Genomic DNA, 54,718 nt, shown 5'->3' with positions numbered 1-54,718 from the left:
GGCCACGGGTAAAACGCACACAGTCGATGACCTTTTCGAACGGCTCCAGAGCGATTTCCTGCGGCACCAGCCCGATCAGCTTGCGCGCAGCGCGCCAATCGGTGCGGATATCATGGCCACCGACCCGAACCGTGCCGCCAGTAGGGGTCACGAGCCCACAGATGATCGATATCATCGTCGTCTTTCCGGCGCCGTTCGGCCCTAGCAAGGCGAGGATCTCGCCTTCGTTGATTTTCAGCGAAACTCCGTTCAGGGCCGCCGTCCCGCTGCCATAGCGCTTGGAGAGATGGTCGATCTCGATAATGGCGCTCATTCCGCCCTCCTGAAACGTAACAAGGCCGAAGGACGGGGCACCAGCCCGGAAAGCGGGCGGCGCGGCGACGATCCGGCCTGAATGCAGATTCCGGTCACGGATGCGACCGGGTTTGACCGAGATAGTAAACGACTCGGTCCGGGACAATGCCCAGCCGGATCAGTTTTCGGCAAGAGCGGACTGACCGCCGGCTTCGTTGAAAAGGCGCATGCTGGTTCCTTCGATGCGCTCGGCCAGCAATGGCAGCACCCGCTCGCTTCTTTGCGGTGCCGAAATCGCGGGTAGGAACTCGACAATCGCCGTCCCTCGACGGATCGGGAATCCGCGCTTCGGCCAGAACATGCCGCAATTGACCGCGACCGGCATGATCGGCAGACCCGTTTCGCGCTGGATCACCGCGACGCCCTGTTTATAGGGCACGGTCGTCCCGGGCTTCGTCCGCGTTCCTTCGGGGTAGAAGATCAGATGGCCAAGCCCGCGCGGGCTTTCATGCGCCGTTTTCACCTCGGCAATGATCTGGCGCATCGCATCTTTGCCACGCGAGCGGTCGATCGGGATGCAACCGACCTTGCGGGCAAACCAGCCCATCACCGGAACATTCATCACCTCGCGCTTCATCACGAAGGCGCGGCGCGGACAGGCCTTGGCGATGGCCAGAATATCAAGAAAGCTTTGATGCTTGGCTGCGATCAGCATGTCCTCGACCGGCGGAGTGCCACGATACTCGACCTTGACGCCCGAAATGATGCGCGCGCCGCCCAGCATCAGCGACAGCCAGCGCTCTCCGACCCAATGGGCATGGGCGGGATTGATCAGCGTACCCGGCAGACCGATCAGACCGATCAGCGCCGTCACGATCACCGCGTAGATGTAGTAGATCCCCGTCCGCAGCCAATCCAGCATTGACGCCGGACGTGGTTCATAGGGCGACATCAGCGCACCTCCCTCAGCATCCGCAGCGCGGCCGAGCGGGTTGCCCAGAAGCCGATTGCTGCCGCGACCAGCGGGATCAACAGCGGCCACAGCCAGCCCCAGCCCTGAAAACCAAGCCCGGTCAGGAACCCGCCCGCCTCATCGACGGTCGGCAAAGCCCAAATTGCCACCATGCCCAGTACCGAGCCAAGCAACGCTCCCAGCGCCGCGCGTTGGGTGAAACGGCGCACGAAGGCGGTAGCGATGGTGATATCGCGCGAGCCGATCAGGCGCAGCACCCGGATCACCTGCCCGTTTGCCGCCAAAGCCGCCTTCGCCGCCAGCGTGATCATCGCAGCCGAGGCCGCAGCGATCAGCACCAGAGAGAACAGCCCGAGTAGCCGCAACCGGCTTGCCGCCCTGACCAGCGGCTCGCGCCAACGGGTGTGGTCATCCAGAATTGCCCCCGGAGCCTCGCCCTGCAATCGCAGACGCAACGCATCGGCATCAATGCCGTCACCGGTTTCGGTGACCTCGATCAAGCGGGGAATCGGCAAGACCTCGACCGGAACGTCGGGACCGAACCATGGCTCCAGCAACTTCTCGACATCGGCATCGGGAATCTGTCGGGATTCGGCGATTCCCGGAGTTGTCTGCAAGACCTGCATGACGGTCGCGACCTGCTGCTCGATCTGGTCCGGCGGAGCCGAAATACGAACGGTCACGGTTTGTGCCAATTCGCTGGACCAGCGCTCGGCCAGACGACCGGTCGCCAAGGCCAATGCCAGCGCGAAGACGGCAAGAAATGCCATCGCCGCCGCCGCAAAGACCGTCAGTTGCGCGGTGAAACCGGTCGGAGGCACCACGCGGTCAATTCCCGTCGGATCGGGGCGGCTGAGTCCGCGCCACAAAGCAGCAATATCAAGGGATCTCAATTCGCCTCGTTTCACAGATCTGCTCCTGCAAGTTGCAGCCGTTTGTTGGCAATGCGCAGCACGCGTGCCTGAATATGCTGTTTGGCCGCCCGGATCAGGTTCAGATCGTGCGTCGCGAACAGCACGGCCTTGCCCTCTTGGTTGAACTCGATCAGCAGGTCCAGAAGCCGCATCGACATATCCCAGTCGAGATTGCCGGTCGGCTCGTCCGCGATGACCAGATCCGGCGTCATGATCACGGCACGCGCCAAGGCAGCGCGTTGACGCTCGCCGCCCGACAGCGAAGGCGGAAATGCCGCGCCATGCTGTCTAAGCTGCACCCAGTCCAATAGATCGCTAATCAGATCGGTGTTCACCGGCTGCCCCGCCACGATCTGCGGCAGCGCGATATTGTCGGCGACCGGCAGGTGATCCAGGAATTGCGGGTCCTGATGCACCACGCCGACCTTGCGGCGCAGCGCCGCAATGCCATCGCGCGAAAGTTCGGTTACATCCCGTCCAAAGGCCATCATCCGGCCCGAGCTTGGCAGCAGATCGGCATAGCACAACCGCAAGAAGGTGGTTTTGCCCGATCCCGACGGTCCGGTCAGGAAATGAAACGATCCCGGCTGTACGGTCAGAGACATATCCGCCAATAGCGGCTCGCCTCCACTGTAGCCAAAGGAAAGGTTTTGCATCTCGATCACTTGGGGACCCCCTTTTGTCCGGGCTGCTTGGCGCGCGGTTCGCGGCTTGATAGAACAGTCCGGCGACGAATGCGAGACGCACGCCCGACCAAGACTGGCCTAGAAAGACGATTGAATGCGCCTGACCTGCCCACGCTGCGCGGCCCAATACGACATTCCTGACTCGGTGATTCCGGCCTCGGGCCGCGAGGTCGAGTGCTCGGCCTGCAGCCATGTCTGGCATCAGGATGCTCCGGGCAGACCGCAAGCCGTTTCCAACTTCGAAGACGCCAGCCTTTCGCCCCAGCAATATGACGCCTCGGCGCGGCCCGCCTTGAACCGCCCGCTGCACGAATCGGTCTTGGCGATCCTGCGCGAAGAAACCGCCCGTGAACTTGCCGCCCGTTCATCGAAGACCCAGACAAAGCGGACCGCCATGGACGCCGATGACGGTCCGGCTGCATCCACGCCGCTTCCCGGTGCGGCCCTGCCGCGCAGCGATGAAATCGATTGGCCGGTTTCGACGGTCATCCTGCCCGGCGAGCCGCTGCCCCCCGAGCCGGAGCACACCGAACCTGAGCCCATCGAGCCAGCGTTTCCCGAAACCGAAGCAGCGCCCGCATCCGAATCGTCGGTCGAGAAAACCGCGCCCGACGAACCGCAGCCGGAAACGATCGAATCCACCGTGGTCCAGCCAACCGTCGCGCCAAATCTGCCCGACGCTGAAAGCCTTGCCGCCACGCTGACCCGCCGTGTGCCGGTTCCTGAAATTCCTTTGCCGGTCGCCGAGGCGCAACTTCCCGACCCACCCGTCAAGCCGCCCGAGCCCGCAGCATCCGCGCCGGTGATCGCGCCCCGCCGCAATGGCGGCGGCTATCGTCTGGGCTTCGGGCTGGCCGTCCTGATCGCGCTTGCGGTCCTTGCGACCTATGCAATCGCCCCCCGGACCGCACCGGCCGAAAACGGCGGGATGATGTCGGAATGGCGCCAAAGCATGGATCGCGGCAGGATCTGGTTGCATGATCAGGCCATCGCTTTCAAAGGTCTGATCACCCGCGATTAAGGTTCAGAAATTGTCGAGCAGGCGATCCAGATAGTCGCGCTCGTCTTCCGGCCGCTCGCGCTCGCCGCTGCGCCGACGGATTTCGTCCTGTAGATCGCGTGCCCGACGGGACGGATCGCCGCCCTCGGCCAATTGGTCGCCCGTGGTGATCGAGCCGCCATTCCCCTCGGTCGAGCGCCCCAACGGATCAAGTTGCGGCTGGTCGCGATAGTTCTCGGCCAGACCTCGGGGGCCATTCCCCTCCGAGGATGGTCCGTCCGGCCCGCCATCCTGCTGGCCCTGCTGCGGTTGCCCGTCCTGACCCTGCTGCTGGTTGCGCGCCGTCATCTCTCCAAGCGCGCGCATCCCGTCCCGCATGTCCTGGATGGCCTGTGCCTGACGCTCCATCGCGCCCGAGGGATCGCCCTCGCGCAGGGCCTGTTCGGCTTCCTCCATGGCCCGACCCGCATCGTCCAGACTGCGCCGTGCCTGATCGCCTTCGGGTGTGCCCCGTCCGGGCATCAACCCGCGCTGACGGCCCAGATCCTCGCGCAATTCACGCTGGCGATCCGCAAGCCCCTGACTTTGCTCACTGCCCTGCCCGTTTTGACCGTCGGGCTGGAACTGCCCATATTGGTCCTGCATCTGCCGCATCGCCTCGTCGGCCAGCTTCTGTTGCTCGCGCAACGTGTCGGCCAACCGGTTCATCGGTCGCTGCCGCCCCTCGCCCGAGCCACCCTGCCCCTGCGTGACGCGCATGTTCTGCATCATGCGATTGAACTGATCCAGCAGCTCCTGCGCCTCGGCCATGCGGCCCTCGTTCATCAGGCGCTGGATCTCGTCCATCATTTTCTGGATCTGGTCGCCGGTGATCTGCTGGCCCTGTTGCGGAGAGCGGTCGAATTTCTCGGATGGGTCCTGTCCCTGCTGGGCCAACATGTCGGTATAGGCGTCCGTCGCCTCGCGCAGCTCGTCCATCAGCCGCTGGATCTCGTCCGGACTGGCACCATTGCGGATCGCTTCGGACAGCCGCTCTTGCGCCTGTTGCATCCGCTCGAGCGCGTCAGCCAAGCCGCCATCCTCAAGCGCGACGGCCGCGTCCCACAGCACCTGAGCCAGTTTGTTGCGCGCCTCTTCGGTCAAGGGACCGGCTTCCAGCGTGCCGATCGCACCCCGCAATCCCTCGGCCAAGGCAGGGTCCATGAATCCGTCTGGCTGCCAGCTGACCGCACGCAAAACCTGCGCGCTGCGGGATGCATTCTCGCGCGACCACAGCAGATCGCGCCGAACCTCGATCAGGGACGCGGCCAAGGGATCAAAGAAGCGCCGACCCGGCAACATCATCCGGACCGCAGGAGAACTACCCTTCTGATCGATCCCGTCCACAACCTCCAACGCGACAGTGACCGGCAAATTGGCCCAAGGATGCCGCGACAGATCACTGGCCAGTTGTCCGCGAATGTCCTTGCGGCTGCCCGTCGCGGGCAAAGGCAGTTCGATCCGCACCGGTTCGCGCGGCTCGGGGGCGACCGACAGGCCGAAGCGGCGGTCGATGGTCGACAGATCAAGGGCGATAACCGCGCTGCCCGAAACAACGCCATTATCGTCAGCCGCCGCAAAGGGCTGCACGAATCGTCCGTCCGCACGCCGATCCGCGGCGACGACCGGCTGAACGGTGGGTGCGGCATCTGGAACCACGGTGATAGGAAACTGCCGACCGCCGACCTCGACCAAGCCGTCACGTTCAGCGATGAACTCGGGCGCAGCTGGATCGCCGCCGCTGACCGCTGCGCCGATATCCTGCGTGACACCCGCCCCTTCGCCATAAAGCCGGAAACTGAGCTTGGAGCCTTTCGGCAACTCCAGCGCCTGAGCCTCGGGCAACGCATTCAGATAGATCGTCGGACGTCGGGTATAGGACGGAGGCTCGGCCCAGCCCTCCCATGAGGGCGCATTTTCCAAGGTCGAGGGCGCAACGGGCGCTGGCCGGAACGTCGCACCCAAAGCCGCGATCCCTTGCCCGAACCGCCCCGAAGGCGCGAATAGCAGCGTCATCACGATGGCGGCCAGTCCGACCAGCCGCAACGCGACGGGATCACGCCAGCGCAATTTCGCGTCGGGAATCACCATTCGCGCCGCGTTGGCCTCGTTGCGCATTCGCGTCAGATGCGCCTGCCACAGGGCAACGGTGCCGTCATCCTCGGCACCAATCGCCACATGATCGCGCAACGCCGACAATGGACGTCCGGGCAATGTCGCATCGACCCGTCCCAATGCGGCATCGCGCGACGGCTTGCGAAAACGCCGGAAACCCCGATATCCCGTCGCGAGCAGTGCCAGAACCACCAGCGCCATGAACCAGAGCAGCCCGCCCGAGGACAGGGCCTCTGCCCCGCCGAACGCGATGGCGGTCAGGCTTAGCGCCAGAACCACGCCCAATGGCCAGAAGGCGCGTGCCAATTCCTCCCACCACATGCCGACGCGGGTCAGTTCGACCGCTCGCCGCACACGAAGGGGATCAGGCCCGCCCATCAGCGATGCCTGAAGTCAGTTGGTTGGCAGATACCGAATCGGGTTCCGGAGGAATGCCCCCCTCCGGTAACGTTCATGCAGAATGGAATGCCTATAGCCATTCCGGAATGGTATCGCGTCCCAGCATTTCCTCAAGCGTCGGTCGCGCCCGAATGACGGCGAATTGATCCCCGTTCACCAGAACCTCGGGGACAAGCGGCCGGGAATTGTATTCCGAGGCCATCACAGCCCCATATGCGCCCGCCGAACGCAGCGCGACCAGATCCCCTGCCCCTAAAGCGGGCAGTTCGACGGCCTTTTCAAACGTGTCGCCAGTCTCACAGACCGGGCCAACCACGTCATAGGGCGCGACCGGGCTGCCCGGAGCCTGCTCGGTCACCGGGACGATGTCGTGATGGGCCGAATACATGGCGGGGCGAATCAGGTCGTTCATCGCGGCGTCGAGGATCAGGAAGTCGCGGCCTTCGCCCTCTTTCAGGTAGATCACCGAGGACAGCAGGATGCCCGCATTGCCCGAGATATTACGGCCCGGCTCGATCTCGATCTCGCAGCCCAGATCGCCGACCGCGTCACGGATCACCTGCCCATATTCGATGGGCAGAGGCGGCGCGCTATTGTCGCGGCGATAGGGGATGCCCAAGCCGCCGCCCATATCGAGACGGCGGATATTGTGCCCATCGGCGCGCAGCGCGCGGGTCAGTTCCGCCATCTTGGCATAGGCTTGGCGGTAAGGCTCCAGATCGGTCAACTGGCTGCCGATATGCATGTCGATGCCGACAACCTCGATCCCCGGCAAGCTGGCGGCACGGGCATAGACCTCGCGCGCCTTGGCGATGGGGATGCCGAACTTGTTTTCCGACTTCCCGGTCGCGATTTTCTCATGGGTCTTGGCGTCCACGTCGGGGTTCACCCGCACCGCAATCGGCGCGCGCAGACCCATGCTGCTGGCGACCTCGGACAGCAATTCCATCTCGGGTTCGGATTCGACGTTGAACTGGCGGATGCCGCCTTCCAGCACCATGCGCATCTCGGCTGCGGTCTTGCCCACGCCCGAGAAAACGATCCGCTCGCCCGGAACGCCTGCGGCCTTGGCCCGCGCATATTCGCCCGCCGAGACGATATCCATGCCCGCGCCCAGATCGCCCAGCACCTTCAGCACGGCGAGGTTCGAGTTCGACTTGACCGCAAAGCAGACCAGATGATCGGTCCAGTCCAGCGCCTGTTGGAACAGCTTGAAATGGCGGGTCAGGGTGGCGGTCGAATAGACATAGACCGGGGTGCCGACCTCGGCCGCGATGCGGGTCAGGGGCACGTCCTCGGCATGAAGCACGCCGTCCACGTAATTGAAGTGATCCATCAGGTGATCCTGCGAGAGCGGATGAAAAGATAAAGCGGCAGCGCGCAGCCAATGCCAAGCGCCAGCGCAGGAAATGTCAGCAAGGCCAGCCAGTTGCGGCGCACCATGGTTTCGACCATGCACCAGATGCCAAGGGAGATCTGGGCCACGATCTCGGTCCCCGATACGCCCTGCCACAGGCCCTCGCCCTGCCAAAGCGCCGTGCCCGCACCTACGGCCGCAAGCGCCAGCCAGACCAGCCGCAGGGGTGTCAGGTCAGAGCGACGAGACGACACCAACGCGCGCCTCTCCGCTGAAATGGACGCCCGGCTCGGTCGTGGGATCGGGGCGCGTCGGCGGGCCATCGACGCCGCAGGCGGCAAGCGTCGCCAGCATCAGCGCGAACAGCGCGAACAGCATCGTCTGGGTCATGCTTTCTCCCCAAGCATTTCGTTCCAGCGCGCGATTTGGGCGCGGACCTGCGCGGGCGCGGTCCCGCCATAAGACATGCGCGATGCGACCGAGTTATGCACGCCCAGCACGTTGAAGATATCCGCCGTGATCGCCGGATTGACCGATTGCATCTGTTCCAGCGTCAGCTCCGGCAGATCGACGCCCGATTTCTCGGCCATGGCGACCAGCGTGCCGGTGACATGATGGGCATCGCGGAAGGGAAGGCCTGCCTCGCGCACCAGCCAATCGGCCAGATCCGTCGCGGTCGAGAAGCCCGAGCCAGCGGCGGCTTCCAGCCGGTCGCGATTGGCGGTCAGGTCCGACAGCATCCCGGTCATCGCGGCCAGCGCGATCATCAGGTTGTCGGCGGCGTCAAAGACCTGTTCCTTGTCTTCCTGCATGTCCTTGGAATAGGCCAGCGGCAGGCCCTTCATCACCACGAACAGCGCAACCGCCGCGCCCAGAATCCGCCCGATCTTGGCGCGGATCAGTTCGGCGGCATCGGGGTTCTTCTTTTGCGGCATGATCGACGAGCCGGTCGAGAAGCGGTCCGACATGGTGACAAAGCGGAACTGGGCCGAGGACCAGATCACCAGTTCTTCGGCCAGACGCGACAGGTGGACGGCGCAGATCGCGGCGCTCGACAGGTATTCCAGCGCGAAATCGCGGTCGCTGACGGCATCAAGGCTGTTCGCCATGGGCCGGTCAAAGCCCAAGGCGGCGGCGGTCGCATGGCGGTCGATCGGGAAACCCGTGCCTGCCAAAGCCGCAGCGCCAAGCGGGGATTCATTCATCCGCTTGCGCGCATCGCGGAAGCGCGACAGATCGCGGCCAAACATCTCGACATAGGCCATCATGTGGTGGCCCCAAGTGACCGGCTGCGCGGTTTGCAGATGGGTAAAGCCCGGCATGACCCAATCCGCGCCCTTCTCGGCCTGACCCAAGGCCGCGCGGATCAGCGCGTCCAGACCGTCGATCGTCGCGTCACATTGGTCGCGCACCCAAAGGCGGAAATCGGTCGCCACCTGATCGTTGCGCGAACGCGCGGTGTGCAGCCGCCCCGCCGGTTCGCCGATGATCTCTTTCAGGCGGGATTCCACATTCATGTGAATATCTTCCAGCGCAGTCGAGAAGGGGAAACCGCCCTTCTCGATCTCTGACAACACCGTGAGAAGCCCTTCCCCGATGGCGTCTGCATCGCTAGTGCTGATGATGCCTTGTGCGGCAAGCATCGCCGCATGGGCGCGGCTGCCCCGGATGTCCTGGGCATAGAGCCGCTGGTCGAACCCGATCGAGGCATTGATCGCCTCCATGATCGCGTCCGGACCGGCGGCAAAACGTCCACCCCACATCTGGTTGGCGGTGCTGGCGGGCTGCTCGGTCATGGCTGGTCCTTCGGGGGGTGGAATGCTGCGTTCGCTGGTTCTTTATACGGCACTGCTGATTGGTGCAAACCCGGCCTTCGGCGGAGAAATCGACTGGCAGGCCGCGCATGACGGGGGCCTTGCGAAACTTGCCCAGACCGACGCGACCCCGGTGCCGGAAACCACCTTCACCGATCCCGATGGCGGCACCCATTCGCTGAAGGATTATCGCGGCAAGGTCGTACTTCTGAACTTCTGGGCCACCTGGTGCGCGCCCTGCCGCGAGGAGATGCCCTCGCTCGACGCGTTGCAGGCTGAACTGGGCGGCGAGGATTTTCAGGTCGTGGCCATTGCCGCGGGCCATAACCCGCCGCCCGCGATCAAGAAATTCCTGACCGAGGCCAAGGTGGAAAACCTGCCCGTCCTGCTGGACCCGCGCCAGACCTTGGCGCGGGAAATGGGCGTGATGGGGATGCCGGTGACCGTGCTGATCGACCGCGACGGCAATGAGATCGCCCGCCTGATCGGTGGCGCGGACTGGTCCTCCGACGCGGCCAAGGCGCTGATCAAACAGGCGACAGCGCCCTGACCCTTGCGTGGCTGGGGCAGGTCGCAATGTGGTCGTTGACCAGCCCGCAAGCCTGCATGAAGGCATAGGTGATGACCGGGCCACAAAACTTGAAACCGCGCTTTTTCAATTCCTTGGCCATGGCCTCGGATTCCGGGGATTTCGCGGGAACGTCGGCAAGGCTCGCGCGGGGCTGTTGCAGCGGCTTGCCGCCGACGAAGGACCAGATGAAGGGCGAGAAACCTTCCTTGGCCTCGATCTCCAGATAGGCGCGCGCACCCGTCACGGCGGCCTCGATCTTGCCGCGATGGCGGATGATGCCGGGGTTTTGCAGGGCGCGGGCGATCTCGGGTTCGCCCCAAGCCGCGACGCGTTCGGGATCAAACCCCTCGAAGCATTCGCGGAAACTATCGCGCTTGCGCAGGATGGTGATCCAGCTCAACCCCGCCTGAAATCCGTCCAGAACCAGCTTTTCCCACAGCGCACGCGAATCATATTCCGGCACCCCCCACTCGTCATCATGGTAGGCCACATATAGCGGATCGGTTCCGCACCATCCGCAGCGCTCGAATTGGGTCATGGTTCATTAACCTCAAGTTGAGAAAGCTCACCACCTTTACCCGATCTTAGGAGATGACAACCAGACTTCGGCCGAAGACAGGAGTCACCGCATGACAAATCCCATAGGCAATCGGCAGGAATTCGGCTCACCCCTGGATTTCATGGTCGATCAGAAACCACGCATGACAATGGCAATGGTCCGTCGGGCGGTTTCAGACCGCGAAGCCATGCTTGCCTTTCAGCGTGTGGTACAGTCCGACCGCTCCGATCAGGTCGTCTTCCACGAGGGATCGGTCCGGCTCATTGATGAAACCGGCCGAATCGTTCCTTTGCATGACTTCATGTGCGCCGCCGAGCTCACCGAGCTTGGCCGACAGATAGATTGCCTCGCGCTGGACCTTGCCCTGCATGCGCTAGCCGAGGACGCGTCGATCCGGCTCTCGGTCACCATGTCCGCCCGTTCGATCGGTTATCCGGCATGGATGCGTGCCTTGCGCGACGGCATTGGCCGGAACGCGAACATAGCCGAGCGGCTCATCCTTGAGATCGGCGAAAGCTCGGCGATGGCGCTGCCCGAGACTGTCGGTCCCTTCATGCGCGAGCTTCAATCACATGGCGTCAACTTCGCGCTGGACGATTTTGGTTCCGGTTTCATGTCCGTCCGCTATTTGCGCGATTTCTGCTTCGACATGATCAAGATAGACGGTCGTTTCATTCGCGACATTGCGCAGCAACGCGACAATCAGGTCCTTGCCCGCGCGCTACAGTCCATCGCGCATCATTTTGACATGTGTACTGTCGCAAAAGCGGTTGAGACCGCCGAGGATGCCGCCTTCCTGGCAGATCTGGGCATTGATTGCCTTCAGGGCGGTCATTTCGGCGGCCCGACAATCGTTCCGCCATGGCGTTCGTCGCGTTCGCTAGCACATCAAGGATAAGGCATTCCTGCCCATTTTTTGAACACCGCCCGACCCTACCGAACCATGGTATAACGCGCATTTTGCAAGCTTGACGTTGCGGCACGAATTGGAAACTGTTCCTCGACGCCGTCATAAATCGGCAAGCAGGTAAGGAGCCTGACATGACCAAAGCAGTGATCGTATCCGCTGCCCGCACTCCGGTCGGAAGTTTTCTGGGATCATTCGCCAACACACCCGCCCATGAATTAGGCGCTATCGTGCTGAAAGCGGTGATCGAGCGCGCGGGGATCGATGCGTCAGAGGTCTCCGAGACCATTTTCGGTCAAGTCCTTACCGCCGCGCAGGGTCAGAACCCCGCACGACAGGCCCATATCCATGCCGGGCTTCCAAAGGAATCTCCGGCATGGCTGATCAATCAGGTCTGCGGTTCGGGTCTGCGCACGGTCGCTCTGGCGGCACAGCAAGTCCTGCTTGGCGATGCCAAGATCGTCATCGCCGGCGGTCAGGAATCCATGTCTCTGGCGCCACATGCCGCCTACATTCGCGCTGGCCAGAAAATGGGCGACATGAAAATGCTCGACACCATGATCCGCGACGGTTTGTGGGACGCTTTCCACGATTATCACATGGGTCAAACGGCCGAGAACGTCGCTGCCAAGTGGGAAATCTCGCGGTCGGCACAGGACGAATTCGCCGTCGCCTCGCAAAACAAGGCCGAGGCCGCCCAGAAGGCCGGACGTTTCGTCGATGAAATTGTTCCGGTGACGATCAAATCGCGCAAAGGCGACACTGTCGTCGATAGCGACGAATATATCCGCCACGGCGCCACGCTAGAGGCCATGGAAAAGCTGCGTCCGGCCTTCACCAAGGATGGCTCGGTCACGGCAGCCAACGCTTCGGGCCTGAACGATGGCGCCGCGGCGGTCCTTGTCATGTCCGAGGATGAAGCCGCCGCACGCGGGCTGACGCCGCTCGCGAGGATCGCGTCCTACGCCTCGGTCGGGGTCGATCCTTCGATCATGGGGTCGGGCCCGATTCCGGCAAGCCGCCTTGCGCTGTCGAAGGCCGGTTGGTCGGTCAAGGATCTGGATCTGGTCGAAGCGAACGAGGCCTTCGCCGCGCAGGCCTGTGCCGTGAACAAAGACATGGGCTGGGATCCTGCCATCGTGAACGTGAACGGCGGGGCGATCGCCATCGGTCACCCGATCGGTGCGTCGGGCGCGCGCATTCTGAACACGCTGCTGTTCGAGATGAAACGACGCGACGCGAAAAAGGGGCTCGCGACCCTGTGTATCGGTGGCGGGATGGGCGTTGCCCTTTGCGTCGAGCGTCCCTGACCTGTTCGGGCGCGCCAAAGGCTGCGCGCCCCTTCCACAATTTCCGGCATAACTTTCGCATACACTCATCGGGGGGCAAACCATGGGAAAAGTCGCTCTGGTCACGGGCGGATCGCGCGGCATTGGCGCAGCGATTTCAAAGGCGCTCAAAGAGGCCGGATACGAGGTCGCGGCGAATTACGCAGGCAATGAGGATGCCGCGCGTGCCTTCACCGCCGAGACCGGCATCAAGACCTACAAATGGTCGGTCGCCGACTACGAATCCTGCGAAGCGGGAATCAAGCAGGTCGAAGCGGACCTCGGGCCTGTCGAAGTCCTCGTCAACAATGCCGGCATCACGCGGGACTCGATGTTCCACAAGATGACGCCGACGCAATGGAAAGAAGTAATCGACACGAACCTTTCGGGCCTGTTCAACATGACCCATCCGGTCTGGTCCGGCATGCGCGACCGCAAATATGGGCGCATCATCAATATCAGCTCGATCAACGGCCAGAAGGGGCAGGCTGGTCAGGCGAACTATTCGGCGGCGAAGGCTGGCGATCTGGGCTTCACCAAAGCACTGGCACAGGAAGGCGCGCGCGCGGGAATCACCGTCAACGCCATCTGTCCGGGCTATATCGGCACGGAAATGGTGCGCGCCATCGACGAAAAGGTACTGAACGAACGCATCATCCCGCAAATTCCGGTCGGACGTCTGGGCGAGCCCGAGGAAATCGCCCGCTGCGTCGTATTCCTCGCCTCCGAAGAGGCGGGTTTCATCACCGGTGCGACGCTGTCCGCGAATGGCGGTCAGTTCTTCGCCTGAGTGATTCCCCGAAAACGAAAACGGCCCGCCTTGGAGCGGGCCGTTTGCTAGCAGAAATCTGTTTCGACTCTCGCATCCGTATCAGTGCGACAGACGCGCGATCTCCTCCTTGAGGCGCAGTTTTTCCTTTTTCATCTTAGCGATGGAAAGATCGTCCATGCCAGGGCACCGGTTGGCTGCCTCAATCTGGGTGGAAAGTGACTGATGCTTGCGGCGAAGCTCCTGAACATGGGATTCTACCGACATTTCGTCCTCCTTTTGGATTGATCGAACCGGGTGATTGCAGCACAAATCTGTCACAATGTCATCGGAAATCACCGGTCCCGCAGGTTGAGTGCCGCACCGTCCCGCAGAACCGCGCGGGCCTCGGCGGAAAGGTCTTCGCCATCGGTCAAATGTGACGGTTTTTCATGCATGATAAAGGGGAACAGCAGGCGTGAAGGTGTCCGTGCGCCCTTGCGAGCCGTGACGATAACCCGCCCCGCTTCACGACCGGTCCGCGCGCTGACTGGCAGAATTGTGATCTCGCCCGCGCGGGCTCCAAGCGTGGCCAAAATCTCTCCCAGACGTTCTGCGCGATGAATCAGGGTCAGCCAACCGCCGGGGGCAAGCCGACGCAAACCGGCCTCGATCCAAAGCGACAGAGGAACATCCTCGTGGCGTGCAATGCCGCGTCCGGCGTCAGGCGCGACCGTGCCGCTGCCGAAATATGGCGGGTTGGTAATGACGTGATCGAAGCTTTGTGCCCGCAGCACCTCGGGCATGTGGCTCAGGTCGCCTTGAACGATATCCGCTGTCAGGCCATTCGCCCTCGCATTCTGTCGCGCAAGATCGGCATAGCCCGACTGAACCTCAAGTCCGGTCAGTTTCAGGTCAGAGACCCGCGCCGCAAGACAGAACAATGCGACCCCTGCCCCGCAACCCAGTTCAAGCACGGACTGGCCAGGACTTGCCGGACAAGCGGCGGCCAGCATGACCGCGTCCGCGCCCGCACGATAACCGGTTGCGGGCTGTTTTATCTGCAGGCGGCCGCCAAGGAAGCCGTCATTGCGCAAGGATTCACCGTCCATCGTCGATGTCATGGTCTCGCAAGATGGCGCGAGCCATAAAGTGGTCGCGATCGGCCACCATCAACCGGCGCGGCAGGATGCCCAAAGATCCCTCCAGCACACTCATATGCTGGTCCAGCGGAAATGCCGCGATTCCCTCGGCCTCGAGCAGATCGGTCACGCGGACGATGAGCAGCGGATTTGTGGTGCGCAATAGTTCCTTCATAGCCCCAAAGGGTAAGCTGCTGTTGCGAATGTGTCCATGCCGTGGCAATGGCTTGCGGGAAGAAGGGAATGGCACATGGGCATGAACGAAAACGTCTCGAAGCCGCTTGACCGGCTTTCCAATGAACTGGCAAGCGACATGGCCGCAGTCAACACGCTCATTCGCGAGCGGATGGCCAGCCGTCACGCGCCCCGCATTCCCGAGGTGACCGCACATCTGGTCGAGGCAGGTGGCAAACGCCTGCGCCCGATGCTGGTCCTCGCTGCTGCTCGGCTTTGCGGCTATCAGGGCGACAGTCACATCCTGTTGGCCGCTGCGGTCGAATTCATCCACACTGCGACATTGCTGCACGACGATGTGGTCGATGAAAGCGAACAGCGCCGTGGCCGCCCGACGGCGAACCTTTTGTGGGATAACAAATCCAGCGTCCTCGTTGGCGATTATCTTTTCGCGCGCAGCTTCCAGTTGATGGCCGACACCGACAGCATGGAAGTCATGCGCATCCTTGCCAATGCCAGCGCCACGATCGCCGAAGGCGAGGTACTGCAGCTGACCGCCGCACAGGACGTCACCACGTCAGAAGACACCTACATCCAGATCGTGCGCGGCAAGACGGCGGCGCTGTTCTCGGCCGCGACCGAGGTCGGAGCGGTCATCTCGGGCACGGACAAGGCGGTTCAGCAAGCGTTGTTCGATTATGGCGACGCGCTGGGAATTGCCTTCCAGATTGTCGATGACCTGCTGGATTACGGCGGGTCTACCACCGTAATCGGCAAGAACGTCGGCGACGATTTCCGCGAACGCAAGCTGACCCTGCCGGTCATCAAGGCCATCGCCGCAGCCGACGCCGAGGAGCTCGCCTTCTGGCAGCGCACCATCGGCAAGGGCCAGCAAGATGACAGCGATCTCGAAACCGCGCTGGCAACACTTCAACGCCGAGGTGCGCTGGACGCCGCGCGGGCCGATGCTATCGCCTGGGCCGAACGTGCCAAATCCGCTTTGAAGATCGCCCCTGACCACGAGTTGCGGATGATTCTCTCGGATCTGGCGGATTACGTGGTTTCCCGCCTGTCCTGACCTTTACCTGGACAGCGAAACGCAAAAAGCCCGGCTTTCGCCGGGCTTTTCATTTCAGACGACCGTCCCTCAGTTATTGTAGGCGTTCTCGCCATGGGTGGTGATGTCCATGCCCTGACGTTCGTCATTGGCTTGAACGCGCAGACCGATCACCGCTTTGACGATCATCAGCGCAACGAACGAGACGACTGCGGACCAGACCACGCAGACCACGACGCCAAGGGCTTGGGTAAAGACCTGCCCGCCGATGTCGTAGGTCGCGCCGACTGCTTCGACCGAGTAGTCGTAGATGCCCGAACCACCCAGCGACGGCGCGGCGAAGACGCCCGTCAGGATCGCGCCGATGATGCCGCCGACACCGTGGATACCGAAGACATCAAGGCTTTCGTCGATGCCCAGCTTGGATTTCAGGCTGATGACGAACCACATGCAGACGAAACCGGCAACCAGACCGATCACGATAGCGCCCATCGGGCCGACAAAGCCGGCAGCCGGAGTGACGCCGACAAGACCGGCGATCGCACCCGAAACACCGCCCAGCAGCGAGGGGTGACCACGGAACAGCCATTCGCCGAAGGTCCAGGCCAGAGCAGCGGCAGCGGTGGCAACAACGGTGTTCAGGATCGCCATGGCTGCAATTCCGGTCGCTTCCATGTTCGAGCCAGCGTTGAAACCGAACCAGCCGATCCACAGCAGGCAGCCGCCAAGGAAGGTGAAGGTCAGGTTATGCGGAGCCATCAGCTCTTTGCCGTAGCCAAGGCGCGGGCCGACGACAATCGCCGCGACCAGACCGGCGACACCGGCGTTGATGTGAATGACCGTACCGCCAGCGAAGTCCAGATCGCCATGGCCGAACAGGAAGCCAGCGGGCGCGTCATAGGCGCTCGGGCCGCCCCACCACCAGACCATGTGGGCCATCGGAAGGTACGAGAAGAAGAACCAGATCACGACGAACATCAGGATCGCCGAGAATTTCATGCGCTCGACCGTGGCACCAACGATCAGCGCGGGCGCGATGCAGGCGAAGGCCATCTGGAAGATCACGAAGACATATTCGGGCACGAAGACGTTCGTGGTGAAGGTCTCGGCCAGCGACGAGGTGTTCACGCCAGCAAGGAAGGCTTTCGAGAAGCCACCGATGAACGGGGTCAACCAGGTTGCATCCTCGGCCGAGCCGGCACCGGTGAAGGCCAGCGAATAACCGAAGCACACCCACAGCAGCGACATCACGCAGAACACCGTGAAGACCTGCATCAGGACCGACAGCATGTTCTTGGCGCGGACCAGACCGCCGTAGAACAGCGCAAGACCCGGAATCGACATCATCATGACGAGAATGGCCGAAACCATCATCCAGGTCGTGTCGCCTTTATCGACGATAGGGGCGACCGTTTCGGCAACCGCCGCAGCCGCGTCGGTTGCCTCCTGCGCCATCGCCGGCACAGCCAACCCGATCAGCGGGAGGGCAAGCGCCGGGATCAGTGGTTTGATCTCGGTTAGTCTTTTCATGTTTCCTGCACCTTTTATCTGCGTCGCAGCAGTTCCGTGTCGGCCCCAGAAAACGCGCGGCTTTCCGCTCAGCACAAGAGTTGAGCAGGGATTGAAAGGGGTTGAGATGAACAAGCACAAAAAATCATCAGCAACTGCCTCATTTGCAAGCTGCCGTGGCAGTTCACTGATAGGTCATCTCGGTTCTCAAACTGTTCCGGTTCCTGTATCTTGCCCGCCAATTGGCCGGGGACTCGGCCGGGCAGGAAAACAGGCATGACGAAACCCACCGGCAGGGGCCGGATTGTCGCTGACAAGCGCAATTTTGACCAAGCCCCTCAAAAAGTGCAGAAATCCACCGAGAAAAAGCGGCGGATCTACCGCCAGAAGCCACCACGGCGGGGGAATTTCCTGACGCGGGGAATCACCGGAATGATTACGCTTCTGTGGCGTGTGGTATGGGGTTCGGTCTGGCGGCTGACCGCCACCGTTGCTGCGCTGGTCGCGGCGGCGACCTTCTATTTCTACACGACGCTGCCCGAACCCTCCGCATTGTTCGATGCCCGTGCCCGCGGTTCGGTCACCATGCTCGACACCGAAGGCAGGGTCTTTGCATGGCGTGGCGAAACTTTCGGCACGGTCAGCGCCGATAAAATCGCCCCTGTCCTGAAAAACGCCGTCGTCGCGACCGAGGACAGGCGATTCTATCAGCACCTTGGCGTCGATCCGCGCGGCATCGCCGGTGCGATTAGGATCAACCTTGCCGAAGGTCGCGGACCGCTCGAAGGCAATGGTGGTTCGACGATCACCCAGCAGGTCGCGAAGCTGCTGTGCCTTGGCGAGAACTTCGATCCGATCAAATGGAAATCGGAAACCGAATACGAGGCCGAGTGCCGCAAGTCCTCGATCTGGCGCAAGGTCAAGGAAGTCCCTTATTCGCTGGCGATGGAATTCAAATACTCCAAGCAGGACATCCTGAACATCTACATGAACCGCTCGTATCTGGGGGCGGGAGCGCGCGGCTTCGAAGCTGCGTCAAAACGCTATTTCGACAAATCGGCCTCGCAGGTGAATGCCTCCGAGGCAGCGATGCTGGCCGGTCTGCTCAAGGCGCCCAGCTATTTCGCGCCGACCTCGAACCTGCAACGGGCGCAGGACCGCGCCAATGTCACGCTGGGGCTGATGCATGAGCAGGGCTATCTCGACGACGCCCAGTTCGCCGAGGCCAAGGCACATCCCGCCGTTCTGTCGAAAGCGGCTGCGGCCCGCGCGGGTGGCTATTTCGCCGATTGGGTGATGGAGGCCGGACCGGGCTTCCTGACCAGCGAAACCACCGAGGACGTCACGATCAAGACGACCTTCGACCAGCGCATCCAACGTGCCGCCGAACGCGCCCTGAAGCGGATCTTCGATGAAAAGGTCGCGCCCGGCTCGCAGGCTCAGGCGGCGGTCGTGGTGATGTCTCCCGATGGTGCGGTCCGCGCGATGATCGGTGGCCGTGACAATACCGTCAGCGGCACGTTCAACCGCGCGACGCAGGCGATGCGGCAGACCGGATCAAGCTTCAAACCCTTTGTCTATGCTGCCGCGCTGGATCAGGGTTACGGGCCGAACGACCGCGTGCTTGACGGGCCATTGACCATCAATGTGCGTGGATCTGGGCCCTGGTCGCCGCAGAACTACACGCGCAAATACATGGGCGAGGTCACGCTGACCCGCGCCCTGTCGCAATCGCTGAACACCGCCACCATCCGCTTGCAGGAAATCGCGGGCCGCGATGCGGTGCGCCGTGTCGCGCATGATTTCGGCTTTGCCAACGATCTCGCCAGCGGCCCCGCACTGGGGCTGGGCGCGTCGGAATCGACGCTTCTGAACATGACCGGCGCCTATGCGGGCATCCGTAACGGCGGCACTGCGGTGCGTCCTTATGGTCTGGTCGAATTGCGCATCAAAGGTGACGATCAGGCCCTGATCGGCCAGTCCGGCGGCATGGGCCAGCGCGTCATCTCGCAAAAGGCCGCAGGCGAGCTGATCGGCATGATGGAGCAGGTCATCCAGCACGGCACCGGTGGCCGCGCCAAGCTTGACCGTCCGGCAGCAGGCAAGACCGGCACGACCTCCAGCTATCGCGATGCGTGGTTCATCGGCTTCACCGGCCAGTATGTGACCGGCGTCTGGCTGGGCAATGATGACAACAAACCGCTGAAAGGCGTGACCGGCGGCGGCCTTCCCGCCGAGATCTGGCAGGCCGTCATGACCGAAATCCACGAGGGTCTGCCGGTCGAATCGCTGGGCAATTTCGTCTTCGATGCCAGCGGCGCTGTTCCGCAGGTCGTCAGCGACGGTGGCGGCGACGGTTCGGCCGACCCCTTGGCGGCAGCCCTGTCCGAGGCACTTGGCCAACCCCAACCGCAAGGTGGCGCGGCTCCTGCCCCTTCGGCCCAACCGCAAGCAGCCGATGCCGGTCGCGTCCTGCCCGATCCGGGCATTCAGAACGGGAACGCCCCGCCGCAATTCCCGGCGGAAACGTCATCGACCCAATCCCTGGGCGAGGACACCGAAATCACGCCCGACGATCCCTTGGCGCAAGCCCTTCGCGGCATCGAAGGCGTCTACAAGCAATAAGCAAAAAGGCCGGCCCCTATGGCCGGCCTTTTCGATTGGCGCCGTTAACGTCTCATCCCGCCTTTTGCAGGTCCGCCGTCAGTGCCGCCATATCGCCTTTGCGCTGGCTCAACATGGCGCTGACCTCGGCCCGCTCGGAAGCGAGCATATTCACGCCCTCGATGATGATATTGAAATAGCGTCCCTTTCCGGACTTGTCCGAGACATGCCACTCCATCTCCATCGGGCTGCGACCTTTCAGATAGGCCACGGTCGTCACCGCGTAGAAGGATTTGACCGGACGCGCGCCCGTCACCTCGATTTTCGAACCGATGAATTCGCGGAAGCGCTTGCCGTATTTGCGGCCGATATAGCCTTGGAAAGCCTGCTTGTAGGCCGCGAACTCGGCAGGACTCGCCTGCCGTGCCGCCGGTCCCAAAGCCGAACGGGCGATGATGTCCACATCGGCATAGCGCGCGAAAATCGCCTCGAAGGACTTGTACATCTGCGCCGGTGGCTGACCGGAGTTGATCACCCCATAGACCTCGTCCATCGACTTCTGGACCAGAGCGCCGGCCTGGGATTCATTCAATGCGTAAGCGGGCGTGACCGAAAAAGCCAATCCGGCCCCGATCAGTCCCAGAAATCCGCGACGGGTTTCATTCGGCATAAGGGTCAATCTCGTCTCCTTCCTCGCCAAGTTCATGGCGGCGATGCTGCAACCAGATCAGCCGCGTCTGAGCGTAACTATCAGCGCTTTCATAAAGGATGGAATCAACGGAATCACCAAATCGGGCCCGTTCACCGGCTTTTGAGACTGCCCGTGCGCCCAGCCCGATCAGCCATTCGTCCAGATTCAGCACCGCATGCATCGGATCGATGACCAGATCGACGACCCGCCCCACGGTATCGCGCTCGGTCGATGGTCCCAGCAGCGGCAGTTCCTGATAGGCCCCCTCGGGTACACCCCACACAGCGAGGGTTTGACCGAAATCGGTATCCTGCTCGGGCAACGCAAAGTCGGCCGCGGCCGGATCCAGAAAACCCGCCAGCCCCAAGGTCGAGTTCACCATGAAGCGGAACGTGGTCTTGACCGCAGGCTCCGGTTTTCCCTGCAGCAGATGGTTCACCGCCTTGCCGGGCTCGGCAAGGTTGGAGCCGAAATTTCCTATCCCCTGAAGGGCATAGCTACCAATTCCCGGCTTATCGTCCCCCGATGACATTCCTGATGTCAGCGGTTTGACCACGTTGGAATCCAACCCGCGATTGAAGGCGTGGACCTGACGGTTCGCCGATTCATAGGGGTCGTTGATGCCGTCCGCTCCGGGCTGTCCGCTACAGCCCGACAGACCGGCAACGACGATGGCGGTGAAGATTATCTTGCGCTTCAATATTCTGCTAACCTTCAGCTGTTAAAGGCAGGATGTGGAGCGGAATTTTACCGCCCGACCAGCGCCATCCACCTGTTCGACTTCTCCACTTTGGGATATGCGCTGAGACCAATCCGGGCAAGCCCGGTGCCAAGCAAAGGGAAGGAAACCGGCATGGCTTCGCCACCGATGCACCATGATGGCAAGGCCGAGTTGCGCAAGGCGCGCGGCAAGGCGCGATATCTTTACGCCTTTGTCGGATTGTTTTCCTTTGCCGTGAACCTTTTGATGCTGACCGGCCCGCTTTTCATGATGCAGGTCTATGACCGCGTTCTGGCAAGCCGCTCGGTCGAGACACTGACGGCCCTGTTCCTGCTGGTCGTGTTTCTTTTCCTGATGATGGGCGTGCTTGATCTTGTCCGCAGTCGGGTGATGTCCCGCGTGGCGGCACGCTTTCAGGAACGGATGGAGGGGCGGGTCTTTACCGCCGCCTTGCAGGACGGCAGCGCCTCGGGTTCGGACGCGGTGGTCAAGGGCGGCATGCGCGATCTTGAGGCCGTGCAGCGACTGATAGGATCTCCGGTCCTGATGGCTATGTTCGATCTGCCATGGGCCCCGTTCTTTTTGGCCGCAGTTTACATCTTCCATCCGCTGCTTGGCGCGGTGGCGACGGCAGGTCTGCTCATTCTTGTTGGCACGACCCTGCTGAACCAATGGCTCAGCCGCGAATCACTGCAAAAGGCTGCGGTGGCCTCGCAAACCTCGGATCGCATGTCCGATGTTTTCCGCGACGAAGGCGAGCTGATCGGCTCGCTCGGTATGCGGAACGCGACATTCCGGCGCTGGCAGGCCGCTCGCGACCGCGCTACCGAAGCCGCGATGGAGGGGCAGGACCGCGCTACAGGTTTCACCGTATTCTCGCGTAGTTTCCGCCTGTTCCTGCAAAGCGCCCTGCTGGCGGCGGGGGCCTATCTGGTCCTGAAGCAGCAGGTGACGCCGGGGGCGATGATCGCCTCGTCGATCCTGATGGGCCGCGCCTTGTCTCCGATCGAACAGATCGTCGGTGGCTGGCCGATGGTGCAACGCGCGCAGGACGGCTGGAACCGGCTCGCGGGCCTTTTGTCGCGCCGCCCGCCCCCCGTCGCGCGGACACCGCTGCCAAGGCCGCAGGCCCGCCTTGAAATCCGCAATCTCAGCGTCGTCCCGCCGGGACAGAACGTCGCCACCCTGCGCGGAGTCAGCTTCGATGTCGCACCCGGTCAGGCCTTGGGCGTCATCGGACCATCCGGAGCAGGCAAATCGACGCTAGCCCGCGCGCTGATTTCGGCTTGGCCGGTTGCCGGTGGTTCGATCCGGCTGGATGGCGCGACGCTGGATCAATACGACCCAGACGTTCTTGGCGCGTTGATCGGCTATTTGCCACAACAGGTGACGCTGTTTGACGGCACCATCGCCGAGAACATCGCCCGCCTTGCCACCAATCCCGACCCGCAACGCATCGTTGCGGCCGCCACGGCGGCGGCGGCGCACCAGATGATTCTGGACCTGCCGCTGGGTTATGACACGCCCGTGACCCAGACGGGCGGGCGCCTGTCAGGCGGCCAAATCCAACGGATCGGACTTGCCCGCGCGCTTTATGCCGATCCGGTCATCTTCGTCCTGGACGAGCCCAACTCGAATCTGGACAACGAAGGTTCGGCGGCATTGAACATCGCGATCCGCAATATCAAGGCGCGCGGCGGAGCGGTCATCATCATGGCTCACAGACCTGCCGCGATCAGCGAATGCGATCTGCTGCTGATGATGGATCAAGGCATGCGCCGCGCCTTCGGACCACGCGACGAGGTGCTGAAATCCATGGTACGCAACGCCGAACAAATCACCCGAACCCAAGGTCAGGGCGGAGGCGTATCGTGAACGATCCCCGCATCTCCACCCCGAATCCGCCGATTCCGGTCGCGCAAACCAGCGGTCCCGCAAGCGTGCCGCTTCCGCCCGCGCCTCCGGCGTCTCGTCCGGAATGGTCGGCACGCGGTTCGATTATCCTGGGTCTGGTCGCACTTGCCCTTCTGGTCGGAGGGTTCGGGATCTGGTCGATCACCGCCCGTATCGCAGGGGCCGTCGTGGCCTCGGGTCAGGTCGAGGTCGAACAGCGCCGGCAGGTCGTCCAGCATCCCGATGGCGGCGTCGTCGCCGAGATCCTCGCACACGAGGGTGAAACCGTCGTCGCAGGCCAACCCCTGATCCGGCTGGATGGCGCGTTGCTGGGCACCGAACTTGCCATCGTCGAGGGGCAGTATTTCGAAATCCTCGCCCGCCGCGGCCGCCTCGAGGCCGAACGCGCCGACCTGACCGAGATCACCTTCCCCGAGGAACTCGTCTCCGAGGCACGCAGCCGCCCCGATCTGGACAACCTCCTGAAAGGCCAGACAAGCCTGTTCCGCGCACGTCTCGACACGCTTGGCCAATCGCTGGGCCAGCTTTCGAAACAATCCGAACAGGTCACATCGCAGGTTCAGGGCATCGACGCCCAAAGCGCCGCCCTGCAACAGCAACGCGATTTCATCGCCGAAGAACTGCGCGACCAGCGCACCTTGCTGGACAAGGGCCTCGCTCAGGCGTCACGCGTCCTTGCGCTGGAACGCGAGGCAGCGCGGTTGGACGGCCTTCTGGGCGAGACGACCGCGAATCGCGCTCAGGCCGAAACCCAATTGGCCGAGATAGATCTATCGCGGCTGGAAAAATCCGCCGCCTATCGCGAACAGGCCGAAACCGAATTGCGCGACCTTGGCTACCGCGAGCTGGAACTGGCCGAGCGCCGTCGTTCATTGACCGAACAGGTCGCAAGACTCGAGATCCGCGCACCGGTATCGGGCATCGTGCAGGAATTGCAGATCACGACGCCACGCTCGGTCATTCGCGCGGCGGACCCGATCATGTATATCATTCCGCAGGATCGCCCGCTTGTCGTTGCCGCCCGCGTCGCGCCGATCAATGTCGACGAGGTCCATCCCGGCCAAGAGGTGGTATTGCGCTTCTCGTCCTTCTCGTCGCGCACGACACCCGAGATCGACGGAGTTCTCAGCCGCATTTCGGCGGATACGCTGGTGGATCAGGCGACCCACCTGCCCTATTACCGCGCCGAAGTGACCATTCCGGCCGAAGAACGCGCCAAGCTGAAAGATCTGGATCTGGTTCCCGGCATGCCGGTCGAGGTTTATGTCAAAACCGGCGAACGCAGTCCGTTCGCCTATCTCGTGAAACCGCTCAGCGATTACTTCACCCGAGCCTTCCGCGAAGACTGAAAAGGCGCGGCATTCCTGCCGCGCCCATTCCATTCGTACCCGACCTGCCGCGGAAATCGCGGCAGCGAAGTTTCGTCAGACGCCCAGACACCAGCGCATGACGGCCTTCTGGGCATGCAAACGGTTCTCTGCCTCGTCAAAGATGACCGAGTTCGGGCCATCCATCACCGCGCTCGTCACCTCGTCGTCGCGATGGGCAGGCAGGCAATGCATGAACAATGCGTCTGCTTTCGCCTGACCCATCAACGCCTCGTTGACCTGATAGCCCCGCAGCTGGTTATGCCGACGCTCACGGGCCGATTGCGGATCGTGCATCGACACCCAGGTATCCGTCACAACCAGATCGGCACCCTGCACGGCCTTCACGGGATCACGTTCGACAATCGCCTGAACGCCCTGCGCACGGGCGAACTCCAGCGCCTCGCTTTCGGGGTCCAAGGTCGACGGACCAGTGAATGTGAAATCATATCCGAACTGACCGGCCGCATGAATCATGCTGGCACAGACATTGTTGCCGTCACCCGACCAGACCACTTTCCTGCCTGCAATGGGGCCGCGATGTTCCTCGAAGGTCATGACGTCGGCCATCACCTGACAGGGATGGGTACGGTTGGTCAGACCGTTGATCACCGGAACGCTGGCGTATTCCGCCATTTCCAGCAAGGTCGCCTCTTCGAAGGTCCGGATCATGATCAGATCGACATAGCGCGACAGCACACGGGCCGTATCCGCGATGGTTTCGCCATGGCCCAGTTGCATTTCCTTGCCGGACAGAACCATGGTCTGCCCGCCCATCTGCCGGACGCCCAGATCGAAGCTGACGCGTGTGCGGGTCGAGGGTTTTTCGAAAATCAGCGCAACCATCCGGTTCTTCAGCGGCGCGTCCGCATCCGGAGTGCCTTTCGGTTGGCCATTGCGGGCATTCTTCATCCGACGCGCCGCATCGATCATGCCGCGCAGTTCCGCCTTGTCGGTGGTATGGATGTCGAGAAAACTATTCATTTGTTACTGTCTTTCGGATTGATCCGGCAAGGAAGCCGCGTTGCCGGCAATAGGTCAAGGCCAAAGCCCGTTTTCGCTGATCCGCGCTAAGCCCGACCTCATCGGAGTCGCGCCATTGCGCGCGACCTCGTGCAGTTCCGAAAGGGACGCGTAGACGCGCCATGGAAAATCTTGGGCAATCGGCCTGCCCGACCGGGCAGACCTCGACCTGTTTCAAAGCCCGAAGAACCGATCTCAGGCATCAAGCCTGCTGGCGGCACGGTCAAGCCGCGCCACCGCCTCGGCGATGTCTTCGTCACTGATGTTCAGCGGCGGCAACAGACGCAACGTGCTGTCGGCGGCCGGAACCGTCAGGATATGCTCGGCATAGCCGGCCTTCACCAGATCGGCGGGGGAAACGATGCATTTCAGCCCCAGCATCAGCCCTTGCCCGCGAATCCCTTCGAAGACATCGGGATGCGCAGCAACCAGCCCTTCGAGCTTCTGGCGCAGCAGACCTGCCTTGCGGTTCACCTCGGCCAGAAATTCCGGCGCGGCGATGATTTCCATGACTTTCGCGCCGACGGCACAAGCCAAGGGATTGCCGCCATAGGTCGAGCCATGCGTCCCCGCGACCATGCCGCTTGCCGCCGCCTCGGTGGCCAGAACCGCCCCAAGGGGGAAGCCGCCGCCGATGCCCTTGGCAACCATCATGATATCGGGCGTGATACCGGCATATTCATGGGCGAACAGCTTGCCCGTCCGGCCCATGCCGCACTGTACCTCGTCCAGCACCAGCAGCGCGCCGGTCTGGTCGCAAAGTTCGCGAATCAGGCGCAGGTCTGCGTCCGAAAGCGGACGAATCCCGCCTTCGCCCTGCAACGGCTCGACCATGACGGCGGCGGTCCGATCCGAGATCGCGGCCTTCAGCGCCTCCATTTCGCCCCAGGGCAACTGCCGGAAGCCGGGCATCAGCGGACCAAAACCCTTGACCATCTTCTCGGAGCCAGCAGCCGCAATGGCACCGGTCGAGCGGCCGTGGAAAGCCCCCTCGAAGGTCAGGATCTCGAACCGGTCGGAATCGCCTGATTCGGACCAGAACTTGCGGACCATCTTGATGGCCAGTTCGGCTGCTTCGGTGCCGGAATTGGTAATGAACGCCGTATCGGCAAAGGTGTGCTCGATCAGCAGATCGGCAAGCCGCTCTTGCTCGGGGATGTTGTACAGGTTCGAAACATGCCAGATCTTTCCGGCCTGCTCTGTCAGGGTCGCGACCAGTTCGGGATTGGCATGACCCAGCGAGTTCACCGCGATCCCGGCGCCAAGATCCAGATATCGGGTTCCATCGGTTGCGATGGCCCAGCTTCCCTCGCCACGTTCAAAGGCAAGGTTGGCGCGATTATAGGTCGGCAGGACGTGCGGAATCATGGAGTTGTCCTTTTGCAGACATTGGCCGCTATATCGGCGGCACCAGTAATGACGGTAAGGCAGGCAGGATCAGGCGTTGAAAAATCAACGTCGGGGACGGGCGATATATGCGGTCCGATTGATCATGTCGGTCGCATAGCGCGGAAAACAGACTTACGCAACGGAATTTACGCCTTCATCCGATAGCCCGAGCGCAGCCAGCGCCACGCCGTGAACAGCACCAATGCGACCGTCAGTCCGCAAACAATCAATCCCCGCATCGGCGGCGCATCCGACGCCCCCGAGAAGCCATATCTTGCGCCGTCAATCAGATAGAAGATCGGATTCCAGTGCGCGAGCGTGGCAAAGGGCTGGGGAAGCGCCTCGACCGAATAGAAAGTGCCCGACAGAAACGACAGCGGCGTGACGATGAAATTCGAGATCGCCGCCATCTGGTCGAATTTTTGCGCGATGATGCCGCCCAGCAGCCCAAGCCCACCCATCAGCAGCGCACCCAGAACCACAAAGCTCAGCGCCCATAGCGGATGCGCGACGCCCTGCCCGATCAGCAGGGCCAAACCAAGCGCGATGACGATAGCGACGATCAGCGCGCGTACCACGGCCCCCGACAGATAGCCGGTCAGGATTTCGGCCGCAGACAAAGGCGGCATCAGGGTGTCCACGATATTTCCCTGCATTTTCGACGAGATGATGCTGGACGAGGTATTGGCGAAGGCGTTCTGGATCACCGTCATCATCAGGATGCCCGGCCCGAGGAACTCCAGATACGGCATGCCCATGACCTCGCCGCGATCCCGCCCCAAGGCCAGCGCAAAGACGACAACGAACAATCCTGCCGTCATCAGCGGCGCGAAAATGGTCTGCTGCCAGACATTCATGAAGCGCATTATCTCGCGGCGACAAAGCGTTCCAAGGCCGATCCAGTTGACGCGACCGAAGCGGCGAATGCCCATCTGGCGAAAACCTGGGCTGGACGGACGAGGTTGCATCTGCGCTCCTTGAATTTATGGCGTCGGACGGGTAAATCTGGCTTTCGCCGGTTTAAGACCGGGTTCTGCGGAATTGAAGCCACTAGCACGAGAGAGCACCGGGAAGGCCCGGTGCAGGAAAGGCAAGCCATGTCCTGGACCGATGAGCGCGTCGAGACGCTGAAACGCATGTGGGCCGAAGGCCAGTCGGCCAGCCAGATTGCAAAAGAACTGGGTGGAGTCACCCGCAATGCCGTGATCGGCAAGGTTCACCGCCTTGGCCTGTCGAACCGTAACGAGGACGGCACCGAAATGCCTGTTGCACCTACCCCCGAGGCGAAGCCCGCGCCCCAGCCCTCTGCGGCTGCCGCACCTGCGCCCCAGCCGAAACCGGCCCCTGAGCCTGCGCCCAAGCCCGCAGCCGCGGCTCCGGCACCGCAGGCCGAGCCTACGGTTGCCCCCCAACCGGTCAACTTCAACCGGCGGCCCATCGTGCCCGCAGGACAGCCGTTGCCGCCGCAGCCCTCGGCCAACGAGATCAGCCCCGAGGCGCTTGCCTCGGTCCGCGAGGTCGAGAAGCGCGCCCGCAAGCTGTCGCTGATGGATCTGACCGAGCGCACCTGCAAATGGCCGATCGGCGATCCGGCGACCGACAAGTTCTGGTTCTGCGGTCTACCCTCTGTCGCGGGCAAACCCTATTGCGAGGCCCATGTCGGCGTCGCCTTCCAGCCGATGAGCTCGCGCCGCGACCGTCGGCGCTAAGTTGGCACATTTCCCCCGGCTCGCCGCCTTGGCCGTTCTGCTGGACGGCGACCGGGTCCTGTTGGTCCAGCGCAGGAATCCGCCCGATGCGGGCCTTTGGGGTTTCCCCGGCGGCCATGTCGAACCCGGCGAGACCGCGCTTGACGCCGCCGCCCGCGAACTCAGCGAGGAAACCGGCGTCATCGCCCGCCCCCGCGCCTATCTCGATAATATCGACATGATCGAGCGTGAGCCCGATGGCACGCTGCGCTTCCATTTCCTGCTGGCCGCGGTGCTGTGCGACTATGTCTCGGGCGATCCCCTCGCCGCCGATGACGCCCTGGACGCAGGCTGGTTCCCGATTGCGGACATCCTCGCGGGGACCAAGCCCCTAAGCGCCGGAGTGGCCGCGACGTTGCAACGCGCCGTGACAGCAAAGTCAGGCTCATACATCTAAATTCGACTGCACTTAGTTCGGGTTTCGCCCAGCAGCCTGTTTGGCATCGAACTGATCCCAGACCGCCATTCGCCCCTTTTGACGAGCATCCGCGAGCCAAAGTTTCTTCCGGGCATCCGAAGTCTCAAGCGACCGGTATTTTCCGCCCGAGAATTTGGCCCAGTCCAATGCCAAGCCCAGCTTGACCATTTCCGCAGACAAATCACGACCATCAGGCAGGAAACATTTGGCCACCCTGCGCCCATGAACATCCTGCGCGATCAACTCTGCCCGGATCGCTTGTCCCTTACAAAGAGAAACCAAAGCCCATTTGGCGTTCTTCCCATAAGGATGATTGAACTCCGCGGCATCAATTCCGAAAAGGCGAATCTGCGTTTTCTGGATGACGATCGTATCCCCATCAACCACACGAGCCGCACCTTCGAGGGTTCGTTTGCCGATAACCGGCTTAGCCCGTCCTGCGTCAAAGGGGATGACGTTGTCGCCCGATGCCGACGATCCGGCGCTTGGGGATCGCAGAGTTTTCCGTTTCTTGCCGCCAAACACAGCAACCAGAACAACTGCCACGATCAAGAAGAGTACGACGACTTCCATTTGCAGATGCCCTACGAGTGTTTCGGCAATTTCAGCCACGCCCACATCGTCGTCCGCCCTCAGGAATACAAGAGCAGCCAATTCAATCAGAGGAAAAGGACAGGTTTCGTACCGCAGCGTCATGGTTTTTATGAGTTTCCACGGATATCTCATGACTGACGAGCCACTCGCTGACGGCAAGGTTGCGCTGCACGATCTGTGTACGCGCGGTGTACAGCCTGTGTACGGCCCGTGTCCGACCAAACCCAGCATTTGCAGGCCTCTCCGCGATTTTCGCATGCCTGCGTTGCGCCCTGCGGTCATGCAACGCCCGCAGGACTTTCCATCTTGGCGCTTCGCGGCTAGACATGGCGCCGATCAAAAGGACGCATCCCATGGCCCGGCATCTCATCACCTCGGCGATCCCCTATATCAACGGGATCAAGCATCTTGGAAACCTCGTCGGCTCGCAGCTTCCGGCGGACCTTTACGCGCGCTATCTGCGGGAACGTGGGCATGAGGTCATGTTTATTTGCGCCACGGACGAACACGGCACACCCGCCGAACTCGCCGCTAAGAAAGCTGGCAAGCCGGTCGCGGATTACTGCGCCGAGATGCACGAGACCCAAGCCGTGATCGCCCGTAATTTCGGTCTGTCCTTTGACCATTTCGGCCGCTCCTCCAGCCCGCGCAACCACGTCCTGACCCAGCATTTTGCTGGGAAACTTGATGAAAACGGCTGGATCACCGAGGTCGAGGAAAAGCAAGTCTACTCCATCGACGACGGTCGCTTCCTGCCCGACCGCTATATCGAGGGCACCTGCCCGAATTGCGGCTATGACAAGGCGCGCGGCGATCAATGCGAGAACTGCACCAAGCAGCTTGACCCGACCGACCTGATCGAGCCGCGCTCGGCGATCAGCGGTAGCACCAATCTGGAAGTCCGCGCGACCAAGCACCTTTACCTGCGCCAGCGCGCGCTGAAGGACCAGATCGCCTCGTGGATCGACAGCAAGAAGGACTGGCCCATCCTGACCACCTCGATCGCCCGCAAATGGCTGAACGATGGTGACGGGTTGCAGGATCGCGGCATCACCCGTGACCTCGACTGGGGCATCCCGGTCCAGAAGGGCGACCAGCCTTGGCCGGGGATGGAGGGCAAGGTCTTCTATGTCTGGTTCGATGCGCCCATCGAATATATCGCCGGCACCGCCGAAGGCACCGACGCCAAGGGCCAGCCCGACAGCGAATGGCGCCGCTGGTGGCGTCTGGACGAGGGCGCCGAGGACGTCACCTACACCCAGTTCATGGGCAAGGATAACGTGCCTTTCCATACGCTTAGCTTCCCTGCGACGATCATCGGCTCGGGCGAGCCGTGGAAGCTGGTCGATTACATCAAGTCCTTCAACTACCTGACCTATGACGGCGGCCAGTTCAGCACCTCGCAAGGTCGCGGCGTGTTCATGGATCAGGCTTTGTCGATCCTGCCCGCCGATTACTGGCGCTGGTGGCTGCTGAGCCATGCCCCGGAATCCGGCGACAGCGAATTCACCTGGGACAATTTCCAGCAATCGGTGAACAAGGATCTGGCCGATGTGCTGGGCAACTTCGTCAGCCGCATCACCAAATTCTGCCGTAGCAAGTTCGGCGAGGTCATCCCCGAGGGCGGCAGCTATGGCCCCGAGGAAGAGGCCCTGCTTGACGCCCTGACCGCCCGCATCCGCGCCTATGAAGGCTTCATGGACGGGATGGAGATCCGCAAATCGGCTGGTGAACTGCGCGCGATCTGGGTGCTGGGCAACGAATATCTGCAAACGGCGGCGCCGTGGTCGACCTTCAAGACCGACCCCGAAAAGGCAGCGATGCAGGTCCGACTGGGCCTGAATCTGATCCGGCTTTACGCGGTGCTGTCCGCGCCTTTCATCCCCTTTGCGGCGGATGCGATGCTGGCCGCGATGCAGACCGACGACCGTGACTGGCCTGCGGATGCCCGCACGGCGCTGGCGACGCTGCCCGCAGGACACGCCTTCACCACACCCGAAGTTCTTTTCGCCAAGATCAGCGACGAGGACCGCGACGAATGGCAAGAGCGTTTCAAGGGGATCCGTAGCTGATCTCCTTGCGTTGTGACTGCGAAATCCAGCAGGAGGAACGATGACCCATTGCATCCTGATCGGTTGCCCCGTCGATGAAGGCCAGCGCCGCGCCGGGTGCCTAATGGGGCCGGCCGCCTATCGCGTCGCGGGCCTCGCCGACACCCTGTCCGAGCTTGGCCACACGGTCGAGGACCGCGGCGACGTCATCCCCGCTGAAGGGCGGGACCAGACCTGCGCCAACCCCGCCGTGCATCACCTGCCCGAGGTAATTGCATGGACCGAGGCCTTGTCCGCGGTTGCAACGACCGCCATGACGGATGGGATGCCGATCTTCATGGGTGGCGATCACTCGCTGTCCTTGGGCACGGTTTCAGGGGTCGCTTCGCATGCCAGGGCAGCGGGGCGGCCGCTATTCGTGATATGGCTGGATGCGCATAGCGACTTCCACACGATGCAAAGCACGACCTCTGGGAACCTGCATGGCACGCCGATGGCCTATGCCGCAGGGCGCGCAGGGTTCGAGCCCTTCCCTCCCTTCCCCGAGCCGGTTCCGGCCGAGAATATCTGCATGTTCGGTATCCGCTCGGTCGATCCGGCGGAACATGCCGCGCTGAAGGAAACCCGGATCACCGTGAACGACATGCGGGTGCTGGACGAACAGGGCATCGCGGCGCCCCTGCGCGCGTTTCTGGATCGGGTCCGCGCGCAAAACGGCCTGCTACATGTCAGCCTTGACGTCGACTTTCTTGACCCCTCGATCGCGCCCGCCGTCGGCACGACCGTTCCCGGAGGCACGACGTTCCGCGAGGCGCATCTCGTCTGCGAATTGCTGCACGAATCCGGTCTGATGACCTCGCTGGATCTGGTCGAGCTGAACCCATTTCTTGACGATCGCGGTCGCACCGCCAAGTTGATGGTCGATCTAGTCGGTTCGTTGATGGGCCGCAAGGTTTTCGACCGCCCGACACGCAGCTACTGACTTGCCAATTCCCGCTGCGCCCGCTAGCCAACAGGCTGGCGCGGGCGTGGCGGAATGGTAGACGCATGGGTCTTAAACACCCTGGGGCGCAAGCCTGTGCGGGTTCGAGTCCCGCCGCCCGCACCAATCATGGCAAACCTGATGACGACCGCTTGAAACGCCCGCATTCGCCCGTCATCGGGCCGATTGCCCTTGGTTCCGCCACGCCCCTCGGGTAGGGTCGCGCCGGATTGCGACAGCAGGAGAAACAAGATGGCGCAACGTCTTCACCTCGTCTTCGGAGGCGAACTCGTGGACCCGTCCCGCACGGAATTCCGCGACACAAACAATATCCATGTCGTCGGAATTTTCCCCGATTACAGTTCCGCGTTCGCGGCTTGGAAAGCCGAGGCGCAACGCACGGTGGACAGTGCCCATACCCGCTATTTCATCGCCCATCTTCACCGCCTGCGCGACGAAGAGCGCGAGATCAGCGCGACCGAAGAACTCGGCGGCTGAACTGCGCGCAAGGGCTGATCCATCATGCCCTCGCCGGGACAAATGACCTCCTCGATGGCGCTTTGGCTGCATTTGCGGCGACGCGCGGCATCAGGGCAAGGTCCGGTCGGGCCGGTTTCGGCTCCTCCCGGCGACGGGCCATTGGTTCTTGTCCACCTGTCGGAAAATGCCGACGATCCCTTGCCCGTCGGCGGTCTTGTCAAGGCGATGGTGTCGCGCCGCCCGCGACTGCGCTTTGTCTTTACTGGTGCCACCCCGACCGAAGGGCAGATTCCGCCGGACCTGCGCGAAACGCGTCTGGTTTTGCCTGACGATCCGGCTGCCGTCAGCGCTGCATTAGACGTTCTGAGCCCCGGCGGGTTGGTGCTGCTGGGCGACCGGATGCCCTCGTCACTGATTGCGGGAATGGCCGATCGTCGCTTGCCCATCGTTCTGGCCGAAGCACGGCTGCTCAATCAAGGCGGTCGGGGCAGCTGGCGCGGCATCGTCAACCGGGGTCTGATCCGCTGCATCAGCAACATCCTTGTCCCTGACGTTACGACAGGGGCGGCCGCCCGCCAACTTGGTGCCGATCCGGACCGTATCGAGATCGTCGGTCCGGTGACCGAGACCTTGCCGCCATTGCACGCGAACGAGGCCGAGCGGGCGGCATTGGCCCAGATCCTCCGCGGGCGGCACGTCTGGCTGGCCGCCGCTCCGACCATGCCCGAGATCCGCATCCTGCTGCAGGCACATCAGGCAGCGCTGCAGCACAATCACCGCGCGCTGCTGATCCTTGCCGGCCTGCCCGAGGAACTGGTCCCCCGGATCCGCGCCGAGACCGAGTCGCAGGGCCTTGCCGCGGTGCTTCGCTCGGAGGATGAAGATCCGATGGCGGATGATCACGTCCTGATCGCGGATGACCCCTATGAAATGGGATTGTGGTACAGGCTTTCGCCGGTCTGTTTCATGGGCGGGACACTGTTGCCGGGTCCGGGCCTTGCGCCACGTCATCCATTTGAGCCCGCAGCGCTTGGCTCGGCGATCATCCACGGGCCGATCTCTGCCCCGTTTGCCGCCGAATGGCTTCAGCTCACCGGTGCCTCGGCCGCGCGCTCCGTGACGGACGCCGAGACCCTTAGCCGTGCTGTTGCGGATCTGACGGCTCCGGATCAGGCGGCAATGCTGGCCGGAAACGCATGGTCGGTCAGTACCGGCGGTGCGGCCGTGATCCGACGGATAGCCGATGCGGTAATCGACGCGATGGAGAGCAGCCAATGAACCTGCGCGCACCCGATTTCTGGTTCCGCAGTCCGGGTCTGGCGGCGCGCGCGCTGTCCCCATTGGGGGCGCTTTACGCGGCAGGTACAGCCCGCCGCATCGCAAAAGGTGCGCGGAACAAGGTTGGAGTGCCGGTGATCTGCGTCGGCAATATCAATGCGGGCGGGACGGGCAAGACGCCGACAGCGATCATGCTGGCCCAACGCTTGCTGGAACGCGGTGTTGCATTGCACATCGTGTCGCGCGGCTTTGGCGGCTCGGAAAAAGGCCCGCTTCGGGTAGAGGAAGCCCGCCACCGCGCCGAGCAGGTTGGTGACGAGCCGTTGCTGATGGCAGCTTTCGCGCCGGTATGGGTTTCGGACCAGCGGATCGAAGGGGCAAAGGCCGCCGTTGCAGACGGCGCCCAGGCGATCCTGCTGGATGACGGCTTTCAGGATCCGTCACTTGCGCATGATCTATCTTTGGTGGTCGTCGATGCGGCCAAGGGCTTTGGGAACGGACTTTGCCTGCCCGCCGGTCCGTTGCGCGAGCCCGTCGATCGGGGCTTGGCTCGCGCTGACCTGCTGCTTTCGATCGGCGAGACCGCGCAGCAGAACGCATTCGCCACACAATGGGAGCGAAGCCTATCCTTGCCGCATCTCAAAGGCAGGCTCGCGCCGCTGCAGACCGGCATGGACTGGCAAGGCCAACGCGTTCTGGCCTTTGCGGGGATCGGCCATCCCGAAAAGTTCTTCGCGACATTGCGTGGCCTTGGCGCGGAAATCGTCCGTGCCGAGCCGCTCGAGGATCACCAGCCCTTCACTCCTGCCCTATTGACCCGATTGGAAACCGAATCGCGCCTTCTCGGGGCCCAGCTAGTCACGACGGAAAAGGACGCGGCGCGATTGCCGCGTCATTTCCGGTCGCAGGTTCTGGCACTGCCTGTCCGGCTTGAGCTGGACGATGCTGCGGCCTTAGACGACCGGCTTCAGACGCTCGGGCTGTGATCCGCCTCGCCCAGCCGCGGTGACGCGCGCTCAAGGCTTAGCTCACCTTCCGAGAAACGGATCGGCAGGCGCACGCCCGGAACCCCCTCGGGCGAAATCCGAAGCCCTCGCGCGATGATCTGCGGATCGGCAAAGACATCGGCCATGTCATTGATCGGTCCGGCAGGAACCCCCTGTTCCTCAAGTGCGGCAAGCAGATCGTCGCGTTTCCATGTCACTGTAACGGCTGACAGCGCCGCAGTCAGCGCCTCGCGATTTTCGACCCGTCCCGCATTGCTGGCATAGGCGGGCGCCTCGGCCAACGCGGGCAGACCAAGCACCGCGCACAGGCGTTTGAACTGGCCGTCATTGCCGGTCGCGATGATGATCCAGCCATCGGCGCAATCGAACACCGCATAGGGCACAAGGTTCGGATGGGCGTTCCCCAATCGGGAGGGCGGAGTTCCGGTCGCAAGGAAATTCATCGCCTGATTGGCCATCACGGCAGTCGCGACATCGAAAAGCGCCATATCAACATGCTGGCCGCGGCCGGTCGCGTTCCGCTGGTTGAGAGCAGCCAGAATGCCGACAACCGAATAGACACCGGTGAAGACGTCAACAACCGCAACCCCGACCTTTTGCGGTTGGGCCGAGGGCTCACCGGTGATGCTCATCATGCCGGACATGCCCTGGATGATGTAATCATAACCCGCGCGATGCGCATAAGGCCCCGTCTGTCCAAAGCCGGTCACGCTGCAATAAACCAGCTTCGGAAAATCAGCCGCCAACGAGGCGTAATCCAGCCCGTATTTTGCCAGCCCGCCGACCTTGAAATTCTCGATCACGATATCGGCGTCGGCAAGCAATTCGCGGACCTTTGCCTGCCCTTCGGGGGTCCGGAAATCGGCAACAACCGAGCGCTTACCGCGGTTGGTCGCGTGGAAATAGGCGGCAGATTGCTCGCCTTGATGTTCGATGAAGGGTGGTCCCCAGCGACGCGTGTCGTCGCCTTCGGGCGCTTCCACTTTGATGACGGTCGCGCCCAGATCGGCAAGAATCTGGCCGGCCCAAGGACCGGCCAGAATACGTGCCAGCTCGACGACCTTCAGGCCGGCAAGTGGAGTCATTACTTCTTCTCGGCCTCGGCAACTTTGGCGTCGATGATCTTTTTCATGTCATCCCAAGGCTGGTTCTGGACCGTCTCGCCATTGATGATGAAAGTCGGCGTACCTTCGATCTTGTCGGCGGTCGAGTTCTTCTGGAACGTCGCCACAAGATCCGAGACCATCTGCTTGTCGGCCCAGCACGCGTCCATCTGCTCGGGCGTCATGCCCGCTTTGGCCCCGACCTTGCGCAGATTGGCGGCGATCTCGTCGCCCGATTTACCGGCCAGCCAGACTTTCTGGTCATCGAACAGCAGATCCGAGACGGCGTAATATTTCGCATCACCACCGCAGCGTGCAAGGATGCCCGCCCACAGGCCGACAGCGTCGAAATACACGTCGCGCTGGATGAACTTGACCTTGCCGGTCTCAACATACTCGGCTTTCAGCTTCGGCCAGTTTTCTTCGTGGAAGGCCTGGCAATGGCTGCAGGTAAAGCTTGCATATTCGACGATGGTGACCGGTGCATCGGCCTTGCCCAGCACGATATCCTCAAGGATCTTGCCTTCGGGCATCTTCTCCTCGGCCTGTGCCGGAGCAGCTTCCTGCGCCAGAACCGGAGAGACCGCGGCGATGGTCAGCGCCGCAGTGGCGGCGGCGATCAGTGAGCGGCGATTGGGGTTCATGAGTTAGGCCTTTCGGTCGTTGGTGCCCTTGCGGGACAGGATATTCAAAGCCATCTGCCGCATCGCGGCGGAAAGGCGGGGATCGTCAAAGCCCTGCGCGATCTCGTCGGCACGGGCCGCCTGAACGGGACTGGTCGGGGCAGTGCTGCGGGGTCCGGAAAAGCCCGCCTGCTCCTCGGCAAAACCCGACGCATCCGCAAATCCGGTCGGCGCAGTCTGGGTCAGCGCAATCCGCGACACCGCGTTGAAGCCGTAACAGGCATTCACCCGCTGCCGGATCAGCTCAAGCTGCATATTGATCATCGGGGCGCGCGCGCCAGAGACCAGCAGGGTCAGCGTCGCGCCGAACCCCTTGCCGTGGCTGATCTTGACGGGGCGTGCATAGGCTGCGATTTCGGGGCCGACCACCTCGGCCCAGTTGGTCAGCAATCGCGCTACGGCGAAACCACGCGATTCACCTACCGAACGGACCCGATGCGCGACAAGCTGGGCTGCAGCCTCGAAACCGCGCATGCGGCGGCGTGGAGCACTGTCGGGTTTCTTCTGGGCCATGCGGTGACCATATGATTAATCTGGCGCGCAGTCTGGACCGAGCCGCGCCCGGACGCCAGAGTGGAGAAACTGAAAATTGCGTGACTCGAGGGTGATATCGGTGGAATTGCTCGACTGGTATGATCGCCATGCCCGTATTTTGCCATGGCGCAGTCTTCCGGGACAGGGCCAGACCGATCCCTACCGCGTCTGGCTGTCCGAAGTGATGCTGCAACAGACCACGGTGGCCGCGGTAAAGTCCTATTTCGAACGTTTCACCAGCCTTTGGCCCACGGTCCACGATCTTGCCGCTGCCGAAGATTCGCAGGTCATGGCCGAATGGGCCGGACTTGGTTACTATGCCCGCGCCCGCAACTTGGTCGCTTGCGCCCGAACCGTATCGGCCTTGGGCGCATTTCCCACGACCCGTGACGGGCTGGCAGCATTGCCCGGCATCGGCCCCTATACATCGGCGGCGATCAGCGCCATCGCATTCGACCTGCCCGAGACAGTGGTGGACGGGAACGTCGAGCGGGTCATCTCGCGCCTGTTCGCGCTCGAGACGCCCCTGCCCGCCTCGAAACCCGAGATCTACGAATTGGCCGGGCTACTGACTCCGGCGGCGCGTCCGGGGGACTATGCCCAAGCCATGATGGACCTTGGCGCGACGATCTGCACCCCCCGCAATCCGGCCTGCGGCATCTGTCCGGTCAATAACGGCTGTCAGGCAAGGATTCAGGGCATCGCCGCCGAACTGCCACGCAAAGCCCCGAAGAAAGCCAAGCCGCAGCGGGCTGGAACGGTCTGGATCGGCTTCACGCAGGATGCGGTTCTGGTCGAGACGCGGCCCGAAAAAGGCCTTCTGGGCGGCACATTGGCTTTCCCCTCGACCGGATGGGACGGCTCGGCGCTTGAGCCTCCGGCAATGGCAGATTGGCAGGATAGTGGACTGGTCCGGCACGTTTTCACCCATTTCGCGCTGGATCTGACGGTGATGACGGCCAAGTTGACCACGCCTCCGGTTCGGGGCAGGCTTGTGGCGATTGACAAGTTCAGTCCAAGCGCCCTGCCTGGCCTGATGCGTAAAGCCTGGTCGCTTGTCCAACCCATTCAAGCCCGCCAGCGATCCCCGATCGCGAAGGCCAGCCAGCATCCAACCCGTGATGATTGATCCATGCAGAATGCCTCCCGCAACCGTCTGATCGATGCCCTGCCGTTCTGGCTTTCACTGGGGATGGTTCCCCTTGCGATTATCGCGTTCCGCTTTGGCGGCTGGTGGTTCGCGTTGATGCCGCTTTACGCGTGGTATGTGATGACCATGCTCGACGCCGTACTGGGCCTGAACGAGGAAAACCCCGACACCGAAACCCCCGAGGCGCAGTTATTCTGGTATCGCGCCATCACCATCATCTGGTTCCCCGTTCAGGCGGTGATGATCTTTGGCGGGATCTGGTTCGCGACGCATTCCGCGTTTACCGGCTGGGAAAAACTGGGGCTGTTCTTTGGCATCGGCGTTGCCTCGGGGACCATCGGGATCGTCTACTCACACGAGTTGCTGCACCAGAAGAATCCGCTCGAGCGCTGGCTTGGCGACCTTCTGCTGGCCTCGACACTTTATTCGCATTTCCGGACGGAACATCTGCTGGTCCATCATAGCTGGGTCGCAACGTCTCGCGATGCCGTTTCGGCGCGCTATAACGAGGGTTTTTTCCGCTACTTTATCCGCGTGTTGTACGAATGTCCGGTCAGCGCCTGGCACGCCGAGACAAGGCGTCTGGTCCGCTCGGGGCGGTCAAAATTCGACCGTCGCAATCCGTTCTGGCGCTATGGCGCGTTGCAATTGGCAATGCTGGGGCTGGCCTTGCTTCTGGGCGGCTGGCAGGGGATCGCGCTATTCGTCTGGCAAGCTTTTATCGCGGTCTGGCAGCTCGAATTAACCAACTATGTCGAGCATTACGGCCTGACCCGCAAATATCTGGGCAATGGCCGTTATGAGCATGTCCTGCCGCGGCATAGCTGGAACTCGTCCCATACCGCGACGAACTGGCTGCTGATCAACCTCCAGCGCCACTCGGATCATCACTACAAACCCGACCGCCGCTTTCCCCTGCTGCAAACCTATGACGCCGAGGAAGCGCCGCAATTGCCATTTGGCTATCCCGCGATGACCTTTCTCGCGATGGTGCCTCCGCTATGGCGCCGCAGGATGAATCCGCGCGTCCGCGCATGGCGGCGCCAGTTCTATCCCGAAATCACGGATTGGAGCGAGTATAACCGCGGCTCCCTGCCCGAACCACGCGGAGCACTTTAGCTGGGGCGCGAACAAAAAGACCCCGCCCGGCGGAGTTCCGCAGGACGGGGTTAGGAAGTCCCGGCCGCGCCAGAGCTCGCGGATCTTCGGGACGCGGCGAAACCTTAGTTGGGACGCCCCTTGTCAGCCTCCATCTCGGCACGGATCTGCTGGCGCAGCGTATCGATAGGAACCATTTTCCCCTCGCGCCGGAAGTGCCAATAGGTCCAGCCGTTGCAGGTCGGTGCGCCCTCGAGCGCCGCGCCGACCTGATGGATCGAGCCCTTGACGTCGTTGCCGATCAGGCTGCCATCGGCGCGGACCTTGGCCTTGTGGCGACTGTCCATCGAGAAAAGTTCTTCGCCGGGGCGCAACATCCCACGCTCGACCACCTGACCAAAGGGCACGCGCGGCTCGGCACGCTTGGCCTTGGTGGTGACCAAAGCCTCGTTGTCGAATTTGCGCACGCGGGAGATACGCTTGGCCGCGACCTCGCGATAGGATTCTTCGCGCTCGATCCCAATAAAATCGCGGCCCAGCATCTTGGCGACCGCACCCGTGGTACCGGTGCCAAAGAACGGGTCCAGCACCACGTCTCCGGGATTGGTCGAACCGACCAGAAGACGGTGCAGCAATGCTTCGGGTTTTTGGGTCGGATGCGCCTTTGCGCCCCCTTTGTCCTTCAGCCGTTCGCCGCCCGTGCAGATGGGCAGCACCCAATCTGAGCGCATCTGCACACCTTCGTTCAACGACTTCAGCGCTTCGTAGTTGAAGGTGTATTTCGCGTTTTCGGTCTTCGAGGCCCAGATCATCGTCTCATGCGCGTTGGTCAGGCGCTTGCCACGGAAGTTGGGCATCGGATTGGTCTTGCGCCAGACGACATCGTTCAGAATCCAGAAACCCTGATTCTGAAGTTCGGCCCCGACGCGGAAGATGTTGTGATAGGAACCGATGACCCAGATCGCCCCGTCTGGTTTCAGGATACGGCGCGCCGCAGCCATCCAGTCGCGGGTGAAGCGGTCATAAGCTGCGAAACCGGCGAACTGGTCCCAGTGTTGGTCGACAGCATCGACGCGCGAATTATCCGGTCGGTGCAATTCACCTTTCAACTGTAAGTTGTACGGTGGATCAGCAAAGATGAGATCCACACTCTTCGCCGGCAGCGAATTCATGACTTCGACGCAATCGCCGGCCAGGATCTGGTTAAGCGGTAGCTTCCGCGCAATTGCACGGTTCTTGGTGTCATGTTTTGTCATCACTGCCTCGGGTTTCGGCTATTCGACTGCCGATCTTGTTGTGGCGATGATGATTCACTGCCGATTCGGCGTCAAATTCTTTTTTGAATCAAGAACTTGTCAACAGGCCTTTACACAAGATGTTGTGGATGGGTGCAAAGCTGCGCCTATGATGTGGGGTCACGCCCAGATCTAGCAGCGCCTGGCGGTGTGCTTTCGTCGGGTAACCGGCATTGCCTTCCCAGCCATATCCGGGGTGCTGTTGCGCCAAATCCACCATGATGCGATCGCGTGCAACTTTTGCGAGGATCGAGGCGGCAGCAATCGACAGGCTTCGCGCGTCACCCTTGACCACCGCCTGCCCCGGCTGTTCGAGATCCCGCGGCAACAGGTTGCCGTCCACCAGCACCATACATGGCCGCTGACGCAGGCCGGAAATCGCCCGACACATCGCCAGATGCGACGCGCGCAAGATGTTCAACTCATCAATCTCAGCGACGGTCGCATGGGCTACGGCCCAGTCGCATCCCGCCATGATTGCATCGGCCAACGCATCGCGCCGCTTCGCAGTCAGCTTTTTTGAATCGTTCAGGCCTTCGGGCAGGCAGGTCATATCCAGAATGACCGCCGCCGCTGTCACCGGTCCGGCCAACGGCCCCCGGCCCACTTCGTCGACCCCGGCGACAAAGCGCGCGCCGGAATCGATTGCCGCTTGCTCAAGGGCGTAGTCCGGCAAACTCATGCCTGCACGGTCACCGGAGCAATGGCGACTTCCTCAAGGTTTACGCCCTCGCCTGTGCGGTCGACGACAAGGAAGTCCGCCGCGCGGTCCAAGGGGGTCAGCACGCCATGCCACGTTCCGGCATGCAGGTTGATTCCGACACCCGCCGGAACAAGGAATGCAATTGGCGCACCCGGTTTGCCGTTATCGTCCGGCGCAACGATGGACAGCCACGCATCCGGCCCCATCGGATAGAAGGCCTGCGAACCCAGCGGATGACGTTCGAGCAGCGCAAAGCTGTAGGGCAGACTCGCCGGTTCCGAGCGAAGGATCGAAATGATCGCCTCGCCACCGAAGCGTTCGACCGTCGCCAGAGCATGGTGCCGTTCGCAGCGGCCCTCGTTGATCATGCGGGTCGGTACATCGCGGGGGATCAGCAGTTCGCCGAACGGAGCGAACTCCTCGGCCGAGATTGGGCGCGCCTTGATACTGGTCATAAAGCTTCCTTCAACTTCCTGTAGGTTCGGTAAGACCGAAGTGATGCACCTAGCCGCGATCCATCTTCGGCAAGAATATCGTCAGCAGCCCCATCAAGGGCAGGAACGAGCAGACCGAATAGACGAACTCGATTCCCTTGGCATCGGCCAGCACGCCCAGCACCGCAGCAGCGATGCCGCCCATGCCGAAAGCAAAGCCGAAGAAAATCCCCGCGATCAATCCGGTGCGGCCCGGAACCAGTTCCTGCGCGAAAACCACGATGGCCGGAAACGCCGAGGCAAGGATCAGCCCGATGATAACCGTCAGCACACCGGTCGTCGCCAACCCGACATGGGGCAGCGCCAGAGTGAAGGGCAGAATACCGAGAATCGAGAACCAGATCACCTTGAGCGGCCCGACCTTGTCGCCAAGAAGTCCGCCCAGCATCACCCCTCCGGCCATACCGCCAAGGAACAGGAACAGCATCAGTTGCGCCTGTTGCGTGGTCAGACCGAATTTCTCGATCAGGAAGAAGGTGTAATAGCTCGAGATACTGGCCGTGTAGATGTTCTTGGTGAAGGTCAGAAGCGCAAGGATGACGATGGCCATCACCACACGGTTGCGCGGCAGCGTCGCCTGTTTGGAAGCACGTCCGCCGCCAGCCTTGCGGCGACCTTCGGCCCATGCCCCGATCCGCCACAAAATCGCCGAGCCCAGCATTGCGGCAGCCGAAAAGATCGCAATCGATGGCCGCCCCAAAGGCACAACGACGAAAGCGGCCAGTAGCGGTCCCAATGCAGTGCCGAAGTTCCCGCCTAGCTGGAACAGCGATTGAGCTGTCCCGAACCGCCCGCCCGAAGCAATCCGCGCCACGCGCGAGCTTTCGGGATGGAAGATCGAAGAACCGACGCCGATCAGCATCGCACCGATCAGCAAGACCCAATATTCATGTGCCAAAGCCAGCAACAGCACACCCGCAACGGTCGAGCCCATGCCGACCGACAGCGACTTCGGCATCGGGTTCTTGTCGGTGATGGCTCCGACCACTGGCTGCAGCAGCGACGCCGTGACCTGAAAGGCAAAGGTCATCATGCCGATCTGCCAATAGGAGAGCGTGAATTCCTGCTGCAACAGCGGATAGATCGCCGCCAGCATCGACTGCATGACGTCGTTGATCATGTGACAGGCACTGATCGCGATTAGAACGGACCATGCCGTTGTGGCGGGAGCAGACCCCCGAAATGCCGTTGCTTCCGACACGTGCAGACCTCTTGCTGAATGCCGGGACATTCAGCCGCTGCCCAAGGAATGTCAACTCGTCGGAAGGTTCACGCGATTGGTGAACGAAACACTTGACCAACGCAGTCATATTGCGTCAAAAACTTTCACCATGAGTTAATTTCGTTCCCGACGGCTTTTGTTTTCCCGCGCATTTTGCGGATAAGTCATTCCCTGTCGACCGTATCGAGTCCCCGACACCCATACGGACTATTTATAATCTTATGACTCAACATTCCCAAAGCTTCACCCTCGCCTCGGCCGTAGTTCCCATCGGCTCCAAACGCAAAGGCATGACCTGGCAAACAGTCCAAGACATCGTACTCGAGCGCATCCAGAACGGCATTTGGCCAGAAGGTGAATTGATCCCCACCGAATGCGATCTGGCGGCCGAACTGGGCTGTGCGCGCGCCACGGTCAACCGTGCGATGCAGGCTCTTGCAGAAAACGGCGTCGTTGAACGCCGCCGCAAGGTCGGCACCCGCGTCGCAACCCATCCCCGCGTTCAACTGGTCCGCACGCTTTTGCGTCGCGAACTTGAGGCCGCCGGACATGAATACGGCTACAAGCTTGTTTCAGCTAAAGAAACAATGGCGCCGAACGATGTTGCGCAGGCCATGATGCTGCGCAATTCGGAAACGCTGCTGTACAGCCGCTCGGTCTATTTCGCCGACGGCGTTCCCTATTGCTGCGAAGAACGTTGGACCAACACCTTCGCCGCATCGGGCATCACGGCCAAAGTCCTTGAAGGCATCAGCGCCTGCGAATGGCTGCTTGGCAACGTTCCGCTGAATCGGGCCAGCATGTCGGTCGGCGTCGCCACCGCGGACAGCGAATTCATCGCCCCCGCACTCAATTTGCCGCAAAGCGATCCCGTGCTGCATCTGGAGCGGCTGGAATGGCTCAATAACATGCCGGTATCGCTTTCGCGGCGGTATTTCCCCCGGGATCATCGCTTCGAAGGGCAGATCTAGGCGCAAAAAGAGCAAAGCGGAAACGCTTTGCTTGCCCCAAGGCGGCAAACGGGCCAATGCTCGACATAACAGACAAGAAACGTAATACAAAAAACCGGAATTCGAGCATGCTTCCACGCGGTTCCTTTTGCGGCGCGATTCAGCGCCTGTCTTTGGCTTCGGTCGCGATGTTGGCCGGTTTCGCCTCTGCCTCGGCCGAGGCAAACCCGCATCCTCGCCCGCCCAGCCGCGCGGCAAGCGTCAGCGCCACGCTTCCGGCACAAACCGCAGCAGTGCCCGAGGCAACCGAAACCGCGATAGGAACCACCCCTTCCACATCATCGGGCAAAAAGGCGCTCAGGGCGGTCTCTCCCGCCGAGATCGAGACCGCGATCTATAACGGCGGCGATCTGCCGGCGGGCCAGTCGGCGCTGACGGCCAAGATCCAGATCCTTTTAGACCGGTCCGGAGTTTCGCCGGGCGTCGTCGACGGCTGGCGTGGCGGTATGAGCGAAAGCGCCCTGAAGGCCTTCCAGCGCCGCGAAGGCCTACCGATGACCGGACGAATGAGTTTGGAGGTCTGGGAACTTCTGCACGCCTACGCAAACGATCCACTGACTTCGGAATACACCATCACCGACGCCGATGCCTCGGGGCTGGTTGACGGAATTCCGGCCGACTATGCCGAGAAGGCCGCGATGGAATCGCAGGGTTATACCAGCGTCATCGAGCGTCTGGGCGAGCGTTTCCACATGGACGAAAAATTCCTCGCGCTGCTCAATCCGGGCATCCGGTTCGCTCCGGGTACGACGATCAGCGTCACGAAGCCCGCGAAGCCGATCCGTGCCACCGTGACCCGCATCATCATCGACAAGGAAACCCGTCGCGTCGCCGCGTATGACGTGCGCGGGAACATGGTCGCGGATTATCCCGCGACGGTCGGATCGTCGGATACGCCTTCGCCCCATGGCACCCATCTGGTCAGATCTGTCGCTCTGAACCCGACCTATACCTACAATCCCAAACGGAATTTCCAGCAGGGCAAGAATGATCGCGTGCTTATCGTGCCGCCGGGTCCGAACGGTCCGGTGGGCGATGTCTGGATCGACCTGAGCGAACCGACATATGGTATCCATGGAACCGCGACACCGTCCCGACTGTTCGTCAACCAGTCGCATGGCTGCGTGCGGCTGACGAACTGGGATGCGCGGGAGCTGGCCCATATGGTCAAGGCGAATGTCACGACCGTCGAGTTTCTGGACGCCGGCGTCCGGATCGAGGACGTCGCCCATTCGGCACCTTCGACCACATCCGCTCCGATTTCGATCCGTGCGAGCAGGCCTCCGACCCGTTCGACCAGCTTGACGACCCGCGTGACCGACACACCCGCTGTCGCTCCGGCCGAGCCTGTGAGATCGCCCGCAAATGCAGCGGCCATCACCGCCGCCGTGCAAGAGGCCGCAGCCACTGTCGCCTCCAAAGTCGTCGGCAGCGCGCGTCCGCTGGCCGCTCCGGCCAATCGCAGCGAACCATTGACCGAAGCGCTGGCACGCGCCGAAGCCATCGCCGATCAGATGCTGTCGCAACGGGCTCAGGACGCCCAGCAGGGCGGCCATGATGCGAAGGTCGGCAGCACCACTTTGCCGCCACCCACGCAGACGAAACCGCAGCTTTGACCGAATGAGGGCATGGGCAACTATCCTGCTGATTGCATTGTTGCCCATGCCGGTTTTGGCGCAAATGGAGCGTCCCGAACCGCGACCCACCCAAAACACCGGCGTGATCAACGGCCCATCCGCACCAGCACCAAAACCCGACGCCCCCGAGACCACCTCCAAAGCACCTGCTGAGCCCGCCGATGCGCCACCCATCCATACGACATTGCGCGAGGATGACTTCGGCTACTCGGCCTGCCTGCTGGAACTGACCTTTCTTGGCGCAGATTATGACGAAATCGCCCCTGTGACCGATCCGGAGCACCGCGATTGCGGAATTGATCGGCCGATCAGACTGCGATCTCCTCTGCCCGGAATCAAGATAGCGGGCGATGCCGTGATGCGCTGCGACACCGCGCGCCATCTGTCTCATTGGTTGCGCGATTTCGTGCGTCCCGCTGTTGCCCTGCTGCCCGACCAACCCCTGCTCACAGGGATCGAGCCCGGCTCTACCTATCAATGCCGACCGACCATCGGGAATGGCGATAGCAAGATTTCCGAGCATGCCTTCGGCAATGCCTTCGATATCGCGGCCTTCCGATTCCAGGATGGCAGCCGGATCGAAATCAAGCCCCGACAGGACGAAGGCGACATGGCCGAGGCTTTCCAGCGCGCTATTCGCGGCAGCGCATGCCTGCACTTCACCACGGTTCTTGGCCCCGGTGCGAATGCCGCGCATGAAAGCCACCTGCATCTGGACATCAAGGCACGCAAGGGCGGCTATCGACTTTGCCAGTAGCCCCTAGCGGGCGGCAGGCTGCCCCAATGCCTCGGCCAGCATTTGGAAGCTCTGCCTGACCGAAGAACCCTTGCGCGTAAAGAACTGGTCCAGCGCAGGATAGATGCGGACAGCCTCGTCCAGTTTCGGGTCCGAGCCTTGCGCGTATAGCCCCGCGCGAATCATCAACTCGGACTCGGAGTAAGCGCCCAACGCGGCGCGCGCGCGGGCGATCAACGCGTTCTCGGGCTCGCTCGCGGCATGAGGCAGCGAGCGCGAGACAGAGCGAAGCACATCCACAGCCGGAAAACGCCCGCGCTCGGCAATCGAGCGATCCAGAACGACGTGACCGTCCAGAACACCACGCAGAATGTCGGCGACCGGCTCGTCCATATCCGAACCTGCAACCAGCACACTGAATATCGCTGTAATGTCGCCTGCCCCCTCCGGTCCCGGTCCGGATCGTTCAGCCAGCGACATAATCATTTGCGAAACCGAGGGAGGAAAGCCGCGATAGCTCGGGCTTTCCCCCGCCGACAGCGCGATCTCGCGATGCGCTTCGGCAAAGCGGGTGATCGAATCGGCCAGAAACAGCACATGACGGCCTTGATCGCGAAAATGTTCGGCCACAGTCATCGCGGCCCAGGCACAGCGACGGCGCATCAATGGTGACTGATCCGATGTCGCAGCGATGACCACGGAACGGGCCATGCCTTCCTTGCCCAGAACTTCCTCGACGAACTCGCGCAGTTCCCGTCCCCGTTCACCGATCAGGGCTATCACGACGACATCGGCCTCAACCCCAAGCGCGAGGGCCGAAAGCAGGGTCGATTTGCCTACACCAGAACCTGCAAAAAGCCCCATCCGCTGCCCCCGAACCAAAGGAAGAATCGTGTCAAAGACCGCAAGTCCCGTTGCCAACCGCGCGCCCAACCGGTTGCGCGAGGCAGCCGGAGGCGGTGGCGGACGATAACCGCGATCATCAAACCCTTCATATAGGGGACGCCCGTCCAGAGGCTGGCCCAATGGATCAATGATTCGCCCGATCCAATCATCAGAAGGCGCAAGGCTGGGGGCGAAAAGAAGCTCCACCTCGAGCCCGATCGCCAGACCTTCCGTCGATCCCTCGGGCAGAACCGAGGCCGTTTCTCTGTCCAGCGCCACGATTTCACCGGTCAACTCGCGACCGGAACGCCTTGAAAAGGCGACACGATCACCCACCGATGCGTGGATGTTCAGCCCTGCGACCTTGATCAGTCCGCCATGGATCCCGATCACGGTCCCGAAATAACGGACTATTTTGATCTTTTTCAGTTTCGCCGCAATTTCCTGAAATTTTGTCATCCAAATTCCCCAAAAGGCTGAGCCGCGAAACCGTTTTTAAACCTATCAGGGTTAAGACGGGGTTATCGGAACTGAGGAGAAGCCTCGATGTTTAACCGGATCGAAACCCTGCGAATGGCAAGCGCGCTCACCGCACATGCCGAAAATCGTCAGAAACTGATCGCTCAGAACGTCGCCAACGCCGATACCCCCGGCTATCGCTCGCGGGATCTGGCGGGGTTTGCCGACACCTATAGATCGACACCCTCGACCGATCTGCGCACGACCCGACCGGGGCATGTGAGCGGATCGGGTTGGGGCGGCAGCAATCGGGCTGTGGATAGCGGCGGCGAGCTCGCACCGAACGGCAACAGCGTCTCGGTCGAAGATGAAATGATCCGCATCGCGCAGGCCAAAAAGGAATTCGACCTTTCGGTGGCCATTACCCGTGCTTCGCTGTCGCTGATCCGCACGAGCCTTGGCCGCGGCATGTAAGGAGAGAAAATGACTGATCCGCTTTCTGCCGTTGATGTGGCGGCCTCGGGGATGCGCGCACAGGCCGTCCGGCTGCGCCATGTCTCGGAAAACATCGCGAATGCCGACACGCCCGGTTACCGACGCAAGCTGGTTTCCTTCCGCGAAGAAATGGATTTCGGACGCTCGACGGGCAAGGTCGAAGCCTCTCCGACGCGGCTCGACAAGCGCGAGTTGCCACGAATCTACGAGCCTTCGCATCCGATGGCCGACGAGGATGGCTACTTCTCGGGTTCGAATGTGGACCTCGTCATCGAAGTGGCCGACGCACGCGAGGCCAGCCGCAGCTACGAGGCGAATCTTCGTGTCTTTGAACAATCACGCCAGATGGGTAGCGCGCTACTCGACCTGATCCGTCGCTAAGGAGAATACCATGATTTCGCCGACACTTGCTGCATCAGCCTATGACCGTGCCCGCCCTGCTGTTTCTCCGGCGTCGGGCATCGGGCAAAGCATTAGCGCCGCCGCGACCGATTTTGCCAAGGTGATGGAGCAGGTCGATATTTCGGCGACCGGCGCGATGACCGGTGCCACCGACACCCACCAGTTGGTTCAAAGCATCGCTCGGGCCGAGATCGCCCTAGAGACCGCCGTCGCCATTCGCGACAAGGTCGTCGAGGCCTATCAGGAAATTCTTCGGATGCCGGTCTGAGATGGATGAAAATCTGCTTTTCGACCTCATGCGTCAGGCGCTTTGGACTGCGGTACGCATGTCGGCCCCCCTGCTCGCAGTCGCCTTGGTGACTGGCGTGGTGATCGGCCTGTTTCAAGCCCTGACCTCGGTGCAGGAGATGACGCTGACCTTTGTGCCCAAAGCCGCACTGATGGTGGTCGTACTTTGGGTCAGCATGAGCTTCATGACCTCGCTTCTGACCGATTTTTTCACCGATCAGATCATTCCCCAGATCATCGGAAATTGAGCCATGGATAATGCGATCTATGCCTCGTTGACCCGCCAGTCCGGTCTGATGCGCGAGATGCGCGCAATCGCGAACAACATGGCCAACGCCAATACCACAGGGTTCCGTCGCGAAGGGGTGGTGTTCTCGGAATACATGGTTCCGATCGCCTCGAATGGAGAGACCCTTGCGATGGCCAATGTGCGTGGTCGCATGGTCGATCTGGGTCAGGGCGCAATGACCCAGACCGGAGGCAAATATGACCTTGCCATCGAAGGGGACGGTTTCTTCATGGTCCAGACCCCTGACGGAGGACGGCTGACCCGTGCGGGGGCCTTCATGGCGAATGCCGAAGGCGAGATCGTCAACCCCGACGGCTACCAACTGCTCGACGATGGTCAGGCGCCTATCGTCGTACCGGCTGGCACGCGCAGTCTGGGCATCGGTGGCGACGGCACCGTCTCGGCGGATGGCGAGCCGGTCGGGCGTATCGGTGTGTTCGCGCCTCCCGATCCCTCCGACCTGCGCCACGTCGCTGGCACATTGTTCGAAACCGGGCCCAATCCGACGCCCATGGAAGAACCCAAGGTGCGGCAAGGATTCCTTGAGGAATCCAACGTCGAACCGGTGAACGAGATCGCCCGCATGATCGAAGTCCAACGCGCTTATGAAATGGGGCAGTCGTTGCTTGAACAGGAAGACCAACGCATCCGCCAGACCATCACCTCGCTTACGCGATGAAAGGATAATGCATGAAGGCCCTTCAAATCGCAGCCACCGGCATGAGTGCCCAGCAAATGCGGGTCGAGGTCATCTCGAACAACCTCGCGAACATGTCGACGACCGGCTACAATACCCGCCGCGCCGAGTTCTCAGATCTGCAGTACCAGCAGGCGACACGCCCCGGCACGCTGACCTCGACAACCGGCGCCATGGTTCCCGCTGGCGTCCAGCTGGGGCTTGGCGTACGGGCATCGGCCGTCACCGTGATGCTGGGCCAAGGCAGCCTGACCCAGACAAATGGCGATCTGGACGTTGCTATCGACGGCAGCGGCTACCTTGAAGTGGTGATGCCCTCGGGAATTTCGGCCTATACGCGCGACGGTAGTCTGAAACGCTCGGCCGAGGGCCAGATCGTGACCTCTGACGGGTTCCCGATCGTTCCCGACATCACCATTCCGCAAGAAGCACGCAGCATTTCGATCAGCCCCTCGGGCGAGGTCATGGCCTATTTCAGCGACCGCGTCGAACCTGAGAGTTTGGGCCAGATCACACTTGCAAATTTCCTGAACGAAAAGGGTCTGGAAGCCATTGGTGGCAACACCTTCCTCGAGACCACAGCATCAGGAGCCCCCTTGATTGCATCTCCCGGCGAGGAAGGCTTAGGTACGCTGCGCGCCGGCTATCTCGAGGAAAGCTCGGTCGATCCGGTCCGCGAAATCACCGAACTGATCAAGGCGCAGCGCGGTTATGAATTGAACTCGAAGGTCATTACCGCAGCCGACCAGATGCTCGGCGCGACCGTACAGGTCAGGTAGATGATCCGATTTTTTCTGGCCGCGTCCCTTTTATGCCCCATATCCGTGCAAGCAGACGCCCTGGTGGCAGCACGTACATTGCGCAGTGGCATTGTGCTTTCCCCAGAGGATATCCGGATCGACCCACTAGCCAATGGTAACCTGTCCGATCCCGAAAGCATCGTCGGGATGGAGTTGCGGGTGATGATCTCGGCGGGGCGGCCCATCGAACGCTCATATCTTGCCGCACCGCGCATCATCGTGCGCAACCAGACCGTCACGATCGCTTTCGAGCGGGACGCGCTTCGGATCGAAACGGAAGGTCGCGCGCTAAGTGCGGGCAGCGTCGGAGAAGTCATCCGCGTCATGAACAACGCCTCGCGTACGACCTTGTCCGGCCACATCGCTGCGGACGGAACCGTCGTCGTATCCCCGAACTGAAGGAACACAGATTGAGCAGGAACAAACGGAACTTGCCGCGATTGCTCTTGGGCGGACTTGCAGTTGCGACAGGCCTGTCCGCCTGCGGGCGCGCCGATCACTTGGGTCGTCAGCCAAGCATGACCAACCCCGAACAAAGCGCCGAGTTTCAAGCGATGGTTGCACCCGACGCCATGCTGACCGGCCTTCCCGAGCAGAACGAAACCAGCGCTTCGCTCTGGACGACGTCGCAGAATTCTCTTGTCGCTGATCGCCGCGCCTCGACCCGCGGCGACATCCTGACCGTCGTCATTGAGATCGACGATCGAGCCGAGATCCAGAACAGCTCGGGACGCAGCCGCAGCGCCTCGGACAAGGTCAGCATTCCGGCACTTGCAGGGTTGCCACAACGGGCAGCGTCGGTTCTTCCTGAAGGTGCATCCATGGACGAACTTGTCGAAGCCGACAGTTCCTCGACCTTCAAGGGCAGCGGGAATATCTCGCGTCGGGACAAGATGACCCTGCGGGTCGCGGCCACGGTGGTCGAGAAAATGCCGAATGGCGTGCTGCGGATCGAAGGCAGCCAGGAAGTTCGCGTGAATTTCGAGGTTCGTGTTCTGACGGTCAGCGGGTTTGTTCGCCCCTCGGATATCGGTCGCAAGAACGAGGTGGCATATGACCGGATTGCCGGAGCACGCATTTCTTATGGCGGAAGGGGACATATCAACGATGTTCAGCAACCCCGTTATGGCCAGCAGGTCGCCGACATGATCCTGCCCTACTAAGGTAACGCAATATGAAGATGTTCATCTTTTTCGTGCTGGCGATCGTCGCCTTTCTTGGTGGAGCGGTTGGCGGCGACCTTGTTCATCGGAACCGCACGGACACGGCTGCGACGACCTCCGAAAACCACACCCCAGAAACGCCAGCCGACGAAGATGCCACGGCCACGCATGAAACTGCCGCAGTTCACGAGGCCTCTCACTCAGCCGAGGCAGATGCATCCCAAGATGTCGAGGCGGACTGGTTCCGTTTTCCCAACCAGTTTTTCGTGCCGATCATCAGGAACGGAACCACCGTGGCGGTCATGGTGATGACCTTGACCCTTGAAACATCGACCGAAGCTCTTCCGCAAATCGAAGCTCAAGAGCACCGCTTGCGTGACGCTTTGCTCGGCGCACTGATGATCAAGGCAAACACCGGTGCATTCGACGGGAACTTCACCTCCGAAGCGGCCATGGCCGGTCTACGCGAGGCACTCCTCAAGGCGACGCAGATGCCGTCAGATGCCAAAGTGACAAAGGTTCTGATCGGCGATATTGCCCGCCAAGAACAGTAGGCGGCTTGGTCTGAGCGGAGTTCCGCAGTAAAGCTCAGCGAAAACCAAGCGTAGGGACGACGAATGCAGCCGTTGATCACCATCCTGATGGCGACATATAACGGCGCGAAATATCTGCCGCAGCAACTCGACAGCATTCTGGCACAGACGCATTCGAACTGGCGGCTCATCGTTTCCGATGACGGCTCGACTGACCGGACCCGCGAAATCGTCAAGGCCTACACCGGAAACCAACCGTCCGGTCGGATCGAACTTGTTGAGGGCCCCCGACTGGGAGCCACCGCGAATTTCCTGAGCCTCATCGGTCAAGCAGATCCGCATGGCTATATCGCATTTTGCGATCAGGACGATGTCTGGCACCCCCACAAGCTTGCTCACGGCGCCAGTTTCCTGACGAGTTGTGACGGTCCAGCCGTGTATGCTGCCCGTACGACGATTTGCGACGAGAATTTGAACGAGCTCGCTCCTGCACCGCATTTCAAAGGACCATTCGGATTTCGCAACGCGTTGATACAGGCCTGTCTGCCAGGCAACACGACAATCGCCAACGCACAGGCGCTCGCCATTTTGCGGGCAGCCGCCCCGGCGGCATTTGCGGCCAACGTCATCTCGCATGACTGGTTTTGCTATCAGATACTTTCCGGCGCTGGTGCACAGATACATCGGGACAGCGAACAGGTTGTCCTATATCGCCAACACCCGCAGAACGTCATGGGCCGGAACGACACGAAAGCGGCACGGGCGGCACGGGCGGCGATGCTGTTCGACGGCAGTTTCGCCGATTGGCTTGCCCGCAATCAGATCGCTCTAGAGCAAGCAAGCCATCTACTGAGTCCGGAAAACCGCCTTCTGTTACAGGACTTCGGCAAACTGATCCGGGCAAACGGTCCCGCCGCTTTGGCCAAGATGATCTCGACTCGACTTTACCGGCAAAGTGCTATCGGCACTGCAGCAGTCATGCTTGCGGCGATGGCGGGACGTTTGCGCATCCCACCAGCTGCGAAACTCGATGCGAACGCCTAAGCCGAAAGCAAGCTCGCCAGATATTTGCCGTAATCGTTCTTGCCGAATTTTTTGGCCCGCTCTGCCAGATCGTCCCGGCTGATCCAGCCTTGGTTAAAGGCAATCTCGTCCGGACAGCCGGTTTGCAAGCCTTGGCGCTGCTCAA

At 61.8% G+C, this 54,718-nt stretch carries 59 protein-coding genes, 1 tRNA gene and 1 pseudogene (1 of these 61 cut by a window edge); 32 read left to right on the top strand and 29 right to left on the bottom strand.

The window, feature by feature from the left end:
- The 4 genes from GL286_RS14635 to GL286_RS14620 all read right to left on the bottom strand — a co-directional run.
- Positions 1-313, bottom strand: partial view of an ABC transporter ATP-binding protein gene (locus GL286_RS14635; protein WP_155096319.1) — the start only. 629 nt of this gene lie to the left of the window's left edge; the window shows 313 of its 942 coding nt (coding positions 1-313); it begins with the start codon at positions 311-313; its stop codon lies beyond the left edge, outside the window.
- Positions 314-472: 159 nt separating this feature from the next.
- Entirely contained in the window at positions 473-1,246 is a 774-nt protein-coding gene (locus GL286_RS14630; protein WP_155096318.1) for a lysophospholipid acyltransferase family protein, read from the bottom strand.
- Positions 1,246-2,145 (bottom strand): cell division protein FtsX, encoded by a 900-nt coding sequence (locus tag GL286_RS14625; RefSeq protein WP_425496099.1) that lies wholly within the window; start codon positions 2,143-2,145, stop codon positions 1,246-1,248. Before GL286_RS14625 ends, GL286_RS14630 begins: the two co-directional genes overlap by 1 nt.
- 26 nt (positions 2,146-2,171) lie before the next feature.
- Positions 2,172-2,846: an ATP-binding cassette domain-containing protein gene (locus tag GL286_RS14620; protein ID WP_170295212.1), complete on the bottom strand. Its 675-nt coding sequence runs from the start codon at positions 2,844-2,846 to the stop codon at positions 2,172-2,174.
- 115 nt (positions 2,847-2,961) lie between these two features.
- Here GL286_RS14620 and GL286_RS14615 point away from each other — a divergent pair, with 115 nt between their 5' ends.
- On the top strand, positions 2,962-3,888 hold the full coding sequence (locus tag GL286_RS14615) for a zinc-ribbon domain-containing protein (RefSeq protein WP_155096317.1): 927 nt from the start codon (positions 2,962-2,964) through the stop codon (positions 3,886-3,888).
- Positions 3,889-3,891: 3 nt separating this feature from the next.
- Here GL286_RS14615 and GL286_RS14610 read toward each other — a convergent pair whose 3' ends face one another.
- The 5 genes from GL286_RS14610 to argH all read right to left on the bottom strand — a co-directional run bounded on the left by GL286_RS14610 (position 3,892) and on the right by argH (position 9,573).
- Positions 3,892-6,399 (bottom strand): DUF4175 domain-containing protein, encoded by a 2,508-nt coding sequence (locus GL286_RS14610; protein WP_155096316.1) that lies wholly within the window; start codon positions 6,397-6,399, stop codon positions 3,892-3,894.
- A gap of 91 nt (positions 6,400-6,490) precedes the next feature.
- The gene (lysA, locus tag GL286_RS14605) at positions 6,491-7,756 is read right to left on the bottom strand and encodes a diaminopimelate decarboxylase (protein WP_155096315.1); all 1,266 of its coding nucleotides are present in this window, start codon (positions 7,754-7,756) and stop codon (positions 6,491-6,493) included.
- Complete coding sequence (locus tag GL286_RS14600) at positions 7,756-8,031, bottom strand: DUF2834 domain-containing protein (protein WP_170295211.1); 276 nt, start codon at positions 8,029-8,031, stop codon at positions 7,756-7,758. Before GL286_RS14600 ends, lysA begins: the two co-directional genes overlap by 1 nt.
- A complete protein-coding gene (locus tag GL286_RS22555; protein WP_170295210.1) occupies positions 8,012-8,167 on the bottom strand; it encodes a hypothetical protein in 156 nt (51 codons plus the stop codon). Before GL286_RS22555 ends, GL286_RS14600 begins: the two co-directional genes overlap by 20 nt.
- A complete protein-coding gene (argH, locus tag GL286_RS14595; protein ID WP_155096313.1) occupies positions 8,164-9,573 on the bottom strand; it encodes an argininosuccinate lyase in 1,410 nt (469 codons plus the stop codon). The genes GL286_RS22555 and argH overlap by 4 nt, the downstream gene beginning before the upstream one ends.
- 22 nt (positions 9,574-9,595) lie before the next feature.
- Here argH and GL286_RS14590 point away from each other — a divergent pair, with 22 nt between their 5' ends.
- Entirely contained in the window at positions 9,596-10,141 is a 546-nt protein-coding gene (locus tag GL286_RS14590; protein ID WP_425496098.1) for a TlpA disulfide reductase family protein, read from the top strand.
- Here GL286_RS14590 and GL286_RS14585 read toward each other — a convergent pair.
- On the bottom strand, positions 10,119-10,700 hold the full coding sequence (locus GL286_RS14585; RefSeq protein WP_155096312.1) for a DNA-3-methyladenine glycosylase I: 582 nt from the start codon (positions 10,698-10,700) through the stop codon (positions 10,119-10,121). The genes GL286_RS14590 and GL286_RS14585 overlap by 23 nt on opposite strands.
- 91 nt (positions 10,701-10,791) lie before the next feature.
- Here GL286_RS14585 and GL286_RS14580 point away from each other — a divergent pair, with 91 nt between their 5' ends.
- The 3 genes from GL286_RS14580 to phbB all read left to right on the top strand — a co-directional run bounded on the left by GL286_RS14580 (position 10,792) and on the right by phbB (position 13,746).
- Complete coding sequence (locus tag GL286_RS14580; RefSeq protein ID WP_155096311.1) at positions 10,792-11,619, top strand: EAL domain-containing protein; 828 nt, start codon at positions 10,792-10,794, stop codon at positions 11,617-11,619.
- Positions 11,620-11,762: 143 nt separating this feature from the next.
- Entirely contained in the window at positions 11,763-12,938 is a 1,176-nt protein-coding gene (locus GL286_RS14575) for an acetyl-CoA C-acetyltransferase (RefSeq protein WP_155096310.1), read from the top strand.
- Between the two features lie 82 nt (positions 12,939-13,020).
- The gene (gene phbB, locus GL286_RS14570) at positions 13,021-13,746 is read left to right on the top strand and encodes a beta-ketoacyl-ACP reductase (RefSeq protein ID WP_155096309.1); all 726 of its coding nucleotides are present in this window, start codon (positions 13,021-13,023) and stop codon (positions 13,744-13,746) included.
- Between the two features lie 81 nt (positions 13,747-13,827).
- Here phbB and GL286_RS14565 read toward each other — a convergent pair whose 3' ends face one another.
- The 3 genes from GL286_RS14565 to GL286_RS14555 form a co-directional block, all read right to left on the bottom strand.
- Complete coding sequence (locus GL286_RS14565; protein ID WP_155096308.1) at positions 13,828-13,992, bottom strand: YdcH family protein; 165 nt, start codon at positions 13,990-13,992, stop codon at positions 13,828-13,830.
- Positions 13,993-14,060: 68 nt separating this feature from the next.
- Entirely contained in the window at positions 14,061-14,816 is a 756-nt protein-coding gene (locus GL286_RS14560; protein WP_155096307.1) for a tRNA1(Val) (adenine(37)-N6)-methyltransferase, read from the bottom strand.
- Positions 14,806-15,021, bottom strand: coding sequence for a putative signal transducing protein (locus GL286_RS14555; RefSeq protein WP_155096306.1), 216 nt, complete (start codon positions 15,019-15,021; stop codon positions 14,806-14,808). The genes GL286_RS14560 and GL286_RS14555 overlap by 11 nt, the downstream gene beginning before the upstream one ends.
- Before the next feature lie 75 nt (positions 15,022-15,096).
- On the opposite strand from GL286_RS14555, the gene GL286_RS14550 reads away from it, so the two are divergent.
- Positions 15,097-16,098, top strand: coding sequence for a polyprenyl synthetase family protein (locus GL286_RS14550; protein ID WP_155096305.1), 1,002 nt, complete (start codon positions 15,097-15,099; stop codon positions 16,096-16,098).
- 69 nt (positions 16,099-16,167) lie between these two features.
- Here GL286_RS14550 and GL286_RS14545 read toward each other — a convergent pair whose 3' ends face one another.
- Complete coding sequence (locus tag GL286_RS14545; RefSeq protein WP_155096304.1) at positions 16,168-17,607, bottom strand: ammonium transporter; 1,440 nt, start codon at positions 17,605-17,607, stop codon at positions 16,168-16,170.
- A 255-nt stretch (positions 17,608-17,862) separates the two neighbouring features.
- On the opposite strand from GL286_RS14545, the gene GL286_RS14540 reads away from it, so the two are divergent.
- Positions 17,863-20,211 carry a transglycosylase domain-containing protein gene (locus tag GL286_RS14540; RefSeq protein ID WP_155096303.1) on the top strand — a complete coding sequence of 783 codons (2,349 nt, stop codon included), beginning with the start codon at positions 17,863-17,865 and terminating at the stop codon, positions 20,209-20,211.
- 52 nt (positions 20,212-20,263) lie between these two features.
- Here the strand turns inward: GL286_RS14540 and GL286_RS14535 are convergent, their stop codons facing one another.
- Both GL286_RS14535 and GL286_RS14530 read right to left on the bottom strand, forming a co-directional pair.
- Entirely contained in the window at positions 20,264-20,860 is a 597-nt protein-coding gene (locus tag GL286_RS14535; RefSeq protein WP_155096373.1) for an MlaC/ttg2D family ABC transporter substrate-binding protein, read from the bottom strand.
- On the bottom strand, positions 20,850-21,581 hold the full coding sequence (locus GL286_RS14530; RefSeq protein WP_155096302.1) for an MlaA family lipoprotein: 732 nt from the start codon (positions 21,579-21,581) through the stop codon (positions 20,850-20,852). The genes GL286_RS14535 and GL286_RS14530 overlap by 11 nt, the downstream gene beginning before the upstream one ends.
- Positions 21,582-21,734: 153 nt before the next feature.
- On the opposite strand from GL286_RS14530, the gene GL286_RS14525 reads away from it, so the two are divergent.
- Both GL286_RS14525 and GL286_RS14520 read left to right on the top strand, forming a co-directional pair.
- Positions 21,735-23,477: a type I secretion system permease/ATPase gene (locus GL286_RS14525; RefSeq protein ID WP_155096301.1), complete on the top strand. Its 1,743-nt coding sequence runs from the start codon at positions 21,735-21,737 to the stop codon at positions 23,475-23,477.
- 65 nt (positions 23,478-23,542) lie between these two features.
- A complete protein-coding gene (locus GL286_RS14520) occupies positions 23,543-24,865 on the top strand; it encodes an HlyD family type I secretion periplasmic adaptor subunit (RefSeq protein WP_170295217.1) in 1,323 nt (440 codons plus the stop codon).
- Positions 24,866-24,940: 75 nt separating this feature from the next.
- On the opposite strand, the gene argF is transcribed toward GL286_RS14520, so the two are convergent.
- From argF to GL286_RS14505, 3 genes are all read right to left on the bottom strand, one after another.
- A complete protein-coding gene (gene argF, locus GL286_RS14515; RefSeq protein WP_155096300.1) occupies positions 24,941-25,867 on the bottom strand; it encodes an ornithine carbamoyltransferase in 927 nt (308 codons plus the stop codon).
- Between the two features lie 234 nt (positions 25,868-26,101).
- Positions 26,102-27,274: an aspartate aminotransferase family protein gene (locus tag GL286_RS14510; protein WP_155096299.1), complete on the bottom strand. Its 1,173-nt coding sequence runs from the start codon at positions 27,272-27,274 to the stop codon at positions 26,102-26,104.
- Positions 27,275-27,441: 167 nt separating this feature from the next.
- On the bottom strand, positions 27,442-28,263 hold the full coding sequence (locus GL286_RS14505) for an ABC transporter permease (RefSeq protein WP_155096298.1): 822 nt from the start codon (positions 28,261-28,263) through the stop codon (positions 27,442-27,444).
- A 129-nt stretch (positions 28,264-28,392) separates the two neighbouring features.
- Between GL286_RS14505 and GL286_RS14500 the strand changes: the two genes are divergently transcribed.
- Together GL286_RS14500 and GL286_RS14495 are read left to right on the top strand one after the other, a co-directional pair.
- A complete protein-coding gene (locus GL286_RS14500; protein WP_155096297.1) occupies positions 28,393-29,004 on the top strand; it encodes a GcrA family cell cycle regulator in 612 nt (203 codons plus the stop codon).
- Position 29,005: 1 nt separating this feature from the next.
- On the top strand, positions 29,006-29,440 hold the full coding sequence (locus GL286_RS14495; RefSeq protein ID WP_155096296.1) for an NUDIX hydrolase: 435 nt from the start codon (positions 29,006-29,008) through the stop codon (positions 29,438-29,440).
- Between the two features lie 12 nt (positions 29,441-29,452).
- Here the strand turns inward: GL286_RS14495 and GL286_RS14490 are convergent, their stop codons facing one another.
- Positions 29,453-30,157, bottom strand: coding sequence for a thermonuclease family protein (locus GL286_RS14490; RefSeq protein ID WP_246184965.1), 705 nt, complete (start codon positions 30,155-30,157; stop codon positions 29,453-29,455).
- A gap of 251 nt (positions 30,158-30,408) precedes the next feature.
- On the opposite strand from GL286_RS14490, the gene metG reads away from it, so the two are divergent.
- From metG to lpxK, 6 genes are all read left to right on the top strand, one after another.
- Positions 30,409-32,127, top strand: coding sequence for a methionine--tRNA ligase (gene metG / locus GL286_RS14485; protein WP_155096295.1), 1,719 nt, complete (start codon positions 30,409-30,411; stop codon positions 32,125-32,127).
- A gap of 40 nt (positions 32,128-32,167) precedes the next feature.
- A complete protein-coding gene (gene rocF, locus GL286_RS14480) occupies positions 32,168-33,088 on the top strand; it encodes an arginase (protein ID WP_155096294.1) in 921 nt (306 codons plus the stop codon).
- A 40-nt stretch (positions 33,089-33,128) separates the two neighbouring features.
- A tRNA-Leu gene (locus GL286_RS14475) sits at positions 33,129-33,214 on the top strand.
- Positions 33,215-33,340: 126 nt separating this feature from the next.
- A complete protein-coding gene (locus GL286_RS14470) occupies positions 33,341-33,586 on the top strand; it encodes a DUF4170 domain-containing protein (protein ID WP_155096293.1) in 246 nt (81 codons plus the stop codon).
- Between the two features lie 24 nt (positions 33,587-33,610).
- Positions 33,611-34,846: a 3-deoxy-D-manno-octulosonic acid transferase gene (locus tag GL286_RS14465; RefSeq protein ID WP_155096292.1), complete on the top strand. Its 1,236-nt coding sequence runs from the start codon at positions 33,611-33,613 to the stop codon at positions 34,844-34,846.
- The gene (lpxK, locus tag GL286_RS14460; RefSeq protein ID WP_155096291.1) at positions 34,843-35,832 is read left to right on the top strand and encodes a tetraacyldisaccharide 4'-kinase; all 990 of its coding nucleotides are present in this window, start codon (positions 34,843-34,845) and stop codon (positions 35,830-35,832) included. Before GL286_RS14465 ends, lpxK begins: the two co-directional genes overlap by 4 nt.
- Here lpxK and GL286_RS14455 read toward each other — a convergent pair.
- From GL286_RS14455 to GL286_RS14445, 3 genes are read right to left on the bottom strand one after another with little or no spacing between them, the layout of a single operon-like run.
- A complete protein-coding gene (locus GL286_RS14455; protein ID WP_155096290.1) occupies positions 35,814-36,938 on the bottom strand; it encodes a CaiB/BaiF CoA transferase family protein in 1,125 nt (374 codons plus the stop codon). The genes lpxK and GL286_RS14455 overlap by 19 nt on opposite strands.
- A complete protein-coding gene (locus tag GL286_RS14450; protein WP_155096289.1) occupies positions 36,938-37,600 on the bottom strand; it encodes a DsbA family protein in 663 nt (220 codons plus the stop codon). Before GL286_RS14450 ends, GL286_RS14455 begins: the two co-directional genes overlap by 1 nt.
- Positions 37,601-37,603: 3 nt before the next feature.
- Positions 37,604-38,152, bottom strand: coding sequence for a DUF721 domain-containing protein (locus GL286_RS14445; RefSeq protein ID WP_246184964.1), 549 nt, complete (start codon positions 38,150-38,152; stop codon positions 37,604-37,606).
- A 94-nt stretch (positions 38,153-38,246) separates the two neighbouring features.
- Between GL286_RS14445 and GL286_RS14440 the strand changes: the two genes are divergently transcribed.
- Positions 38,247-39,302: an A/G-specific adenine glycosylase gene (locus GL286_RS14440; RefSeq protein ID WP_343038905.1), complete on the top strand. Its 1,056-nt coding sequence runs from the start codon at positions 38,247-38,249 to the stop codon at positions 39,300-39,302.
- Between the two features lie 3 nt (positions 39,303-39,305).
- Positions 39,306-40,442, top strand: coding sequence for an alkane 1-monooxygenase (locus GL286_RS14435; protein WP_155096287.1), 1,137 nt, complete (start codon positions 39,306-39,308; stop codon positions 40,440-40,442).
- Between the two features lie 104 nt (positions 40,443-40,546).
- On the opposite strand, the gene GL286_RS14430 is transcribed toward GL286_RS14435, so the two are convergent.
- The 4 genes from GL286_RS14430 to GL286_RS14415 form a co-directional block, all read right to left on the bottom strand.
- The gene (locus tag GL286_RS14430; protein ID WP_155096286.1) at positions 40,547-41,677 is read right to left on the bottom strand and encodes a site-specific DNA-methyltransferase; all 1,131 of its coding nucleotides are present in this window, start codon (positions 41,675-41,677) and stop codon (positions 40,547-40,549) included.
- Between the two features lie 88 nt (positions 41,678-41,765).
- Positions 41,766-42,398, bottom strand: a complete 633-nt coding sequence (locus GL286_RS14425) for a ribonuclease HII (protein ID WP_155096285.1) — start codon at positions 42,396-42,398, stop codon at positions 41,766-41,768.
- Positions 42,395-42,874, bottom strand: a complete 480-nt coding sequence (locus GL286_RS14420) for an ureidoglycolate lyase (RefSeq protein WP_155096284.1) — start codon at positions 42,872-42,874, stop codon at positions 42,395-42,397. The genes GL286_RS14425 and GL286_RS14420 overlap by 4 nt, the downstream gene beginning before the upstream one ends.
- A gap of 49 nt (positions 42,875-42,923) precedes the next feature.
- Positions 42,924-44,033 carry an MFS transporter gene (locus GL286_RS14415; protein WP_246184963.1) on the bottom strand — a complete coding sequence of 370 codons (1,110 nt, stop codon included), beginning with the start codon at positions 44,031-44,033 and terminating at the stop codon, positions 42,924-42,926.
- A 392-nt stretch (positions 44,034-44,425) separates the two neighbouring features.
- Here GL286_RS14415 and GL286_RS14410 point away from each other — a divergent pair, with 392 nt between their 5' ends.
- The 3 genes from GL286_RS14410 (at position 44,426) to GL286_RS14400 (ending at position 47,539) form a co-directional block, all read left to right on the top strand.
- A complete protein-coding gene (locus GL286_RS14410; protein WP_246184962.1) occupies positions 44,426-45,106 on the top strand; it encodes a GntR family transcriptional regulator in 681 nt (226 codons plus the stop codon).
- Between the two features lie 107 nt (positions 45,107-45,213).
- Positions 45,214-46,761 (top strand): L,D-transpeptidase family protein, encoded by a 1,548-nt coding sequence (locus GL286_RS14405; RefSeq protein WP_155096281.1) that lies wholly within the window; start codon positions 45,214-45,216, stop codon positions 46,759-46,761.
- Positions 46,762-46,765: 4 nt separating this feature from the next.
- Positions 46,766-47,539: an extensin-like domain-containing protein gene (locus tag GL286_RS14400; RefSeq protein ID WP_155096280.1), complete on the top strand. Its 774-nt coding sequence runs from the start codon at positions 46,766-46,768 to the stop codon at positions 47,537-47,539.
- Positions 47,540-47,542: 3 nt separating this feature from the next.
- On the opposite strand, the gene GL286_RS14395 is transcribed toward GL286_RS14400, so the two are convergent.
- Positions 47,543-48,862, bottom strand: a complete 1,320-nt coding sequence (locus GL286_RS14395; protein WP_155096279.1) for a FliI/YscN family ATPase — start codon at positions 48,860-48,862, stop codon at positions 47,543-47,545.
- A gap of 87 nt (positions 48,863-48,949) precedes the next feature.
- On the opposite strand from GL286_RS14395, the gene GL286_RS14390 reads away from it, so the two are divergent.
- The 10 genes from GL286_RS14390 to GL286_RS14345 all read left to right on the top strand — a co-directional run bounded on the left by GL286_RS14390 (position 48,950) and on the right by GL286_RS14345 (position 54,573).
- Entirely contained in the window at positions 48,950-49,336 is a 387-nt protein-coding gene (locus GL286_RS14390) for a FlgB family protein (RefSeq protein ID WP_155096278.1), read from the top strand.
- A 9-nt stretch (positions 49,337-49,345) separates the two neighbouring features.
- A complete protein-coding gene (gene flgC / locus GL286_RS14385) occupies positions 49,346-49,738 on the top strand; it encodes a flagellar basal body rod protein FlgC (RefSeq protein ID WP_155096277.1) in 393 nt (130 codons plus the stop codon).
- Positions 49,739-49,748: 10 nt separating this feature from the next.
- Positions 49,749-50,027: a flagellar hook-basal body complex protein FliE gene (fliE, locus tag GL286_RS14380; protein ID WP_155096276.1), complete on the top strand. Its 279-nt coding sequence runs from the start codon at positions 49,749-49,751 to the stop codon at positions 50,025-50,027.
- 1 nt (position 50,028) lies between these two features.
- A complete protein-coding gene (locus GL286_RS14375; RefSeq protein WP_155096275.1) occupies positions 50,029-50,295 on the top strand; it encodes a flagellar biosynthetic protein FliQ in 267 nt (88 codons plus the stop codon).
- A gap of 3 nt (positions 50,296-50,298) precedes the next feature.
- Positions 50,299-51,015: a flagellar hook-basal body complex protein gene (locus GL286_RS14370; RefSeq protein WP_155096274.1), complete on the top strand. Its 717-nt coding sequence runs from the start codon at positions 50,299-50,301 to the stop codon at positions 51,013-51,015.
- An 11-nt stretch (positions 51,016-51,026) separates the two neighbouring features.
- Positions 51,027-51,812, top strand: coding sequence for a flagellar basal-body rod protein FlgG (gene flgG / locus GL286_RS14365; RefSeq protein WP_155096273.1), 786 nt, complete (start codon positions 51,027-51,029; stop codon positions 51,810-51,812).
- Entirely contained in the window at positions 51,813-52,232 is a 420-nt protein-coding gene (flgA, locus tag GL286_RS14360) for a flagellar basal body P-ring formation chaperone FlgA (RefSeq protein ID WP_155096272.1), read from the top strand. It begins immediately after the preceding gene.
- Between the two features lie 11 nt (positions 52,233-52,243).
- Entirely contained in the window at positions 52,244-52,996 is a 753-nt protein-coding gene (gene flgH / locus GL286_RS14355) for a flagellar basal body L-ring protein FlgH (protein WP_155096271.1), read from the top strand.
- Positions 52,997-53,007: 11 nt separating this feature from the next.
- Positions 53,008-53,550 (top strand): hypothetical protein, encoded by a 543-nt coding sequence (locus GL286_RS14350; protein WP_155096270.1) that lies wholly within the window; start codon positions 53,008-53,010, stop codon positions 53,548-53,550.
- A 63-nt stretch (positions 53,551-53,613) separates the two neighbouring features.
- Entirely contained in the window at positions 53,614-54,573 is a 960-nt protein-coding gene (locus GL286_RS14345) for a glycosyltransferase family 2 protein (RefSeq protein ID WP_155096269.1), read from the top strand.
- On the opposite strand, the pseudogene GL286_RS22550 reads toward GL286_RS14345, so the two are convergent.
- A pseudogene (locus tag GL286_RS22550) lies at positions 54,570-54,718 on the bottom strand (glucose-1-phosphate thymidylyltransferase); the annotation flags it as partial. The gene GL286_RS14345 and the pseudogene GL286_RS22550 overlap by 4 nt on opposite strands.

Origin of the sequence: Paracoccus aestuariivivens (assembly GCF_009711225.1) — a bacterium.
In the GTDB taxonomy this organism is placed as follows: domain Bacteria; phylum Pseudomonadota; class Alphaproteobacteria; order Rhodobacterales; family Rhodobacteraceae; genus Paracoccus; species Paracoccus aestuariivivens.
Note: the sequence above shows the minus strand (reverse complement) of the source record. Positions and strands in the feature narration are given on the sequence as shown.

What these genes read in the sequence shown, in the direction of transcription:
- GL286_RS14630 (WP_155096318.1), bottom strand. Translation starts at nt 1,246, where the DNA reads ATGTCGCCCTATGAACCACGTCCGGCGTCAATGCTGGATTGGCTGCGG.
- GL286_RS14615 (WP_155096317.1), top strand. Translation starts at nt 2,962, where the DNA reads ATGCGCCTGACCTGCCCACGCTGCGCGGCCCAATACGACATTCCTGAC.
- GL286_RS14610 (WP_155096316.1), bottom strand. Translation starts at nt 6,399, where the DNA reads ATGGGCGGGCCTGATCCCCTTCGTGTGCGGCGAGCGGTCGAACTGACC.
- lysA (WP_155096315.1), bottom strand. Translation starts at nt 7,756, where the DNA reads ATGGATCACTTCAATTACGTGGACGGCGTGCTTCATGCCGAGGACGTG.
- GL286_RS22555 (WP_170295210.1), bottom strand. Translation starts at nt 8,167, where the DNA reads ATGACCCAGACGATGCTGTTCGCGCTGTTCGCGCTGATGCTGGCGACG.
- argH (WP_155096313.1), bottom strand. Translation starts at nt 9,573, where the DNA reads ATGACCGAGCAGCCCGCCAGCACCGCCAACCAGATGTGGGGTGGACGT.
- GL286_RS14590 (WP_425496098.1), top strand. Translation starts at nt 9,596, where the DNA reads ATGCTGCGTTCGCTGGTTCTTTATACGGCACTGCTGATTGGTGCAAAC.
- GL286_RS14585 (WP_155096312.1), bottom strand. Translation starts at nt 10,700, where the DNA reads ATGACCCAATTCGAGCGCTGCGGATGGTGCGGAACCGATCCGCTATAT.
- GL286_RS14580 (WP_155096311.1), top strand. Translation starts at nt 10,792, where the DNA reads ATGACAAATCCCATAGGCAATCGGCAGGAATTCGGCTCACCCCTGGAT.
- GL286_RS14575 (WP_155096310.1), top strand. Translation starts at nt 11,763, where the DNA reads ATGACCAAAGCAGTGATCGTATCCGCTGCCCGCACTCCGGTCGGAAGT.
- phbB (WP_155096309.1), top strand. Translation starts at nt 13,021, where the DNA reads ATGGGAAAAGTCGCTCTGGTCACGGGCGGATCGCGCGGCATTGGCGCA.
- GL286_RS14565 (WP_155096308.1), bottom strand. Translation starts at nt 13,992, where the DNA reads ATGTCGGTAGAATCCCATGTTCAGGAGCTTCGCCGCAAGCATCAGTCA.
- GL286_RS14560 (WP_155096307.1), bottom strand. Translation starts at nt 14,816, where the DNA reads ATGGACGGTGAATCCTTGCGCAATGACGGCTTCCTTGGCGGCCGCCTG.
- GL286_RS14555 (WP_155096306.1), bottom strand. Translation starts at nt 15,021, where the DNA reads ATGAAGGAACTATTGCGCACCACAAATCCGCTGCTCATCGTCCGCGTG.
- GL286_RS14550 (WP_155096305.1), top strand. Translation starts at nt 15,097, where the DNA reads ATGGGCATGAACGAAAACGTCTCGAAGCCGCTTGACCGGCTTTCCAAT.
- GL286_RS14545 (WP_155096304.1), bottom strand. Translation starts at nt 17,607, where the DNA reads ATGAAAAGACTAACCGAGATCAAACCACTGATCCCGGCGCTTGCCCTC.
- GL286_RS14540 (WP_155096303.1), top strand. Translation starts at nt 17,863, where the DNA reads ATGACGAAACCCACCGGCAGGGGCCGGATTGTCGCTGACAAGCGCAAT.
- GL286_RS14535 (WP_155096373.1), bottom strand. Translation starts at nt 20,860, where the DNA reads ATGCCGAATGAAACCCGTCGCGGATTTCTGGGACTGATCGGGGCCGGA.
- GL286_RS14525 (WP_155096301.1), top strand. Translation starts at nt 21,735, where the DNA reads ATGGCTTCGCCACCGATGCACCATGATGGCAAGGCCGAGTTGCGCAAG.
- argF (WP_155096300.1), bottom strand. Translation starts at nt 25,867, where the DNA reads ATGAATAGTTTTCTCGACATCCATACCACCGACAAGGCGGAACTGCGC.
- GL286_RS14510 (WP_155096299.1), bottom strand. Translation starts at nt 27,274, where the DNA reads ATGATTCCGCACGTCCTGCCGACCTATAATCGCGCCAACCTTGCCTTT.
- GL286_RS14505 (WP_155096298.1), bottom strand. Translation starts at nt 28,263, where the DNA reads ATGCAACCTCGTCCGTCCAGCCCAGGTTTTCGCCAGATGGGCATTCGC.
- GL286_RS14500 (WP_155096297.1), top strand. Translation starts at nt 28,393, where the DNA reads ATGTCCTGGACCGATGAGCGCGTCGAGACGCTGAAACGCATGTGGGCC.
- GL286_RS14490 (WP_246184965.1), bottom strand. Translation starts at nt 30,157, where the DNA reads ATGACGCTGCGGTACGAAACCTGTCCTTTTCCTCTGATTGAATTGGCT.
- metG (WP_155096295.1), top strand. Translation starts at nt 30,409, where the DNA reads ATGGCCCGGCATCTCATCACCTCGGCGATCCCCTATATCAACGGGATC.
- rocF (WP_155096294.1), top strand. Translation starts at nt 32,168, where the DNA reads ATGACCCATTGCATCCTGATCGGTTGCCCCGTCGATGAAGGCCAGCGC.
- GL286_RS14470 (WP_155096293.1), top strand. Translation starts at nt 33,341, where the DNA reads ATGGCGCAACGTCTTCACCTCGTCTTCGGAGGCGAACTCGTGGACCCG.
- GL286_RS14465 (WP_155096292.1), top strand. Translation starts at nt 33,611, where the DNA reads ATGCCCTCGCCGGGACAAATGACCTCCTCGATGGCGCTTTGGCTGCAT.
- lpxK (WP_155096291.1), top strand. Translation starts at nt 34,843, where the DNA reads ATGAACCTGCGCGCACCCGATTTCTGGTTCCGCAGTCCGGGTCTGGCG.
- GL286_RS14455 (WP_155096290.1), bottom strand. Translation starts at nt 36,938, where the DNA reads ATGACTCCACTTGCCGGCCTGAAGGTCGTCGAGCTGGCACGTATTCTG.
- GL286_RS14450 (WP_155096289.1), bottom strand. Translation starts at nt 37,600, where the DNA reads ATGAACCCCAATCGCCGCTCACTGATCGCCGCCGCCACTGCGGCGCTG.
- GL286_RS14445 (WP_246184964.1), bottom strand. Translation starts at nt 38,152, where the DNA reads ATGGCCCAGAAGAAACCCGACAGTGCTCCACGCCGCCGCATGCGCGGT.
- GL286_RS14435 (WP_155096287.1), top strand. Translation starts at nt 39,306, where the DNA reads ATGCAGAATGCCTCCCGCAACCGTCTGATCGATGCCCTGCCGTTCTGG.
- GL286_RS14430 (WP_155096286.1), bottom strand. Translation starts at nt 41,677, where the DNA reads ATGACAAAACATGACACCAAGAACCGTGCAATTGCGCGGAAGCTACCG.
- GL286_RS14425 (WP_155096285.1), bottom strand. Translation starts at nt 42,398, where the DNA reads ATGAGTTTGCCGGACTACGCCCTTGAGCAAGCGGCAATCGATTCCGGC.
- GL286_RS14420 (WP_155096284.1), bottom strand. Translation starts at nt 42,874, where the DNA reads ATGACCAGTATCAAGGCGCGCCCAATCTCGGCCGAGGAGTTCGCTCCG.
- GL286_RS14415 (WP_246184963.1), bottom strand. Translation starts at nt 44,033, where the DNA reads ATGATCAACGACGTCATGCAGTCGATGCTGGCGGCGATCTATCCGCTG.
- GL286_RS14410 (WP_246184962.1), top strand. Translation starts at nt 44,426, where the DNA reads ATGACCTGGCAAACAGTCCAAGACATCGTACTCGAGCGCATCCAGAAC.
- GL286_RS14405 (WP_155096281.1), top strand. Translation starts at nt 45,214, where the DNA reads ATGCTTCCACGCGGTTCCTTTTGCGGCGCGATTCAGCGCCTGTCTTTG.
- GL286_RS14400 (WP_155096280.1), top strand. Translation starts at nt 46,766, where the DNA reads ATGAGGGCATGGGCAACTATCCTGCTGATTGCATTGTTGCCCATGCCG.
- GL286_RS14395 (WP_155096279.1), bottom strand. Translation starts at nt 48,862, where the DNA reads ATGACAAAATTTCAGGAAATTGCGGCGAAACTGAAAAAGATCAAAATA.
- GL286_RS14390 (WP_155096278.1), top strand. Translation starts at nt 48,950, where the DNA reads ATGTTTAACCGGATCGAAACCCTGCGAATGGCAAGCGCGCTCACCGCA.
- flgC (WP_155096277.1), top strand. Translation starts at nt 49,346, where the DNA reads ATGACTGATCCGCTTTCTGCCGTTGATGTGGCGGCCTCGGGGATGCGC.
- fliE (WP_155096276.1), top strand. Translation starts at nt 49,749, where the DNA reads ATGATTTCGCCGACACTTGCTGCATCAGCCTATGACCGTGCCCGCCCT.
- GL286_RS14375 (WP_155096275.1), top strand. Translation starts at nt 50,029, where the DNA reads ATGGATGAAAATCTGCTTTTCGACCTCATGCGTCAGGCGCTTTGGACT.
- GL286_RS14370 (WP_155096274.1), top strand. Translation starts at nt 50,299, where the DNA reads ATGGATAATGCGATCTATGCCTCGTTGACCCGCCAGTCCGGTCTGATG.
- flgG (WP_155096273.1), top strand. Translation starts at nt 51,027, where the DNA reads ATGAAGGCCCTTCAAATCGCAGCCACCGGCATGAGTGCCCAGCAAATG.
- flgA (WP_155096272.1), top strand. Translation starts at nt 51,813, where the DNA reads ATGATCCGATTTTTTCTGGCCGCGTCCCTTTTATGCCCCATATCCGTG.
- GL286_RS14350 (WP_155096270.1), top strand. Translation starts at nt 53,008, where the DNA reads ATGAAGATGTTCATCTTTTTCGTGCTGGCGATCGTCGCCTTTCTTGGT.
- GL286_RS14345 (WP_155096269.1), top strand. Translation starts at nt 53,614, where the DNA reads ATGCAGCCGTTGATCACCATCCTGATGGCGACATATAACGGCGCGAAA.